This window comes from Streptomyces sp. NPDC060000, assembly GCF_042737375.1.
Taxonomy (GTDB): domain Bacteria; phylum Actinomycetota; class Actinomycetes; order Streptomycetales; family Streptomycetaceae; genus Streptomyces.
This window is the reverse complement of the sequence record NZ_JBHWUU010000050.1, coordinates 1-57671: the sequence shown is the minus strand read 5'-3', so window position 1 is coordinate 57671 and position 57671 is coordinate 1. Positions and strand designations below refer to the sequence as shown.

The following is a 57671-nucleotide window of genomic DNA, read 5'->3' as shown; positions in this document are numbered from 1 at the left end:
CTCGCGGGTGTCGCCGCAGTAGCCGCAGCCCCTGATGTGCCGGGCCAGCCGCTTGCGCCACACGGAGTCCGGACGGCCGTCCCAGCGGGCGGTCGTTTCACGCAGGTCGGGACAGGCTCCGTCGAGGGCGCGCACGATGCCCCGGGAGATCTCCAGGCGCTCCTTGACCCGCTGGACCCGCACGGCGGCGTGCTGCCGACTGATGCCGACGGCCGCGGCCAGCTCCCGGCGGGTGAGTTCGCCCGCGACCTCCAGCCACCACAGGGACAGCAGCTCCCTGTCCTCGTCGTCGAGCCAGCGTGCCGCCTCCGCGACCTCCCGCCTCTGCCCCTCCAACTGGAGCCGGAGCACGGTGAGTTCGGCGAAGTCGGCGGCTTCGCCGGGTGACACGCTCTCGTCGAGGCGCTGCGGTGTCCTGCGGCGCGCGCGGTCCCGGATCTGCCGCATGGCGATCGCGACCAGCCAGGAGCGGAAGCTGTCGGGGTCGCGCAGCGAGCCGAGGTTGTCGACGGCCCGCAGCATCGTCTCCTGGACGACGTCGTCGACATCGGCATGGCCGTTCAGGGCGCGGCCGACGATGTTGTAGACCAGCGGCAGCCAGCCCGCCACCAACTCGTCCAGCGCCCGCCGGTCGCCGGCCTGCGCGTCGGCGATGGTGGCACGCCACCGCCGGCCGGCCTCGGCGTCGGCATACGTCCTCATGCCCGCACCCTCTCAGCCGGGCCCCCACTGTTGGCAATGTCGCAGATCACACTCATGGAGACGGCCGGGACGGCGCACGGATAACACTTTTCGGCTCCCGACCCGCTCCCCCTCCGTCCCTCGTCCACACCCGGTGCGCTCCCCGACCCGCTCCCCCTCCGTCCCTCGTCCACACCCGGTGCGCTCCCCGACCCGCTCCCCCTCCGTCCCTCGCCCGCACCCGGCGCGCTCCCCGACCCCCTCCCGACCCGCTCCCGGCCTGCTCCCCGGTCCGGCACCCGTAAGGGGCTTCCCGCACAACTCCTGCAGAAAGTACGGGAGTTACTCAGGGTCGCACCAGGGTCGGGCACCCTCCTCGGCGACGATCCGGAACCGTCGCACCCCGACGGAAGATCATGGCGACACCCCGGACGCCCCTTCACTTCTCCCCCCGACCCTCGCTCCGCCCGTCACCCCTTCCTCTGGAGTCCCGTATGCGCACTCGCCGCCGCACCGCCCTCCTCGCCGCCGCCCTGGTGACCGTCCTCGCCGCGGGTCCGCTGGCCGCGCCCGCCTTCGCGGCGCCCGCGCGGAGTTCGGCCCACCGCGCGAACGCCCTCGACGTCGAGGCCCTGACCGCCGCGCTCGGCGGACTCCCGGACGCGGACGCGACCGCCGCCCTCGTCCGGGTCGGCGGCACCGGCGGCACCTGGCGCGGCAGCGCGGGCGTGCACGACCTGCCGAGCGGGACCGCGGCCGACCCGGAGGCCCGCTTCCGGGCCGGTTCGACGACGAAGGTGGTGACGGCGGCGGCCGTCCTTCGGCTGGCGGCCGGGCGCAGGATCGATCTGAACACGCCGGTCCAGCACTACCTGCCCGGCCTGCTCGGCAGGCAGTACCGGCCGATCACCGTACGGCAGCTGCTGAACCACACCAGCGGCATCCCGGCGGGTGACGGCCTGGGCGACACCTTCGAGGAGGTGTACGCGCACCGATTCGACACACTGACCCCGCAGCAGGTGGTGGCCTCGGCTGCGGTGAAGAAGCCCGAGTTCTGCCCGGGGAGGAAGCAGCACTACCTGAACATCAACTACACGATCCTGGGCCTGCTGATCGAGAAGGTGACGGGCCGGCCGTACGCGTCCGAGGTCACCCGCCTGGTCCTGGCGCCCGCCGGAATGCGGGACACGTACTTCCCCGGCACCGATCCGCGCATCCTCGGCCCGCACAACAGGGGCTACCAGGCGGTGAAGAAGGCCGACGGGACGACGGAGCTCGTGGACGTCACCGAATGGAACCAGGCGGACCGGTTCGCGGCCGGCGACATGATCTCCACGACCGCCGACCTGGAACGCCTGCTCACCTCACTCTTCAAGGGCCGGATCGTGCCGGAGCCACAGCTCCAGGAGATGTTCACGGTCCCGGCGGGCATCGACGGCGCCACCTACAGCGCGGGCCTGCAGCGCTTCGAATACGAGGGGAAGGTCTACTGGCTCAAGTCGGGTGGCCGCTACGGCTACAACGCGCTGATCGCCGGCACCCGGGACCTCGGCCGCACCCTCGTGTACTCGGTCAACTCCACGGACGCGAAGGGCGAGGGCCTGAACCCGGTGGCGCAGCGCATCGCCATGGCCGCGCTCAAGTAGCGGGCGCTTCTCACTCAAGGGGCGGGCGCTTCTCACTCCAGCGGGTCCTCCGACGCCACGTTGCGCACCCCGGGCAGATGGCCGTCCAGCTCCCCCGGCTCGAACCGGCACATGCCGACCGCGTGCCAGAACTCGCCGGTGACGTCCCCCTCGTACTTGTAGCCGCCGGACGGCGCGAGTGCGGCCCAGCCGCCCGGCAGCCCGACCAGCGTGGCGCGCAGCGCGGCCGGGCCGTCGGCGGGGACCTTCCAGAGCCGGACCGTGCCGTCCTCGCCACCGCTCGCCAGCAGCGATCCGTCGGGGCTGAAGGCGACCGCGAGCACCCTGCCGGTGTGGCCGGTGAGGGCGGCGAGTTCACTGCCCGTGTGGGCGTCCCACAGGCGGACCGTCCGGTCGTCGCCGGCGGTCGCGAGGAGCGGGCGGCGCGGATGGGCCGCGGCCGTCCACACCTTGCCGGTGTGGCCGGTGAGCCGGTGCACGGCCGCGCCGTCCCGCCAGATCACCGCCCGGCCGTCCCAGGAGGCGCTGGCCAGCCAGGAGCCGTCGGCCGCGAAGGCCACGGCGTACACCCGGTCGGTGTGCCCGTCGAGGACGGCGGTGACCCGGCGTTCGGCCAGGTCCCAGACGCGCACCTTACGGTCGTCGCAACCGGTCGCCAGGACCGCGCCGTCGGGCCGGAAGGCGATGGAGCGGACCCGCCCGAAGTGCTCGCCGATGGTGACGACGTGCGCGCCGGTCGCCCGGTACCAGAGACAGACCGTGTCGTCGTCGTTGGCGGTGGCGAGCAGCTCGCCGTCCGGACTGAACGCCTCCGCCCAGACATGGTCCGTCTCGACGTCCATCTCGCGCTGGTACTCACCCGTCGAGGCGTTCCACAGGTACATGTCGCCGTCGCTGCTCGCGGTGGCGAGCAGCGGACCGCCGGGGCTGAACACGGCCGAGACCAGGCGGTCGCTCTGGCCGGCCAGCTCCCGCAGCCGCCGCCCGGAGGCGGTGTGCCAGAGCCGGACGACGCCGTCGTTGCCGCCGGCCGCGAGCATCGAGCCGTCGGCGCTGAACGACAGGGTGCCGATCCGCCGCCCGTGCCCGCGCAGGATCCGCCGCCCCTGGCCGGTGGCGGGATCCCAGAGCCGTACGACCCCGTCGCTGCCGCCGGTCACCAGCAGCGAGCCGGGATCCGGGGCGGCCCCGGCCGTCCCCGCGCCGCGCGGGCGGAACTTGCACACCCAGACCGAGCCGCGGTGTTCGGTGGGCTGGCGGGTGAGCGGCACGGCGACCGGGTCGGCCTCCGGGTCGACGCGCCACAGCCGGACGACGCCCTGGCTGTCCCCGGCGGCGAGCAGGGCCCCTTCTGGGTCGAACAGCACCTGGTACACGGCTCCGCGGCAGCCGCCGAGCACTCCGGCGCCGGTCCCGGCGGCCAGGTCCCACAAGCGCACCTCACCCTCGGTGTCCCCGCTCACCAGGAACCGGCCGCCGGGGTGGAAGTCCAGCGTGTAGACGCGCCCCGCGTGTCCGGTGAACGTGTGCAGCACCCGCCGCCCGGCCACGTCCCACAGCCGCACGGTCCCGGCCCGTCCGTCGCCCATGTCACCGGTGGCCAGCAGCGTGCCGTCCGGGCTGAACCGGGCCCGGAACACCGCGCCCCGGTGTCCCGGCAGCGCCCCCAGCAGCCGCCCGCGGGCGAGGTCCCACAGCCGTACGGCGGCGGAGGCGTCCCCGGTGACGAGGGTGGCGCTGTCCGCCGTGAACGCGACGGTGTAGACGGGCGCCGAGTGGCCGGGCAGCCGGTGCAGGGGCTCGCCGGTGGCGGTGTCCCACACGGTGACCACGCCGTCGGCGTCGCCGGTGGCCAGCAGGGCCCCCTCGGCGTCGAGGGCCACGGGCCAGACGCCGCTGCCGTGCACGGGCAGCACCTGCCGGCACGCGCCGGACACCGGGTCCCACAGCCGTACGGTGCCGTCCGCGCTGCCGGTGGCCAGCACCCGCTCACGGAACTTGACGGCGTAGACGCGGTCGGTGTGACCCTGGAGGGTGCGCAGCGCGGTGCCGGTGGCCGCGTCGCAGACCAGCACCCCGCCGTCCTCGCTGCCCACGGCGAGCAGTTCACCGTCCGGGCTGTAGGAGATGGGTTCGGGCAGGCGGCTGGTGCGCATGTCGAAGCCGTACGGCACACCGACCGCGGAGGGCCGGAAGCCGGAGTCGACGGCCATGCCGGGCGCGAACGCGGCCACGGCCAGCTCCGGGGTGTCCGGCAGCCCGGGTCCGGTGGTCGCGCGGATGAGCGCCGCGCGCCGCCAGTTGCCGCCCTCGACCCGGGCGCCGGTCAGGTCGGTGCGGATCAGCCGGGCCCGCCGCAGATCGGCGCCGCGCAGGTCGGCGCCGGTCAGGTCGGCGCCGTCGAGCCGGGCGCCGGTCAGCCGGGCGTCGCGCAGGACGGCGCCCGAGAGGTTGGCGCCGACGAGGCGGGCGTCGGTGAGGTCGGCGCGGGTGAGGTCGACGCCGGAGAAGTCCCGGTAGGAGAGGTCCTCCCCGGCGAGGGCGGCACCCCGCAGGTCGGTGTGGGCGGGCACCCGCAGCCGGGCGAGGATCTTCACGGCGTTGGCGCGGGGCACCTCCGCGCCCTCGAGGTCCGGGGCGCCCAGCACCTGTTCGGCCCACTCCTGGCAGGCGCGGTGGTCGGCCAGGTCGCACAGGAACTCGACGGCCAGCTGGCTGAGTTGGCGCCGGCCGAGCAGCGCGCTGTCCCCGGCGGCCAGCCGCACCGCGCACTCGCGGGCGATGAGCCACTCCACCACCGAGCCGTGGATGAACCGGAACACCCCGTCCTCGCCGCGTACGAGCAGGCTGCCGGAGCCGACGGCGTGCGCGGCCTGCGGCACCGACAACCGGCTGTCGGCGAGGCCGGTCAGGGTCTCGGCCACGTCGGTCAGCTCGTCGAGGCGCAGCGAGTCCTGGCCGCTCTGCCACAGCCGCAGGGCGAGCGCGGTGACCGCGTTCCACAACTGGTCCAGACTGAGTCCGGGGGCGCGGCCCGAGCCGCCGCCGGCCCGCTGTTGCTCGAAGCGCAGCCAGGCGGTGAGTACCTCCTGGTAGAGGCCGGCCGGGCTGAGTGCGCGGCCCGCCCCGGCGACCGCGCGCAGCTGGTCGTCGTCGAGGTCGGCGACGAAGCCCAGCAGCCTGGGGTTGCGGCACAGGGCGAGCAGGTCGGGGATGGCGTCGAGCAGCCGCACCCGGCGGTCGGCGGCGCGCTCGTCGCCGTCGTAGCGGTTGACCAGGTAGGCGCGGATCTGCTGCGGGGTGAACTCCTGGACCGCCAGCACCCGGCGGTGCGGAAGCAGGCCGACCCGTTCACCGAGCGCGGTCAGCACCTGGCCCTGGGAGCGGAAGTGCTGGGTGCGGCTGCTGACGACGATCTTGGCGCTGTCCACGGCGGAGTCCAGCAGCACCTGGAGGCGTTCGGCGGCGCGGTCGTAGGTGACGCGGGTGACGAGTTCGTCGAAGCCGTCGAAGAGAAGCACGATCCGGCCCTGCTGGAGCATGTACCGGAAGGCGCGCAGGTCGATGTTGTCGACGCCGTGGGCGGCGAGGTGCGCGGCGACCAGGCCCTCGAAGGAGTAGGCCCGGTCCAGCGCGTTCAGTTCCACCAGCAGCGGCACCAGGTGCGGGAGTTCGGCGGGGACGCGGCGGGCCAGCTCGCGCAGCGCGAACGTCTTGCCGTGGCCGAAGTCGCCGAGCAGGAGCAGGAAGCGGCCCTGGTCGGAGTCGAGAAGGCGGAGCATGTCGTCGACCAGGCCGTCGCGGTCCTCGGAGTCGAGACGCTCGACCTCGCGGTACCGCTGGGGCAGGTACATGCCCGGGGGGTAGCGGGGGTCGGTGCGCAGCCGCTCGCTCTGCGCGCCGACGTAGGCCCGCAGGTCGAGCAGGCCCTGGAACTCGGTGAAGCTCCGTACCCGGACGCCTCTGCGACGGGCCTGGTCGCGCAGTTCCCGGGCGGGCGGCGGGCCGTCGTGGACGAGTTCGGCCTCTGTCTCGGAGTCGGCCGCGTGCACGAGGGCCACGATCCGTTCGACGTCCTGGTCGGTGGGCGTACCGGTGTGCACGGCGACCCGCTGCTGCCGTACGAAGCCCGACTGGGTCCAGGTGACGAGGAGTTGGGGCACCGGGCCGGCCACCGGGCGGATCTGGGCGCCTTCGTGCCGGGTCCGGCAGACCTCCGCGACCCGGGCGAGCAGCAGCTCGGCCGGGGACTGCCCGGCGCGCGGCTCGGGTTCGGGGGCCGTGCCGATGTCCGGCCCACCGGCGGCGGCACCCGCGTCGTCGGGCCCGTCGGGAGCGAAGGCCCGGTGGGCCCGCCGCCACTCGACCCGGCTGCGGCGCGGCTCGCCGGGGTCGGGCCAGGCCGCGAGTCCGTCGCGGCCGATGCGCAGCAGCTGGTGCCGGGCGGGTGCGGCGGCGCCGAGCAGCGGCAGCTCACCGGAGGCGGTGGGCAGGACGGCCTGCGCGCCGGGGCCGGCCGGGCCGTGCAGCAGCAGATGCAGCCGGGGCGCGGTGAGCCGGGCCAGCACGTCGGTGTCGCGCAGCGGCCCCGAGCCGTCCTGGGCGGCGCCGCGCGGCACACCGGCCCGGGCGGCCCCGGGAGCGTGCCGCAGTGCGCCGATCCGCAGCCACCCCTCCGTCTCGTACGGGCGCAGCGCCTGCGCGAACCAGGCGGCCTGCTCGGGCCCGACGAAGCCGTACTGGTCGTCGAGCCGGTGGCTGTACGCCATGGAGGAGTTGAGTCCGGCGACCACGGTGTGCAGCTCGGGCACCGGGAACAGCGTCCACGGCTGGTCACTGTCGAAGACCGCGTCGAGGCCCTGGTACAGCTCCTGGAACAGCCGGGCGAAGTGCCGCCACTTGGGCCAGTAGGGCGGCCGGGGCGGCATCTCGTCGGCCTCGCAGGTGCTGAAGTAGGCCCGGCAGGCGGCCTGGTTGACGTCGTGGCCGCCGGGGACGAGGGCGACCCGGTGCGGTTCGAGGCCGAGCAGCGCCCGCAGTCCGGTGAGGAAGGCCAGCGCCTGGTCGAACTCGCGGGGGCTGCCCGAGGCGGTGAGGTCGCCGGTGACGACCAGCAGATCGGGTGAGGGCGCCCCCGCGTCGGTGAGTTCCACGAGATCGCCCCAGATCGCGGCCTGCAACTCGGCCGGATCCTGACCGCGCCCGAAGGCGGGCCCGGCCAGGTGCAGCACGGTGACCGCCTCGCGGGTCGCCGGGTCCCCGGCGACCCGCGGGTACACGGGCGGTGCGGCGGGCCTGCGCCGCCCGGCCCAGCCGGGACGTCCGAGCGGCCGGCCCGAGGGGGGCGCGACCGGCACGGCGGGGGCCGGTGGCGCGGCCGGTAACGGTGTGCCGGTGCCGGGGTAGTCGGGCCGCAGGCTGGGCCGGGCCCGCCCGTCGAGGGCCTGCCGGACCCGGGTGAGGAGCAGGTCACGGGCGGTGGACGGGTCGGTGACGGGCACCAGGTCGACGTAGGTGATGGTGGCGAGCAGCCCCTCCACCGGAATGTCCTCGACGCGGACCGTGAGCAGTCGCCGCTCGGGGGCGTCCGGGTCGGCACGGAGCGCGGCCTGCCACTCCATACGGCCGTACCGGGAGCGTTCGTAGTTCCGCGACAGGACCGCGATGACGGCGGCGGACTCGCTCACGCCCCGGTCCATGAAGTCCACGAAGTTGGTGCCGGGCACGAAGTCCCAGGCCTGGAGGACCGTGCGGTACCCGGCCTCCTCCAGCGTCCAGGCGATCCAGGACGCCCAGCGTTCGTCGGCCGGCGAGTAACTGACGAAGAAGTCCAACGGCCCGGTGCCACCGCTCATCTGACGATCCCCCATATCTTCATGATGCTATGGACGAGCATCGATCCGGACTGTTTTCGCCGCCACCCGACTGGCCGGAAGGCTTCGGCGGCGCACCTGCCGCACAGCGGCCCCCGGTCACACCGGCGCACAAATGTGCGACCCTTCCACGCGTGCGAGTCCTACGGCGTCTGCATGTGCTGGACCGGGTGGCGATCGGTCTCCTCGTGACAGGACTGGTGTGCGTGGCCTCGGGCCTGCTGCCGACCGGCTCGGCGTCCGACGCGATGACCCGGATCGCCCCGCTGCTGGCGTTCCTGGGCACGGTGATCGTGCTGGCCGAACTCACCAGCAGGGCCGAGGTGTTCGACGTGGTGGCGGCGCGGGTCGCGAGGGCCGGCCGGGGCAGCTACCCGCTCCTGTTCCTGCTCTGCGTGGCCTTCGCGTCGATCACCACGATCGCCCTGAACCTGGACACCACGGCCGTGCTGCTGACCCCGGTGATGCTCGCGCTGGCCACGCGGGTCGGCATCGCGACCGTCCCCCTCGCCATGACCACGGTGTGGCTCGCCAACACCGCGAGCCTGCTCCTCCCGGTCTCCAATCTCACGAACCTGCTGGCCGCGGACCGCGTCGCGCTGTCGCCCCTGGGACTGGCGGGACGCATGTGGGCACCCCAACTGACGGCCGTCGCGGTGACGACGGCCTGCCTGTGGACGTTCTACTGGCGCCGCTCCCGCCGCTCCGACAGCCCACACGCGGGACCGGGCGCGGCACGGGCGCAGGACGTACGGGCAGGAGCGAAGGACGGCCGACGGCGGACGGAGGATGTACACCGGCGGACGGAGGACGGCCGATGGCGGATGGAGGACGTACACCTGCGGACGGAGGACGTACACCTGCGGGCGGAGAACGGCCGACGGCGGACGGAGGACGTACACCCGCGGGCGGAGAACGGACGGCGGCGGGCGGAGGACGGACCGCCGCAAGCGGGAAGCGGACGGCCGCAGGCGGACGACGAACCGCCGCGCGCGGGGAACCCCCAGCCGCAGGCGGCGAGTGGACGGCCGCGCGCGGAGGGCGAGCGGGGGCAGGCAGACGGCGAACGGCCGCGCGCGGAGGGCGAGCGGGGGCAGGGTCTTCGGGCGGCGGGCGGCGAGCGCTATGTCCCGCCGCCGGTGCACCGGCCCGGCGACCCCGTCCTCTTCCGTGCCTGCGCCCTCGCCTGCGGCGGGTTCCTGCTGGCGATCCTGGTCGCCGACGTCGAGCTGTGGATCGCGTCCGCGACGGCGGCCGCGGTGGCCGTCGCGGCCTTCGCGGTACGCGGCCGCTCGGCGCTGCGCTGGTCCCTCGTGCCCTGGCGGCTGCTGGTGATGGTGCCGGGGATGTTCCTGGTCGTGGAGACCGTCAACGCCCACGGCCTGCACGACCTGCTGGCCGCCGCGGTCGGTCACGACGGCGGTGTCCTGGGCCAGTTCCGCGCGGCGGCGGTCGGCGGCGGTCTGTCCAACGTCCTGAACAACCTGCCCGTTTACCTGGCCGGCGAGGGAGCGGTCCCGGTCGCCAACCACGACCAGCTCCTCGCCCTGCTGGTGGGCACCAACGCGGGCCCGGTGATCACCCCGTGGGCCTCCCTGGCGACCCTCCTGTGGTACGAGCGGTGCGTCGCGTACGGCGTACGGGTGCCGGTGGCCCGGCTGATGGGCACGGGCGCGGTACTGGCGGTCACGGCGGTCGCGGCGTCGGTGGGAGCGTTGGCGCTGACGCGATGACGCGATGACGCGCTGACGCGTAGCCGTACACCGGCCACCCGGTCAGGAGGGCGCCCTCTCCGGATGCCTGGCCCGCGGACCGCCCCCGGCGGCGGAGTCGGCCACCAGGTCCAGCAGGGCGGGCAGCATCTCCGGCCGGCCTGCGACGAAGGAACGTTCGGTGTCCGGGCCGGTGAAGCCGCCGGTGAAGTCACGGCCGTCGAGGTGGCGGAGGACCACTCCGGCCTCCCGGGCCAGCAGCGCGCCGGCCGGCAGGTCGATGGCCTCCGCGCGGTAGCCGACGAAGCCGTCGATGTCCCCACGGGCCAGCATGGCCCAGGCCAGCAGGGGCGCCCACAGCTGGAGCAGCCGGCGGGAGCGCAGCTCGACGGCGTGCCGCAGGGCGCGGACCGCGGGGTCGTCGCGGGGCACCGCGTGCCCCTGCGTCCAGGCCAGCAGGGGGCCCGCGGGTGACGGCGGGCGGGCGGCGGGGGTGAGCCGCCCGGCGGGGCCGTGCGCGCCGCCCCCGCGCCGGGCCGACCAGGTCCGCCCGGTCACCGGGTCGTGCACCACGCCGACCACCGGTACCGCGTCGACGCAGAGGGCGATACCGACGACGTAGACGGGCAGCCCGATGACCACGTTGTTGCTGCCGTCGAGCGGGTCCACCAGCCAGGTACGGCCGCCGTCGCCCTCGCCGCCGTTCCCGTCGCCGCCCAGGTCCCCGGCCTCCTCGGCGAGGATGCGGTCGTGCGGGAAGTCCGCGCGGATCCGGTCGACCACCAGGTTCTCGGCCAGGACGTCCAGGTCGGTGACGACATCGCCGAGGCCGCCCTTGGGCCGGGCGGCGAAGCCGTCGGGGAACCGGGACCGCAGCAGCGTTCCCGCCGCTTCGGCGGCCCCCACAGCCGTACGGCACTCCGGGGTGAAGTCAGACGAGCGGCGGTCGGTGCTCATGGATCCTCCTGAGCGCGGTCTGGGCGATCCGGGCGGTCTGCGCCGCGTCGCACGTCCTGCGGACCATCCGGTGACCCGGGGCCCGTAACGGGCCCAGGGAGAGGTCCGCCCGGCCGGGTAGCGTCCGCCCCAGCACCAGAGTGGCGGTCGGACGGCCGTCCGGCACCACGGTGGTGTGGAACTCTCCCGCCGGCAGGGCATAGGTCCAGCCTCGTGAGCTCGTCTGCTCGGGGCCCGGCAGACAGCGCACCAGCCGTCGGGTGGGCCGCAGTTCGTCCACGCCGGAGGGCTCGCTGAGCACCTCGAACACCCGGTGGGTGGGTCGTACGGCGTCGTCGGCGACCTCCATCCGCCGGTTGCTCAGCCGTCCGTACAGCACGGTGCTGGTCAACTCCCAGCTGTGCGAGTGCACTTGATGATCCATGAGGACAGGGTCCGTAGGCCCGAAGACATGGACACAGACGCCCTCCGCCCCGTCGCGCAGCACGGGCAGACAGACGAACCCCAGTGGGTGGCGCACCGCGCGCAGCACGCGGCGGCCGGACACGACCTCCAGCAGTTCCGCGGTGGCGTGCCCCATCAGCTCGGCGGACTCACCCCGCCGTGCGGCCCGTTCCAGGGCCGGGTAGTCCATCGCTCCCCCTAGCTCCCCCGACTCCGATGGTTCCCTGGCCCCCCTGGCTCCACTGACTCCCCTGATTCCGTCGGCTCCCCTGATCCCTCGGCTCCACTGATCCCTCGGCTCCACTGGCTGCCCTGGCTCCACTGGCCCTCTGGCTCTGCCGCCTCCCCCCGGCTCCCCCGCGCCCCCGCGCCCCGCTCCGCCCGGGGCGTTCACCTGCGGTAGGGATCCTCCGCGTGCAGCGCCTTGTCGATGATGTCGCCGACGTCACGGTCGGTGAAGCTGGCCGGCAACGGCAGCCCGAGCCGGTCGAGCAGACGTCTGACCTCGTCGACGGTCGGCTCCTCGCTCAGCTGCGTGGCCTCCCGCAGATCGAGTTTGACGGCCTGCTCCCGGCTCAGGTGCAACTCGGTGACGTAGTAGTCGTACAGCGGCCGTTCCCGCTCCACGTACAGGCTGACGCGGCGCGGGTCGTCCTGGGTGATGATCAGGCAGGTGTCGGACAGGTCGAAGCGCAACGCCGGTGCCACCGAGCTCAGATGGACGTCGATCTCCAGGGTGTCCAGCCGCTGCCGGTACCAACTGGCCGCCAGGACGGTGGCGTAGGCCTCCTTACGGGTGCGTTCCGGGGTCCAGCCGCCGGTGTCCCCGTGTCCGAAGGTGCGTCTGAAGCGGGCGTAGGCCTCGCACACCCGGTCGTCGGCCGGGTTGACGATGTCGATCTTCATGGTGAGGGAACGGCGCTGCCGCTGCGCCTCCAGAACGCACTCCGGCAGCGTGACCGCCCGCAGGTAGGTGCCGGTGCCGCCCTTGAAGACCCAGCGGGCGGTGCTTCGCCGGGCCCGCTCGTGCGCCAGGCCCACCTCGGGGCCGGCCAGGGTACGGACCATCGCCAGGTCCTCGATGGCCCGGCTGGTCCCGGCGGTGGCGGCCCGGATGTCGGCCATCCGCCGCCGGCGCTCGGTCAGCGACCCGAAGACCAGCGCGGCCAGCACCAGCAGGATGGCGCCGGTGACGATGCCGTTGTCCTTGTCGAAGCCCTTGTCCGTGATGTCCAGCAGTCCGACGGTCAGCGCCACCCCGATGGCGACGACCCCGTCCGCGTTGCGGACCGCCCAGGCGATCGAGTCCTCCAGCCGACGCCCCGACGGCTGCGGTGTACTGCGCGACACGGCCACCCTCCCCCGACGGCGGCCTCCATGGTAGGAGCAACCGCCCCTCGGGGGCTACGGCGCGTAAATCGGCCTCAACGGCGCGTACTCGACTCGGACGGCGCGACGGACGGCGTGGGCTGCGCCGTCGAGGGCGTGCTCCGTGCGTCCGCCGAGGTCGCCTCCGGCGCCTGGCCGGGCTCATGGACGGCGGTCGGGACAGCGGTGCCGTCGGCGGCAGTCGACGCCCGGGGGGCGGGTACGGGGGTCCCGTCCCCCACCGTAGGGAGGTCGTCGGCCGGCACGGGCGAGGGCGGCGGCGGGGACACGGTCGACGGGCCGCCGCTCACCGGCGGCGGGGCGAGCGGCACCGCCGGGCGCGCGGGTCCGTCGGACGCCGTCAGGTGCAGCGGCAGCAGGACGGCGAGCGCGGCGATCCCGCAGGCCGCGCCGGCCCCGGCCGCGGTGCGCAGCAGCCGGCGGCGGACCGCGCCGCGGCGGATCTCCTCATAGCGGCCGGGCGGCGGACCGAGGTGTCCGGAGGCGGGCCGCAGGATGACGGTGAGGGGGTCGTCGGGGTCGAGGTCAGGGCCGTCGTCGAAGTCGTCAGCGGGTGTGATCAAGGCTCCTCCTCAGATGGGCGCGGAGCAGTTCGCGGGCCGCGTGCAGGTCGGCCTTGACGGTGCCCTCCTTGCGCCCGGTCAGTACGGCCACCTCCCGGATCGGCATGTCAGCGTAGTAGTGCAGCAGGATCGGGACGCGCAGCCGGTCGGGCAGTGACTGCACCAGCAGCCGCACCGACGGGTCGGCGGGCTCGGCGTGCGGGGCGACGGCGGCCTCGGCGGTGACCCTGCGCAGGGCCCGGCGCTCGCGTTCGAGTTTGCGCCAGTGGTCGCGGACCAGGTTGGCGGCCGTGACGTAGAGAAAGCCCTGCGGCTCCGCCACGGCCGTCCAGCGGGCCCAGAGCCGGGTGAAGGCCTCCGAGGCGATCTCATGCGCCGTCCCGTCGTCGTCGACGAGACGGCGGCACCAGCCGGCGAGGCGCGGGTAGAGGGCGGCGAACAGCTCGGACGCCGCCCTCTCACGAGACCGAGCGGGCCGTTTCAACGTTCTCCCGCGGGAGTCAGGGCGGCGAAGACGATCACGTTGTCGCGGTATCCGTCGCCGGTACGGGGGCCGCCGCACGTGATGAGACGCAGTTCGGGCCGGTCCACGTTCCCGTAGACCCGCTCGGTCGGGAACGCCGCCTTGTCGACGGTCGTCACGTCGGTGACGGCGAACTCGGCCGTCGTGCCGTTCTCCAGACGCGCCCCGACCCGGTCACCCCGGCGCAGCCGGTCGAGGTGCCGGAAGACGCCGTCCCCGTACTGCCCGACCGTGACGTGGGCGAGGATCACCGACGGCCCGGTCTGTCCCGGTGTCGGCGAGTTCTCGTACCACCCGGCCCGGTCGTGCTTCTCGACCGGAGGCACCTGCACGCTGCCGTCGCCGGCCAGCCCCAGCCGCATGACCTGGGTGTCGACCCCGATGACCGGGATCCGCAGCCCGACCGGCACCGAGCGCGCGAGGGGACGCGCCGTCCGGGCCGAGGAGGCCGAGGGGGCCGGGGTACCAACCGGTGTGCGGGCGCCGGCGCCGGCGCCGGGGCCCACCGGGTCGGCCGGGTCGCCGGCGCAGCCCGTGAGCAGCGGCGCCGCGAGGGCCGAGAGGATCAGGGCGCGTCGGGAGAGCGGGCTCATGCGCCGGTCGCCCTCCGGCGCCGTACGACGTAGAAGCCCGTGCCGGCCGCCGCGATCACCGCGGCCGCGCTGCCGCCGATCAGCCCACCGTGTCCTTCGGAGGGCTCCCCGACGCCGGTGTCGGCAGCACCTCGCGGCACGACACCGACCTGGCTCGGAGCGGCGGACGGATCGGCGTTGTCCCTGGTCGGGGCGGGCACCGGGGTCGGGTCGCCGCCCGCCTCGGCGGGGGCCGGGGTCGCGCTCCGGTCCACGACGGTGGGGACGGGGGTCGGCGTCCCGCCGTCGGCCAGCGCGGGCGCCGCGCCCATCAGCAGGGCGGTGCCCGCAACTACCAGGGCGGCGAAGCCCGTTCGCGGCTTGACTCGCATGATCGCTCTCCTTCATCGGTCCGTTGACGGATCGAGCGAAGAGACGAGACAGCCCGGACACAGGTTGTAAAGAACAGGCAAAGCCGAATTCGGCTCGCGGTCCCTGGCCGGTCAGAGCCCCGCGATCACGTTCCACCGCTTGGCGAAGTCCAGTCGTTCCGTGGACGTGATGTCCCGCGCTGTCGCGAGCCGTTCGCGCATCGTGGTGTCCGGGAAGATCAGCGGGTTCTCCGCGAGGGCCGCCGTCTCCTCGTCGTCGGAGTCGGCGAGGACCGCCTGAGCGGCGGGCACCGGGCAGACGTAGTTCACCCAGGCGGCGAGCTCGGCGGCGACCTCGGGCCGGTAGTAGTGGTCGATCAGCTTCTCGGCGTTCGCCTTGTGCCGGGCGAGGTCGGGGATCATCAGGGACTCCGCCCACAGCTCGGCGCCCTCCTCGGGCACGACGAAGCGGATGTCGGGGTTGTCGGCCTGGAGCTGGATGACGTCGCCCGAGTACGCCTGACAGGCCAGGACGTCACCGCTGACCAGGTCCTTGGTGTAGTCGTTGCCGGTGAATCGGCGTATCTGGCCGCGGCCCACCTGCTTCTCCACCTCGTCGCAGACCTGGTGGAAGTCGTCGGCCGTCCACTTCGTGACGTCGACGCCGTTGCCCTGCATGAGCAGCGCGAACGCCTCGTCGAGGCCGGACAGAAGCGTCACCCGCCCCTTGAGGTCGCTCGCCCACAGCTCCGAGACGCTGCGTATCTCCCGCCCCAGCTTCCGCCGGTTGTAGGCGATGCCGGTGATGCCGGACTGCCACGGCACGGTGCACACGCGTCCGCGATCGAAGGCGGGCGAACGCAGCAGCGGGTCGAGGTACTTGGCGACGTTGGGCTGCGCGGCCCGGTCCATCTCCTGCACCCAGCCGAGCCGTACGAACCGGGCGCACATCCAGTCGCTGATGACGATCAGGTCGCGGCCGGTCTCCTGGTGGTTCATCAGCGCGGGGCTGATCTTGCCGAAGAACTCGTCGTTGTCGTTGATCTCCTCGACGTAGTCGACGGAGATGCCGGTCTGCCGCGCGAAGGCGTCCAGCGTCGGCCGCTTCGTGGCGTTCTCGTCGTCGGTGTCGATGTAGAGCGGCCAGTTGGACCAGGTCAGCCGCTTGTCCATGGCGGAGAGGTCGACCGCGGCCCGGTCCCCGGGCTGGACGTACGCGGCCCGCACCCCGCAGCCGGCAAGGGCTCCGAGCGAGGCGACACCACCGGCGGCGCGCAGCAGGGACCGGCGGGAAACGGCACGGGAGAGCGAGGGATTCCGGGGCACCCCGGCAGCATGCCGTGCGGCCCCGCACAGGGACAATCGACGCTGCGTCGAGCACACCACGCACGACAAGACACCTTGTCAAGAACTCCCCCGGGGCGCGGGGAACTACGCGACCACCCACCACGCAGCCGCACCCGACCACCCGCGCCGCACGGCACGGCAAACGGCCCCCGGTCGAAAACCAAGAAGCGGAGACCGAACCCCTTCAGGGGCGCGGGGAACCGCGCGACCAGCCACAGCACACCCGCCGCACCCGCACGGCGCCAGCCAGCCGGCCGCGTCCGCACAGCGAACGGCCCCCGGCCCAAGAGCCAGGGGCCGAACCCCCTCAGGGGCGCGGGGAACCGCGCGACCAGCAACAGCACACCCGCACCCGCACACCGACGGCCGCACGGCCCAGCACCCGCACGAAGAACAACCGCCGACCCAGCGGAGCGCTACGCGTCGAGGGACGTCATCACATGCTTGATGCGCGTGTAGTCGTCGAAGCCGTAGCCCGACAGGTCCTTGCCGTAGCCGGACTTCTTGAAGCCGCCGTGGGGCATCTCGGCGACCAGCGGGATGTGGGTGTTGATCCACACGCAGCCGAAGTCGAGCTTCTTGGACATCCGCATCGCGCGGCCGTGGTCCTTGGTCCACACCGAGGAGGCGAGGGCATACTCGACGCCGTTGGCCCACTCCACGGCCTGGTCCTCGTCCGTGAACGACTGGACGGTGATGACCGGCCCGAAGACCTCGTTCTGGATGATCTCGTCGTCCTGCTTCAGCCCGGACACGACGGTCGCGGCGTAGAAGTAGCCCTTGTCGCCGACCCGCTGACCGCCCGCCTCGACCTTGGCGTGGGCGGGCAGCCGCTCGATGAAGCCGGTCACCTGCCGGAGCTGGTTGGGGTTGTTCAGCGGGCCGAAGAGTACGTCCTCGTCGTCCGGCTGCCCGGTCTTGGTCTCCGCCGCGGCCTTCGCGAGCGCGGCCACGAACTCGTCGTGGATGCCCTCCTGGACGAGGACGCGGGTGGCCGCCGTACAGTCCTGGCCGGCGTTGAAGAAGCCCGCCACGGAGATGTCCTCGACGGCCTTGGCGATGTCGGTGTCCTCGAACACGACGACCGGCGCCTTGCCGCCCAGTTCCAGGTGGACGCGCTTGAGGTCCTTGGACGCCGACTCGGCGACGGACATGCCCGCGCGCACGGAGCCGGTGATGGACGCCATCGCCGGGGTCGGGTGCTCGACCATCAGCCGCCCGGTGTCCCGGTCGCCGGTGACGACGTTGAAGACGCCCTTGGGCAGGATCGAGCCGATGATCTCGGCGATCAGGACGGTGGAGGCCGGCGTGGTGTCGGACGGCTTGAGCACCACCGTGTTGCCGGCCGCGATCGCCGGGGCGAACTTCCACACGGCCATCATCATCGGGTAGTTCCACGGCGCGACCTGCGCGCAGACGCCGACCGGCTCACGGCGGACGATCGAGGTCATCCCGTCCATGTACTCGCCGGCCGACCGCCCCTCCAGCATCCGGGCCGCTCCCGCGAAGAAGCGGATCTGGTCGACCATCGGAGGGATCTCCTCGGAGCGCGTCAGCCCGATGGGCTTGCCCGTGTTCTCCACCTCGGCCGCGATGAGCTCCTCGGCCCGCTCCTCGAACGCGTCCGCGATCTTCAGCAGGGCCTTCTGGCGCTCGGCGGGGGTCGTGTCGCGCCAGCCCGGGAACGCCTTGGCGGCGGCCGCCATCGCGGCGTCGACGTCCGCCTGGCCGGACAGCGGCGCGGTCGCGTACGCCTCGCCCGTCGCGGGGTTGACCACCTCGGTGGTCCGTCCGTCGGCGGCGTCCCGGAACTCACCGTCGATGTGGTTGCGCAGACGACGCAGCTCGGTGCTCACTGCCGGCCCTCCAAGTTGGGTGTCCATTGACTGAGACACCCACACTAATCCTTGCCCTGACGTTTTCAACACCCCTGATCCCATCGCGGCTGCGGAATCCGCAGATCTCCCACACGTAAACAACGAATTTCATCGCATCGACCTTGCGGAACCGTCGAGACCTCGTGCACAGTGTGGCCGTGGCCAGTCGAAGCGCAGAGCACAGGGACTCCCGCGAGTCCAGGAACGGCAGCACCCCTCACCTGGATGCCGTCAGCCTCGCCATCATCCAGCAGCTCCAGGAGGACGGCCGTCGGCCGTACGCCGCGATCGGCAAGGCCGTCGGCCTCTCCGAGGCGGCCGTGCGCCAGCGCGTCCAGAAGCTGCTCGACCAGGGCGTGATGCAGATCGTCGCCGTCACGGACCCGCTCACCGTGGGCTTCCGTCGGCAGGCGATGGTCGGGATCAACGTCGAGGGCGATGTCGAGTCGATAGCGGAAGCGCTGACCGACATGGCGGAGGTCGAGTACGTGGTGATGACCGCGGGCTCGTACGACATCCTCGCCGAGATCGTCTGCGAGGACGACGACCACCTGCTGGACGTCATCAACAAACGCATCCGTGCCCTGCCCGGCGTGCGCTCCACCGAGAGCTTCGTCTACCTGAAGCTGAAGAAGCAGACCTACATGTGGGGAACCCGATAACCGTGAGGACCCGATAACCGTGAGCACCAAGGACCTCAGCCGCACCGCGTACGACCACCTGTGGATGCACTTCACCCGCATGTCCTCGTACGAGAACTCGCCGGTCCCGACCATTGTCCGGGGCGAGGGCACCTACATCTACGACGACAAGGGCAGGCGCTACCTCGACGGTCTCGCGGGTCTGTTCGTGGTCCAGGCCGGGCACGGGCGCGTGGAACTCGCCGAGGCGGCCTTCAAGCAGGCCCAGGAGCTGGCGTTCTTCCCGGTGTGGTCCTACGCCCACCCGAAGGCCGTGGAACTGGCGGAGCGTCTGGCCCACCACGCCCCGGCCGACCTGAACAAGGTCTTCTTCACCACCGGCGGCGGCGAGGCGGTCGAGACCGCCTGGAAGCTCGCCAAGCAGTACTTCAAGCTCACCGGCAAGCCGACCAAGTACAAGGTCATCTCCCGCGCGGTCGCCTACCACGGCACCCCGCAGGGCGCCCTGTCGATCACCGGCCTGCCGGCCCTGAAGGCCCCCTTCGAGCCGCTCGTCCCGGGCGCGCACAAGGTGCCGAACACCAACATCTACCGCGCCCCGCTGTTCGGCGACGACCCCGAGGCCTTCGGCCGCTGGGCCGCCGACCAGATCGAGCAGCAGATCCTCATGGAGGGCCCGGACACCGTCGCCGCGGTCTTCCTGGAGCCGGTCCAGAACGCCGGCGGCTGCTTCCCGCCCCCGCCCGGCTACTTCCAGCGGGTGCGCGAGATCTGCGACCAGTACGACGTGCTGCTCGTCTCGGACGAGGTCATCTGCGCCTTCGGCCGCCTGGGCACGATGTTCGCCTGCGACAAGTTCGGCTACGTCCCGGACATGATCACCTGCGCCAAGGGCATGACCTCGGGCTACTCCCCGATCGGCGCCTGCATCATCAGCGACAAGCTGGCCGAGCCGTTCTACAAGGGCGACAACACCTTCCTGCACGGCTACACCTTCGGCGGTCACCCGGTCTCCGCGGCGGTCGGCCTCGCCAACCTCGACCTGTTCGAGCGCGAGGGCCTCAACCAGCACGTGCTCGACAACGAGGGCGCGTTCCGCTCGACCCTGGAGAAGCTGCACGATCTCCCGATCGTCGGCGACGTCCGCGGCAACGGCTTCTTCTACGGCATCGAGCTGGTGAAGGACAAGGCGACGAAGGAATCGTTCAACGACGAGGAGACCGAGCGCGTCCTGTACGGCTTCCTCTCCAAGGCGCTGTACGACAACGGCCTGTACTGCCGTGCCGACGACCGCGGCGACCCGGTCGTCCAGCTCGCCCCGCCGCTGATCTCCAACCAGGAGACCTTCGACGAGATCGAGCAGATCCTGCGCGCGACGCTGACGGAGGCGTGGACGAAGCTCTGATCGTCAGCCTGATCAGCTGATCAACACCGGCCCCGGTGTCGACCGTTCGAGTGAGAAACGGCGACCCGGGGCCGTGTGCTGTCCGGCCTTCCCGTCCTGGCTGCCTAGCGTGCGAGTGACCGATCGGCCCTGCCTTCGTTCCCCCGCACGGGGGAACGACACGGGAACTACGGATCTGAACCGAGGTGCACGCCCATGGAGGCCCCGCCGGACGACGACGTGCTGTGGGCACGCTCCCTCTACTTCACGCACCGCGACGGCTCACCGGCGCTCGGCGGTGTCTCGCTGGGCGTGCGGGAGGGCGAGATCCTCGCCGTCAGCGGGCCGCGCGGCAGCGGCAAGACGACCCTGCTGCGCTGTCTGTCCGGCCTGGTGCGCGCCCAGCGCGGCGAGGTCTGGTTCAACAGCGTGCCCGTGCACACGATGGGCCCGATGGCCCGCGAACGGCTGCGCCGCGACCGCTTCGGCTGGATCGACCCGGTACCGGTCCTCGTCCCCGAACTCAACGTCTGGGAGAACGCGGCCCTGCCCCTGATGCTGCGCGGCACCAGCCGCCGCCGGGCCAAGGTCGCCGCGCTGGAATGGCTGGACCGCCTGGACATCGGCGACAGGTCCGGCAGCCGCCCGCACGAACTGACCCAGGCCGAGCGCCAGCGGGTCTGCATCACCCGCGCCCTGGCCCCGGCCCCCTCGGTCCTCTTCGCGGACGAGCCGACGGCCCCCCTCCACCGCGCGGACCGGGCCCACGTCCTGCGCACCCTGACGACGGCGGCCCGTTCCCACGGCATCACCGTGGTACTGGCCACCCACGACCCGGAGACCGCCGCCCTCGCCGACCGCACGGTGCCGCTCCTTGACGGCCGCCGGGTGAAGACGGTGCATCTGCCGCCGGTCGCGGAGCCGGAAGGCCGGGGGGCCGCGTGCTCGCTCTCCGTCTGACGCGCAGCGCCCACCCCGCCGTCCAGCTCCGCCGCCTCCTGGTGGCGACGGCCTCGGCGGGCACCGGCTTCCTCCTCCTGTGCACCCTCGGGCACGCCCTCACCCACCCCGACGCCCCGGCCGCGTCCGTGCTCCGCCTCGCCTGGTGCGCGGTCCCGCTGGCCGCGACGGTCTACTTCGCCCTGGCGGTGGCCCGCGCCGACCCCGGCACCCGGCCGCGCCCAGGACTGGCGGCGATCGGCCTGGGCCCGGCCCGTCTGATGGCCGTCTCGGCGATGACGACGGCCCTGTCGACGCTGCTCGGCTCCATGCTGGCCCTTCTCCTCTTCCTCCATCTGCGCGGTGACCTCACGGGCATGCCGTTCGACGGAGCGGCCCGTGACTTCCTGGCGGCGAACCAGCCTCTCCCGCTGCCGGCGTCCCTGACCCTGCTGGCACTGGTCCCGGTGGCCTCGTCCCTCGCGGTCGCGCTGATGCTCCGCCCGCGGGACGCGCGCGTGGCGGCCCGGGCGGTCCCGCGGATGTTCGGCCGGTTCGGGGCGTACGGCAGGACAGCACGGGGCGACAGGTTCGGGGAGTACGGCCGCTTCGGGGCAAGGCTGAGTGGTGCCCGACCGTCCCACCCGGCGGATGGCGGTGGTCCCGCCGAGGCGGCCACCGCCCCGGCGACTGACGCCCGGCGGTCCCACCCGGCCGCGGTGGACGTCCACCCCTCCCGCACGACGCCGGACGGCCGTCCCGCCGAGGCGGCTCCCGCCCCGGCGGCCGACGCCCGGCGGTCCCACCCGGCCGCGGGCGGTGACCTCTCCGCGCCGACCCCCACCGGGGCGACGGACGGCCGTCCCGCCGAGGCGGCTCCCGCCCTGGCGGCAGGCGTCCAGCCGTCCCGCACGGCGCCGGCTCCGGACGGTCGTCCCGGCGAGGCGGTGCCCGACGACCCGGCAGCGGGCGGTACCCCGTCAGCGCCGGGCACGGCGACCCTGTCGATCGCCTCAGCCCTGGTCGACGCCTCGTCGCGGACTCCGGACGGCACACCCTCCGCGTCCCCGGCCCTGTCCCCGCACCCGGTCCCGGCCTCTGCGGACGCCCACGCCCAGGCCCCCCTCCCCGCCCCCGGCATGGCGGGCTCGCAGACGCAACCGCCCCATCCCACCGCCCTTCCCTGGGGCACCGCCCTCCTCGCCGCCGGTCTGGCCGTGGAGGCGTACGCGAACCGCACCGCGAACCCCAGCACCCTTCCCCTCCCCGGCGGCCTGCCCACCGGCCCCGCCGCGGTCCTCCTCGGCTGGACCCTGACCGCCGTGGGACTGGCCCTCGCCGGTCCCGGCCTCACCCACCTCTGCGGCCTTCTGCTGCAAGCGGCCCGCCCCGGCGCGCTCCGCCTCCTCGCGGGCCGCGGGCTGATGCAGGAGGCGTCCCGCATCGGCCGCCCGCTGGGCGTGGTCTGCGCGGTGGCCTCCGGCGCGTACACGATGGCCATGCTCTACGACCCGGCGGACCCGTCCTTCGGCCCGCTCACCGCCCTCGGCGCGCTGATCGTGGTGGGCTGCACCGTCGCCACGCTCCTGACGGCGGCCGTCGAGGCGAGGCAGGTCCGCGCCGACACCACCGCCGCCCTGCTCCGCCTCGGCGCCCCGGCCAAGACGCTGCGCAGCGCCGCAGCCCTGCGCACCGGCGCCCTGCTCGCCCTGTTCGTCCCGCTCACCCTGATCGTGGCCGAACTGGCGGCCCTCCCGCTGACGCGCTGAAGCACTCCCGCGGGCAGAAAACGTCCGCGCGGAAGGGTCGCCCCCGCCGATTAGTTCCGCGCGGCCCACCGGTCTACCTCACCGACACGACACACCAGCGGCACGAACTCCCTGGGAGAGACCAGATGACCACCCCGGCCTACCAGCAGATGATCTTCGTGAACCTGCCCGTGAACGACCTCGACGCCTCGAAGAAGTTCTTCACGGAGCTCGGCTACACGATCAACCCGCAGTTCAGCGACGACAACGCGGCCTCCGTGGTGATCAGCGACACGATCGTGGTGATGCTGCTCACCAAGCCGTTCTACTCGACGTTCACCAAGAAGGAGATCGCGGACGCCGCGAAGACCAGCGAGGTCCTGATCGCCCTGAGCGCCCAGAGCCGCCAGAAGGTCGACGAGCTCGTCGACAGGGCGCTCGCGCTGGGCGGCTCCCCGAGCGGTGAGACCCAGGACATGGGTTTCATGTACGGCCGTTCGTTCGACGACCTCGACGGCCATACCTGGGAGGTCGTATGGATGGACCCCTCGACCGTCCAGAGCTGACCCGCTCGCCGTTCCGCGCTGCCTAGCATGGGCGGGTGCATCCGACGACACCCGCCCAGCCGTTCGACGGCTCCCACGACCGTGAGATCGAGTCCCTCGCCGAGTTCGACGAGGTGGCCCGCACCCACGGCACGCTCTCCCACTTCCGCGTCCAGTCCGTCGATCTGACGGCCCGTACGGACGTCCTCCTCGCCCTGGACACCTCGGGCGCCGTCTTCCTCGGCTGCCCGATGGAACCGGAGGCGGCCACGAAGTCCCGCGCCTCCGGCGCCCTGGTCTTCCCGCCCGTACCGGGCCTGTCCTTCGACCCGTACCGCGGTTTCGTCTACTCCCCCGACGAGTTGTTCGCGTCCCTGGACGAGGGCTACGAGGCGACACCGGACGCCCGTACGTACGCCTGGTTCCAGCACACGAAGGCGGACGGCGACATCTTCGGGTCGATGCTCCGCTCGATCCACGACGACGCCGTCACCGACGCGCTCGACGAACTCCTCGTCGGAGAGCGCGTGGTGGGCGTCATGGGCGGCCACGCCATGGCACGCGGCACGGACGCGTACGCCGGCGCGGCCCGCCTCGGCCGTGAACTCGCCCGTGCGGGGCTCATGGTGGCGACCGGAGGCGGACCCGGCGCGATGGAGGCGGCGAACCTCGGCGCCTACGCGGCCCCCTTCGACGACGAGATGCTCACCGGCGCCCTCCGTATCCTTGCCAAGGCACCGAAGTTCACGCCCTCGATCACCGAATGGGCGAAGGCCGCCTTCGAGGTGCGGGCCGGCTGGCCGGGCGGCGGCCCCTCGGTCGGCATCCCCACGTGGTTCTACGGCCACGAGCCGCCGAACCCGTTTGCCGCGCACCTCGCCAAGTACTTCTCCAACGCCACCCGCGAGGACGGCCTGTTGGCCCGCTGCACCGCGGGAGTGGTGTTCCTGCCGGGCGCCGCCGGGACCGTACAGGAGATCTTCGACAACGCGACGCCCAACTACTACGGGTCGCGGGGCGAGCCGACCCCCATGGTGCTCGTGGACCGGACGCACTGGACACAACGGCTGCCCGCCTGGCCGCTCTTGCGGTCACTCGCCCAGGAGCGGGCGATGGAGTCCCGTATCGCCCTGGTTGACCGGATCGAGGAGGCTCCGGAGGCGTTGAAACGTCTCGGTGGTTAATAAGCGGGCAAAGCCAGCCGCTCAGAGGCATCCTCGCATTGACACTTCTTATGGAACGCTTATAGACCTGTGGTTCTGCTGGGGATGGTGACGCGTTCGGCTCACCGGGGGCGCCATCTTCCCCTCCACCCCCCGCAGTTGCGCTTCCCGTAAAGGACAAACGTGTCCCTTTCCCGCCGTACCGCCGCCCGTTCGGTGCGCATGCTCGGTGTCACCGCCGCCTCCGCCGCCCTCGCGCTCAGCGCCGCCGGCACCGCGCTGGCCTGCGACATCAGCGAGTTCTCCGCCACTGCCGCCTGTGACGGCACGAAGGGCGTCATCACCGTCACCGACAAGGACCCCACGGGCGTCCCGGCCGTCATCACCGTCTTCCTCGAGAACAACGGCGCCGACCTCCGGCAGGTCGGCACGGAACAGACGGTCGTGGGCTCGAAGAAGGGCGTCACCGTCTCCTTCGCCGAGGACTGGGAGCCGAACGCCGAGTACCGGGTCCACGTCCTGGCCGTCAAGGGCAAGAAGACGTTCGTCGACACCGACATCAGCCCGAACGTGACCACCCCGTCCAAGGCCTGCGAGGCCGACGACACGTCGAGCCCGAGCAGCACCCCGTCCTCGTCGCCGTCGGACACCAAGACCACGCCGCCGCCGGCCGAGACGATCACCCCGTCCGCTTCCCCGTCCGACTCGGCCAGCGACAGCGCCGCGCCCGCACCCTCCGCGAGCAACGCCCCGTCGCCCGCGGTCCAGGAGTCCAACCTCGCCGAGACCGGTGCCAACTCCAACACCGGTCTGATCGTCGGCGTCGCGGCCGCCCTGGTCGTCGTCGGCGGTGGCGCGGTGTTCTTCGGGATGCGTCGCCGCGGGTCCAGCAACCGCTGACCGGCACGACCCGCTCGACCCGCACTACGGACGTACGTGAGTGGCCCGTCCCCATTTCGGGCGGGCCACCCGCATGTCCCGGTACGTTCCCCGGCCGGCCTCTCTCCCTCGGCCGGCCGTCAGTCCAGTACGACGATCTCGCCCGCGTCGAAGGAGACCCCCACCGCGCCTCCGACCTCCGGCGCGTCCCGCAGGGCGCACGCCGCCTCCAGCCTCGGTGCGCCCTCCGGCTGGAGGTGCACCGCGACATGGGTGCCGCGGAAGGTGCGGCCGGCGACGGTGCAGCGCAGTCCCTCGTCCGCACCCACCAGGCGCACACCGGCAGGCCGGACCAGCAGCGTGCGCGCCCCCTGGCCCGATCCGTCCGGCACCGGCACCTTGCCCCACGGGGTGACCGCGGCCTCCCCCGTGACGGTCGCCTCCACCACGTTGTCGAAGCCCAGGAACCGGGCCACGAACTCGTCCGCCGGCCGCTGCCACACCTCGAGTGGCGTACCGGACTGGGCGATCCGCCCGTCCCGCATCACCACGACCCGGTCGGCGAGCGCGAACGCCTCGCCCTGGTCATGGGTGACCGCGAGCACGGTCGTCCCCAACCGGCCGAACAACTCCCGAAGTTCGACGACCAGCCGCTCCCGCAGCGACCGGTCGAGCTGGCCGAGCGGCTCGTCGAGCATCAGCAGCCGGGGCCGCGGCGCGAGGGCCCGGGCCAGCGCCACCCGCTGCTGTTCCCCGCCGGAGAGCGAGGCCACCGCACGGCCGCCCGCACCGGGCAGCCCGACCAGTTCCAGCAACTCCCGCACCCGCTCGCCCTGCCGGCCCCTGGGCATGCCGCGCATCCGCAGCCCGAAGGCCACGTTGCCGCCCACGTCCCGCTGCGGGAACAGCTGATGGTCCTGGAACATCAGCCCGAGCTCCCGCTTGTGCGCGGGCACCCCGGCCTGGTCCCGCCCGTCCAGCAGCACCCGGCCGGCGTCCAGCGGCTGGAGCCCGGCCACCGCCCGCAGCAGCGTCGACTTGCCGCTGCCGCTCGGCCCCAGCACGCAGACCACCTCGTGCTCGGCGACGGCGAGACCGACCGCGTCGAGCACGGCGCGCCCCCCGAACCGCACGGTCGCGCGCTCCAGCTCCAGCAGCATCAGAACTCCCCCGTACGGTCGGTCCGCAGCCGCTCCAGCACCAGCAGGGCCACCGCGCACACCACCATCAGAATCGTCGAAAGGGCCATCGCCTGGCCGTAGTTCAGCTCGCCGGCCCGACCGAGCAGTCGCGCCACGGCGACCGGCAGCGTCGGACTGTCGGGCCGGGCGATGAACACCGTCGCCCCGAACTCCCCCAGCGACACCGCGAAGGCGAATCCGGCCGCGACGAGCAGCGCCCGCCGCACCATCGGCAGGTCGACCTCCCGCCACACCCGCCAGGGCGACGCCCCGAGCACGGCCGCCGCCTCACGCAGCCGCTGGTCCACCGCCCGCAGCACCGGCAGCATGATCCGTACGACGAAGGGAACGCCGACCAGCGCCTGCGCGAGCGGCACCAGGATCCAGGTACCGCGCAGGTCCAGCGGAGGCTCGTCGAGCGCGATGAGAAACCCGAAGCCGACGGTCACGGCGGAGACGCCCAGCGGCAGCATCAGCAGTGCGTCGAAGCCACGGACCAGCCGTCCGGCGTCCCGTCGGGTGAGCGCGGCCGCGGCGAGCCCACCGACGAGCACGGCGATCGCGGTCGCGACGACGGCGTACTCCAGCGAGTTGCCGATCGCCTCGATCGGCGGGACCAGGAAGACATTGCCGTCGTCGCTGGTCAACGCCCGGTAGTAGGCGAAGCCGGGTGCGTCGAGCGAGCGCTGCGCCAGCACCCCGAGCGGCAGCACCAGCAGGACGGCGATCGTGCCGAGCACTCCGGCCAGCAGCGCCCACTGCCCGGCCCCGCGCGGTCGCCGCGCCGTCACCGACGCGTCGACCAGCCGCAACGCGGTCTCCCGCCGCCGTACGGCCTGGGCGTGCACGGCGAGGATCACGCCGACGGCCACGAACTGGACGATCGTGAGGACGGCGGCCGTGGACAGGTCGAAGATCTCGGAGGTCTGCCGGTAGATCTCCACCTCGAGGGTGGAGAAGGTGGGGCCACCGAGGATCTGCACCACTCCGAAGGAGGTGAAGGTGAACAGGAAGACCATCAGCGCGGCGGCGGCGACGGCGGGCCCCAGGGCGGGCAGGGTGACCGTGCGCCACGCCGTCAGCCGGGACGCGCCGAGCATCCGCGCCGCCTCCTCCTGGCGGGGGTCGAGCTGCGACCACAGCCCGCCCACCGTCCGCACGACGACCGCGTAGTTGAAGAAGACGTGCGCCAGCAGGATCGCCCACACCGTGGTGTCCAGCCGTACGCCCCACAGGTCGTCGAGCAGTCCACCGCGCCCGACGAGCGCCAGGAACGCCGTGCCGACGACGACCGTCGGCAGCACGAACGGCACGGTGACGACGGCGCGCAGCACCTGCTTGCCCGGGAACTCCAGGCGCGCGAAGACATACGCGGCGGGCAGCGCGACCAGGAGCGTCAGCGCGGTGGAGGCCAGTGCCTGCCAGGTGGTGAACCACAGGACGTGCCGGATGCCGGACTGCGCGAGCACGTCCCACAGCCGTCCGAAGCGCGGGCCCCCGTCGGCGCCGAGTCCCCGGGCGACGATCGCGGCGACAGGGTAGGCGAAGAAGACCGCGAAGAACGCGACGGGCACGGCCATGAGACCGAGCCGTGCCACGTTCCCCGTGCGGGCTCCGCGCCCGGTCACTTCAGTACGAGCGAGGTCCATGACTTGACCCAGTCGTCGCGGTTGTCGGCGATCTTCCCGGGGTCCAGGGTCTCGGGGTCCTTGGCGGCGGGCCCGTACTCGGTGAACTCGGCGGGGACGGCCGCCCCCTTCACCACCGGGTACACGAACATGTTGAGCGGCATGTCCTCCTGGAACTCTTTGGTGATCAGGAAGTCGATCAGCGCCTTGCCGCCCTTGCTGTTGGAGGCGTTGCTCAGCAGACCCGCGAACTCGATCTGCCGGAAGCAGGTGCCGGACGCGACACCGGTCGGCGCGGTGGCCGGCTTCGGGTCGCCGTAGATCACCTCGGCGGGCGGCGAGGAGGCGTACGACACGACGAGCGGCCGGTCGGCCTTCGCCTTCTTCCCCCCGGCGGACCCGGAGAACTCCTCGTTGTAGGCCTGCTCCCAGCCGTCGACCACCTTCACCCCGTTGGCCTTGAGCTTCTTCCAGTACCCCTCCCAGCCTCCGTCGCCGTACTTCGCGGCGGTGCCGAGCAGGAAGCCGAGCCCGGGCGAGGAGGTGGAGGCGTTCTCGGTGACGAGCAGATCCTTGTAGGCGGGCTTCACCAGGTCGTCGAAGGAGGCGGGCGGGGCCAGCTTGTGCTCGCTGAAGTACGCCTTGTCGTAGTTGACGCAGATGTCGCCGTAGTCGACGGGAGTGACCCGGCGCTTGTCGGCGTCCAGCCGGTACTGCGCGTCGACCTGCCCCAGCCCCTTGGCTTCGTACGACTGGAACAGCCCGTTGTCGAGGGCGCGCGACAGGAGCGTGTTGTCGACGCCGAAGAAGACGTCGCCCTGCGGGTTGTCCTTGGTGAGGATCGCCTTGTTGACGGCCTGCCCGGCGTCGCCGTCCTTGAGGACCTTCACCTTGTACCCGGACTCCTTCTCGAAACCGGCGAGCACACCCTTGGACACGGCCCACGAGTCGTGGCTGACGAGGGTGACGGTCTTCGAGCTCCCCGAGCCCGCCGTCCCCTTCCCGTCCGTCGACCCGCACGCGGACAGCGCGACCAGGCCGAGCCCTACGGCCACGGCCACGAAGGTCTTGTTCTGCACTGGTTTTCCTCCTGGGTTGACCAGGAAGAGACGCGGCCCCGCCCGGGTCCGCGACGGACGCCGGGCAGGGCGCAACAGCTCGAGTGATGACCGAACTTCCTACCCAGAATGACCTGGGCGAGGTTCAGAGGGTCTGCGGGCCTGGATGCCGCACTCTCAGCGCTGTGGCGCTCCCCTGTCGGAATATGAAGATGTGTACGGTCCTCAGACTACCGCTCGGTCGCCGCGAGCTGACCGCACGCCCCGTCGATCTCCTGACCACGGGTGTCCCGGACCGTGACGGGCACCCCGTGCGCGGCGATCGCCTCGACGAACGCCTTCTCGTCCTCGGGCCGGGAGGCCGTCCACTTCGACCCCGGCGTCGGGTTGAGCGGGATGAGGTTGACGTGCACCGGCTTGCCCCGCAGCAGCCGCCCGAGCCGGTCACCACGCCAGGCCTGGTCGTTGATGTCGCGGATCAGCGCGTACTCGATGGACAGCCGACGCCCGGACCGCTCGGTGTACTCGAACCCGGCCTCCAGCACCTCGCGCACCTTCCACCGCGTGTTCACGGGGACCAGGGTGTCGCGCAGTTCGTCGTCCGGCGCGTGCAGGGAGATCGCCAGCCGGCACTTGAAGCCCTCGTCGGAGAACCGGTGGATGGCGGGCACCAGGCCGACCGTCGACACGGTGATCCCGCGCTGCGAGAGCCCGAGCCCGTCGGGAGCCGGGTCGGTGAGCGCCCGGATGGCACCGACGACCCGCTTGTAGTTGGCGAGCGGCTCGCCCATACCCATGAAGACGATGTTGCTGAGCCTGGCAGGCCCCCCCGGCACCTCTCCGTCCCGCAGGGCCCGCATCCCGTCGACGATCTGGTGCACGATCTCGGCGGTGGACAGGTTCCGGTCCAGCCCCGCCTGCCCGGTGGCGCAGAACGGGCAGTTCATCCCGCACCCCGCCTGCGAGCTGATGCACATGGTCACCCGGTCCGGGTACCGCATCAGTACCGACTCCACGAGCGTGCCGTCGAACAGCCGCCACAGGGTCTTGCGGGTGGTCCCCTCGTCGGTCGACAGATGCCGGACCACCGACATCAGGTCCGGCAGCAGCGCCTCACGCAGCTTGTCGCGGGCACCGGCGGGGATGTCGGTCCACTCCGCCGGGTCGTGCGCGTAACGCGCGAAGTAGTGCTGCGAGAGCTGCTTGGCACGGAACGGCTTCTCACCGATCTCCGCCACGACCTCCTTCCGCTCGGCGGGCGAGAGGTCGGCAAGATGCCGCGGCGGCTTCTTGGCTCCGCGGGGGGCAACGAAAGTAAGTTCTCCGGGCTTCGGCATAACCCTTCCAGTGTCGCAGATCAACTCCACCGGCCCAGGCCCAGAACGGGGTGGGGGCGGTCACCCCTGGGCGCTCTCTGTCATGGTTGGACGGCCTCGCACAACCCAGGGACGGCCCAGGGGGCGTACCACCGGGAGCGGGATGATCTCTCCGGAGGGGTGCGAGTGGACATGCTTGAACTGATGGAGTGGCTGGCCGCGCGCGGAGTCACAACCTTCTTCAAGGTCGACGGTGACCGCATGGTTGAGCGGCGGACGGCATGGATGGTCATCGTCAGCGGTGGGCCGCTCGGCGAGGACTCGTTCTTCCGAGCCGACCTGGCCACGCCAGACGCATGCCTTGACTCGTTGCTCGCTCATCTGGAGGGCAAGGGCCTGTCGCCATTCGCATGATCAACATGTGCTGAAGCTCAGACGCAACTGCCGTGGGGTGCCCGCACGTACCTGGTGAGCTCGACCGCCCGCTCGCTCAGTTTCTCGTTCCCCTCACGGCCCTGGTGACGAGCTCGCTCGCCCAGCCCTCGGCGGAGGCCGTGGGCAGGACGAGCCGGCGTCGACGGTAGCGGTGCCCGGCGCGCGTCGTTGATCGCTGCGAGCAGCGAGGCAGGAGTACATGAGATACGGGCCCCCTCCCCGCACAGAAGCAAAGGGAGGCGGCCCGCATGAACCCGTTGTGCCGCGTGGGTCAGCCGGAACCCACGAACAGGACGAGCAGCAGCCAGACCACGGGAGCCGTGGGCAGGAGCGAGTCGAGCCGGTCCATGATGCCCCCGTGGCCCGGGAGCAGCGTGCCCATGTCCTTGATGCCCAGGTCCCGCTTGATCATGGACTCGCCGAGGTCGCCGAGCGTGGCGCTGGCCGCGACGGCGAAGCCGAGCAGCAGCCCCTGCCACCAGGTGCCGTCGTCGATCAGGAACTGCATGCACAGCGCGCCGGCGACCATCGCGAACGACACCGCCCCGAGCAGGCCCTCGCGGGTCTTGCCCGGGCTGATGCGCGGGGCGAGCTTGGTTCTGCCGAAGCGCCAGCCGACGGCGTACGCGCCCGTGTCGCTGACGACCGTCAGGACCAGGAACGTCATGACACGGAACGCTCCGTCGTCGGCGGTGAGCATCAGGGCGACGAACGTGGCGAGGAACGGCACGTAGAAGGCCGCGAAGACGCCGGCCGTGACGTCCTTGAGGTAGCCCTCGGGCGGTTCGGTCATCCGCCAGACCAGCACCGCGAGCGCGGTGAGAGCCATCGCGACCCAAGCGCCCTCGGGTCCCCGGACGTATCCGGCGACGATCATCGCGGCACCGCCGACCGCTAGCGGCACGAGCGGCGCCCTGATGCCCTTGCGCTCCTGCAGCCTGCTGGTCAGCTCCCACAGGCCCACGACGACGGCGACCGCTATCACGCCGATGAACACGGCCTTGACGACGAACAGCGACGCGACGATGACCGCACCGAGCCCGACCCCGACCCCTATGGCCGCGCCCAGGTCGCGGCCCGCACTCTTCTTCTGCGGGGCGGGCGCCGGCTGAGGGGCGTCGGGCATGGGCTCCGGATTCTGCGGCACCGCCGCAGGGGGCTGTGCCGACGGTGTGTCGTGGCGTCGGGCGGCGTCGATGTACGGCTGGTTGCCGTAGGGCGCGTCGCCGTAGGGCTCGGCTGGGAACGGGGGGCCGCCCAGCCGAGCGGCCCCCCGGTCGTCATCCTGGTTTCCGCCGTGTGCGGGTACGTCGGGGACGATGGGCATGGGGCGAGTCTGCTGCGCCTCAGGCGCATCGTACGCGGGACCCGCCGGGGCGGCCCCTTGGACGGGCGCCTGGTCGGCGGGCCCCCAGTACCCGGCCCGCGACCCGGCGTGTGGCGGTGAGCCCCAGGAAGAGTCGTTCATCAGACCTCGAGCAGCTCCGATTCCTTGTGCTTCAGGAGCTCGTCCACCTGGGCGACGTACTTCGCGGTGGTGTCGTCGAGCTCCTTCTCGGCACGGCGGCCCTCGTCCTCGCCGACCTCGCCGTCCTTGATCAGCTTGTCGATCGCGTCCTTGGCCTTGCGGCGGACCGCGCGGATGGACACCTTGGCGTCCTCGCCCTTGCCCTTGGCGACCTTGATGTAGTCGCGGCGGCGCTCCTCGGTCAGCTCGGGGAACACCACTCGGATGATGTTGCCGTCGTTGCTCGGGTTGACGCCCAGGTCGGAGTCGCGGATCGCCTGCTCGATGTTGCGCAGCGCGGTCTTGTCGAACGGCGTCACGACCGCCATGCGCGGCTCCGGCACGGAGAACGAAGCCAGCTGGTTGATCGGCGTCAGTGCGCCGTAGTAGTCGGCAACGATCTTGTTGAACATCGCCGGGTGCGCACGGCCGGTGCGGATCGCGGCGAAGTCCTCCTTGGCGACCACGACGGCCTTCTCCATCTTCTCCTCGGCCTCGAGGAGGGTCTCTTCGATCACCACTTGCTCCTGCGTGTCTTGAGTAGGCCCGGCTGCGGTTCCTTGCGGAGGCCGGCCGGCTGCGTCGCGTCTTCTTCCTGCACGGTTCCCGACCGGCAGGACATTGTCCATCCCCCGACCAGGGTCCGTCCCCCGGTCAGGTGTTGTCGTGCGAGACCGGGGTTCTTCCGGTCAGGCCCGGCTGCCTTGCTCACCCACAAGCGTGCCGATCTTCTCACCCCTGACGGCGCGAGCGATATTGCCCTCCGTCAGGAGCTCGAAGACGAGGATCGGGAGCTTGTTGTCACGGCACAGCGTGATCGCGGTCATGTCCGCGACCTTCAGGTCGCGGGTGATGACCTCGCCGTAGCCGAGGGCGTCGAACTTGACGGCCGCCGGGTTGGTCTTCGGGTCGGAGTCGTAGACGCCGTCCACGCCGTTCTTGCCCATCAGCAGCGCCTCGGCGTCGATCTCCAGGGCGCGCTGGGCGGCGGTGGTGTCGGTGGAGAAGTACGGCATGCCCATACCGGCACCGAAGATGACCACGCGGCCCTTCTCCAGGTGCCGCACGGCACGCAGCGGGATGTAGGGCTCGGCGACCTGGCCCATGGTGATGGCGGTCTGCACGCGGCTGTCGATGCCCTCCTTCTCCAGGAAGTCCTGGAGGGCGAGGCAGTTCATGACCGTGCCGAGCATGCCCATGTAGTCCGAGCGGGCGCGGTCCATGCCGCGCTGCTGGAGTTCGGCGCCGCGGAAGAAGTTGCCGCCGCCGATGACGACCGCGATCTCGGCGCCGTCACGGACGACGGCGGCGATCTCACGGGCGACCTTGTGCACCACGTCGGGGTCCACGCCCAGGCCCCCGCCACCGGAGAATGCCTCCCCGGACAGCTTCAGCATGAACCGGCCGCGTAGTTTGCCGTCGTCGCTCTTCTGGGCCTTGGTGGTCATGGAAGATCCCGCCTCTTTCACGTGGTGCACATGCGAAGAAGGCCATTGCCGGTGGGGTGTTCGCAACCCGTGCGCGGCAATGGCCTCCTCGTCAGATCTGCTGTCGTCCGTCACGCACGCGCGTGACGGCGTACCGGACGACTGCCTCCGACCCTATCGGGCCGGCGCGTCGATCGCGGTACGGACTCAGATGCCGACCTTGATACGCGTGAAGCGCTTCAGGGTGACACCGGCCTCGTCCAGGATCTTCTGGACGGACTTCTTGTTGTCCAGCGCGTACGGCTGGCCGAGCAGCGTGGCGTCCTTGAAGAAGCCGTTGAGGCGACCCTCGACGATCTTCGGCAGGGCGGCCTCGGGCTTGCCCTCGGCGCGGGTGGTCTCCTCGGCGACGCGGCGCTCGGTCTCGACGACCTCGGCCGGCACGTCCTCCTTGGAGAGGTACTTCGGCGCGAAGGCGGCGATGTGCTGGGCGATGCCCTTGGCCACGACAGCGGCCTCGTCGGTCTGCTTGTCGAGCTCGACGAGGACACCGATCTGCGGGGGCAGGTCGGGCATCGTGCGGTGCATGTACGCGGTCACGAAGCCGTCGGCGAACTGCGCGAAGCGGTCCAGCACGATCTTCTCGCCGAGGTTGGCGTTGGCCTCGTCCACGAACGCCTGGACGGTCTTGCCGGCCTCGATCTCGGACGCGAGCAGCGCCTCGAGGTCGGCCGGGGAGGTCTTGACGACGTGCTCGGCGATCGCGTTGGCGACGGCCTGGAACTTCTCACCCTTGGCGACGAAGTCCGTCTCGCACTTCAGCTCGACGAGGACGCCGGAGGAGTTGTCGTCGGCGATGATCGAGACCACGGCGCCGTTCTCGGCGGAGCGGCCCTCACGCTTGGCGACGCCCTTCTGGCCCTTGATGCGGAGCGCCTCGACGGCCTTGTCGACGCTGCCTTCGGCCTCGTCCAGCGCCTTCTTGCAGTCCATCATGCCGGCGCCGGTGAGCTCACGGAGCTTCTTGACGTCAGCGGCGGTGTAGTTCGCCATGATCTGTGAATCTCTCTCGGAGTTCGAAGTCTCGAAGATCTACGAAGATCTGGGGGGGCTGTGGGTGAACGGCGGGCGGTGCACTCGGCACCCCCCGCCGTCACTTCGTCCCTAGTGCCCTACGGACGACCTGGCGGCCGTACGGCCTACGGCCTGACTCAGGCCTGCTCGCCCTCGGCGGCCGGAGCGGCCTCCGCGGCGGGGGCCTCAGCCTCAGCCTCAGCAGCGGGAGCCTCGGCGGCCGGGGCCTCGGCCTCAGCAGCGGCCTCGGCGGGAGCCTCGGCGGTCTCAGCCTCAGCAGCGGCCTCGGCCGGCTTCTCGGCAGCCTCGTCCGTGGTCTCGGCGTCGGCCTTCTTCTCGCCCTCGAGCAGGTCGCGCTCCCACGCGGCCAGCGGCTCGCCGGCGGCCTTGTCGCCCTTGTCGCCGGTGGCGACGCCGGAACGGGAGATGAGGCCCTCGGCGACGGCGTCGGCGATCACGCGGGTGAGCAGGGTGACGGAGCGGATCGCGTCGTCGTTGCCCGGGATCTTGTAGTCGACCTCGTCGGGGTCGCAGTTGGTGTCGAGGATGGCGACGACCGGGATGTTGAGCTTCCGGGCCTCACCGACCGCGATGTGCTCCTTCTTGGTGTCCACGATCCAGACGGCGCTGGGAACCTTGGACATCTCGCGGATACCACCGAGGGTCTTCTCGAGCTTGGCCTTCTCACGCGAGAGGACCAGGAGCTCCTTCTTCGTCAGACCCGAGGCGGCGACGTCCTCGAAGTCGATGACCTCGAGCTCCTTGAGGCGCTGGAGGCGCTTGTAGACGGTCGAGAAGTTGGTGAGCATGCCGCCCAGCCAGCGCTGGTTGACGTAGGGCATGCCGACGCGGGTCGCCTGCTCGGCGATGGCCTCCTGCGCCTGCTTCTTCGTGCCGACGAACATGACCGTGCCGCCGTGGGCGACGGTCTCCTTGACGAACTCGTAGGCGCGGTCGATGTACGACAGCGACTGGAGCAGGTCGATGATGTAGATGCCGTTGCGCTCGGTGAAGATGAAGCGCTTCATCTTCGGGTTCCAGCGACGGGTCTGGTGACCGAAGTGGACGCCGCTTTCCAGCAGCTCCCGCATCGTGACGACGGCCATGGCCGTTCTCCTTGGTTTTCTCGGTTGTGCCGCGGGAACCGGACGGTTCCCGCGCCTGACGCCCGCGATGCGCCGAGCCACGAAGGACCGAGGGGCGCAGACACCGGAAGACCGACCGTGGCCGGCCCCCGATATTGGGGCGTGCGAAGTCGACCCGGTGACCCGGATCGCCAGAAGAAGTGTACGGGACCGGCGAGGTACCGGGTGACGCCGCTGTCCACAACCGTCGGACGGTCCACAGGCCCGGGCCGCCACCGGAGGAACGCGGGACGGTGACGGCATGCACGCACAGCGAGACCCACGACGATTCCCTGCGCAGCGGCACCGCCCAGAGCGGTACCTGGCCCTGCTGCTGTGTCTGTCGATCATGACGGCGGCCTCGGTGGCGTGGGCGGATCCCCGGGTTCCGCCGCGCGCCCCGGCGCTCCCGGCGCCCCGGGCTCTCCCGGCGCCGCCGGTCCCGGCGATCGGCCGGGTCTGGCCGGTGGGCACCCGCCCGGCGGTGCTCCGCGGCTGGGAGCCCCCGGCGAGCCCGTACGCCCGCGGCCACCGGGGCGTCGACCTGGCGGCACCGCCGGGCACCGCCGTACGGGCGGTGGCGGCGGGCCGGGTGTCCTTCGCGGGCCGGGTGGCGGGCCGGGGCGTCGTGTCGGTGGAACTGGCGGCGACGGGCCGGCCACCCCTGCGGACGACCTACGAGCCGGTACGGGCGTCGGTGCGCAAGGGCGACGAGGTGGCCCCGGGCCAGGTCGTCGGCACGGTGGAGCAGATGGGCTCACACTGCGCCCGGACGTGTGTGCACTGGGGGCTGCTCAGAGGCGAGACCTATCTGGACCCGCTGTCGCTGCTGCCCCCATGGCTGTGGCGGAACGGCCCGTCACGGCTACTGCCGGTGCTCGGCGTACCTCTGCCATGACTGGGCGGAGGCCCGCGCCCCGACTCCAAACGCCGTGAGTCGACCCAGAAGCCCACGGTTCGTCCCCGGAATCCGTGACTCAGCTCCGAATTCCTTGACTCGGCCCCGACCACCATGGCTCAACCCAGAAGCCCGCGGCCCGGCCCCGGCCGCCGTCACTCGACCCCTAAGCCCGCGCCCCGACCCCGACCGCCGTCACTGAGACAAGGCCCGCAGCCCGACCCCCAACCCCGCGACTCAACCCAGACCGCCGTCACTCGACCCCCAAGCCCGCGCCCCGGCCCCGACCGCCGTCACTGACCACGAAACCCGCAGCCCGATCCCCAACCACGCGACTCAACCCAGACCGCCGTCACTCGACCCCCAAGCCCGCGACTCGCCCCCGACCGCCGTCACTCAGCCCCGGACGCCCCGCAGCACCATCCCCACCGCCGCGTCGGTGATCGCCGAGGGGTCCTCCGCCGCGCCCAGCTCGATCCGCCGTACCGCCGCGTCCACCACGCCCTGCAACAGCATCGCCGCGAGACGGGGCTGCGCGTGGCCCAGCTCCGCCAGCGCCGCACCGATCATCGCCACGAGCCCGCCGTGTGCCGCCCGGATCTTCTCCCGGGCCCCCGCGTCCAGCTCGCTCGCCGAGATCGCCACGACGGCCCGGTGCCGCCGGTCCCCCACCAGGGCGAGCTGCCGGCGCACATACGCCTCGACCTTGGCCTCGGCCCCGTCGGCCGCGGCCATCGCCGCCTCCACCTCCGCCGCCCACACGGGGAAGTCGGCCTCGCACAGCTCCTCGACCACGGCGGCCCGCGACCGGAAGTACTCGTACACGGACGAACGCGCGAGGCCCGTGCGCTCGGCGAGGGCCGGGAAGGTCAGCGCCTCCGTACCGCCCTCGGACAACAGGGAGCGTGCCGCGTCCAGCAGGGCGGCACGCTGCATCGACCGGTGCTCGGCCACGGAGGCCGCTCGAATCCTTGGCACATCGACCACTCTACGGACGCTCCCCGCCCGGCGGGAGTGACTCCGCCCGCACTCGCGTCCACCGGCCGGGGCTCCCCGGCCGGTTCAACGGCCGAAGCTCGCCAGTTTCGCGCGCAGCTGGAGGACGGACTTGGTGTGGATCTGACTGACCCTGCTCTCGGTCACGCCCAGCACGTTGCCGATCTCGGCGAGCGTCAGCCCCTCGTAGTAGTAGAGCGTGACGACCGTCTTCTCCCGGTCGGGCAGCGTGTTGATCGCCCGCGCGAGGAACCGTCTGAGCTCCCGGTCCTCGGCCACCTCCACGGGGTTGTCCGCGGCGGTGTCCTCCAGCGTGTCCATGAAGCTGAGGCCGTCCCCGTCCTCACCCCCGACGTGCAGCAGCTCCTCCAGCGCCACCACGTTGGCCAGCGACAACTGGCTGAACACAGCGTGCAGTTCGTCCACCGCGATGCCCAGCTCGGCGGCCACCTCGCACTCCGACGGAGTCCGCCGCAGCCGCGCCTCCAGCGTCGCGTAGGCCCGCTCGACGTTGCGTGCCTTCTGCCGCACCGACCGCGGGATCCAGTCCAGCGCCCGGAGCTCGTCGATCATCGCGCCCCGGATCCGGGTGATCGCGTAGGTCTCGAACTTGATCTCCCGGTCGACGTCGAACTTCTCGATCGCGTCGATCAGTCCGAAGACCCCGGAGGACACGAAGTCGGCCTGCTCCACGTTGGGCGGCAGCCCGACGCTCACCCGGCCCGCCACGTACTTCACCAGCGGCGAGTAGTGCAGGATCAGCTGTTCCCGCAGCCGTTCGTCCCCCGTCGCCTTGTACGACCGCCACAGCTCGTCGAGCGTCGAGGGAGCGGGCGGCCGCACGCTGCCACCGTCACGGGCGGCTGGGGGGCTCGCCGCCCGGTCGGACCCGGAGGTGTGCTGGGGCATTCGTCGCCTTGTGCCGTTCTGCCGTGAAGTGCGTGTGGTCGGTACCGCGTGGTGCAGAGGTGCCGGTCTGTGCCGGAATCCTCGTGAGCGTAGCGTGACTGAAGTGTCGCGGTGCGCGAAGGGCGTGGCCGGACCGGTACGCAGATACGTTCCGCTTGGACCCCTCCCGGGTCACGGCTGTTACCGCGGTCGACCCGGGGCCGGGCCAACTGCCGGAAACGCCAAGGCTTTCGGCGTTCCCCCGGACGGCCGAACACCCCGGGTCAACACGGACGGTGGCCCCCTCGAACGGAGACCATGGCCTGGCGTGTCAACTTCCAGCCGTCGCCGTGTCGTTCGACGTAACCGAGTGCTCTGAGTTCGTACAGTCTCGCGATCGCGTCGTCCGGCGTGGTCCGGGCCTCGCGTGCGATCTCGTCGACCGCCGCGGACCTGCGGGCGGGCAGCGCGGCCAGAACACGCCGGGCAGCCGGTTCCAGCAGATCGCGCGGCAGCGCCGGACCACGCCGGTCGGGTGCCAGCTCACCCATCTCTCCGACCAGTTCGACGACCTCCGCGGCGTCGGTGACCAGCACCGCCTCCCCGCGCAGGAGTTCGTGCACCCCTGCGGAAAGGCCACTGGTGGCCGGCCCCGGCACCCCCATCATGTGCCGGCCCAACCGCTGCGCCGCCCGCGCGGTGACCAGCGAGCCGCTGCGGTACGCGGCCTCGACGACGACCGTGCCCCGGGTCAGCGCGGCGATCACCCGGTTGCGCAGGATGAACCTGCTCGGTGTCGGATGGTCGCCGGGCGGCAACTCGCCGACCACCAGACCCTGTTCGGCGATCCTGTTGATCAACGCGGTGTGGCCGCGCGGGTAGGGCCGGTCGACCCCGCAGGCGAGCACGGCGACGGTGGCGCCGCCCGCGCCGAGGGCGCCCCGGTGGGCGGCGCCGTCCACGCCGTAGGCGCCGCCCGACACGACCACCCAGCCCTGTTCGGCGAGGCCGGCGGAGAGGGTGGCCGCCATGTGGGCGCCGTACTCGGTGCAGGCGCGGGCGCCGACCACGGCGACCGACCGCAGCGCCCACATCCGCAGACTCGGCCGCCCCCGCACCCAGAGCCCGAGCGGCCGGGCGTCCCCGAGTTCGTCCAGCGTTCCCGGCCACTCTGCGTCCCCCGCGCACACGAACCGCACCCCGGCCTCGTGCGCGACGGCCAGATCCCGCTCCGGCTCGGCCCGCTCGGCCCGTGCGCGCAACCCGGCCCAGCGCCGCGCGGTCACCCCTGGCAGCGGCTCCCCGTCGTCCCGCAGCCGCCGCACGACCTCCCTTACGCCGCGCTGCCGCACCCACTGCCCGCCCACCTCGTCGCCGGGCTCGAGGACCCGCCCGAGGAAGACCCGGGCGAGCCGGTCGTCGGCCGGCTCGTCGCCGCTCACGTCAGGGCCCCGAGGGCCATCGGTACCCCGCGCGGCACCCCTGTGCGCAGTTGCAGGGCCAGGTTCACGTCCATCACGCCGGGCCGGTCGTGGCCGACGAGGTCGGCGACGGTCCAGGCGACGCGCAGGACCCGGTCGAGCCCCCGGGCGGTCAGCACCCCTCGCTCCAGGCTCCGCTCCGCCTCGTCCATGGCACCGGTGGCGGCCTGCCAGCGGTTGCGCAGCTCCCGCCCCGGCACTTCGCTGTTGGTCCGCCACGGAGTGCCCGCCAGCCGGGCCGCCGCCCGTTCCCGGGCGGCCCTGACCCGGTCTGCGACGGTCGCCGTGGACTCACCGCCGGGCCCGCGGTGCGCGAGCTCGGCCCGGCCGACCGGGTCGACCTCCACCCGCAGGTCGACCCGGTCGAGCAGCGGGCCGGACAGCCGCGCCTGGTAGCGGCGGATCACGGAGGGCGGACACTCGCACAGGGTGTCCCGCTGCGAGAACCGGCCGCAGGGACACGGGTTGGCCGCGAGCACCATCAGGAACCGCGCCGGGAACCGCACCACCCCCGCACTGCGCGCGATCACCACATGGCCCGCCTCCAGCGGCTGCCGCAGGGCGTCGAGGGCATGGCTGCCGAACTCCGGGGTCTCGTCGAGGAAGAGCACGCCGCGGTGCGCCAGCGAGACGGCACCGGGCCTGGCGAACCCGGCCCCGCCCCCGACCAGCGACTGCATGGTGGCCGAGTGGTGCGGGGCGCAGTACGGGGGCACGTCGATGAGGGGCTTGCCCGGCGGCAGCAGTCCGGCCACCGAGTGCACCGCGGTGACCTCCAGCGACTCCTGCCTGTCCAGCCGGGGCAGCACGGCCGGCAGACGCTCCGCGAGCATGGTCTTGCCCGCCCCGGGCGGTCCTTCCAGGAAGAGGTGGTGGCCGCCGGCCGCGGCGACCTCCACCGCGGTCCGCGCCGAGCCCTGTCCGACCACGTCCGCGAGGTCGTGCCCCTGGTCCTGCTGGGCGGCGCCCAGGCCGTGCATCCCGGTGGCCGCTCCGGTACCGGGCATCCGCAGGCCGGCCAGGAGCGGATCGGGGCGGCCCGCCTCGTCCGGCTCCTCCTCGGGCACGGGTTCGTCCGCGAGGACGGCGATCAGTTGCCGCAGGCTGCGCACCCCGAGCACGGAGACGCCGGGGACCAGCGCCGCCTCGGCGGCCGCGCACTCCGGGACGACCACCTGTTCGTATCCGGCGTCGGCCGCGGCCAGCACCGCGGGCAGGATGCCCCGGACCGGGCGCACCCTTCCGTCCAGGCCCAGCTCTCCGATCATGACGATGTCGGCGAGCACCCTCGGGTCGATCCGTTCGGCCGCGCCGAGCACGGCGCTCGCGATGGCCAGATCGAAGCCGCTGCCGCCCTTGGGCACCGAGGCCGGGCTGAGTCCGACGGTGAGCTTCTTCTGCGGCCATTCGCCACCCGAGTTCACCACCGCCGCCCGCACCCGGTCCCGGCTCTCGGTCAGGCTCTTGTCCGGCAGCCCCACCAGCGTGAACGCCGCCACTCCCGGTTCGAGGTCGGCCTGGACCTCGACGACGACCCCTTCGACGCCCACCAGCGCCACCGAGCACGTACGCGCGAACCCCATCTCAGGCCACCCCCCGCACATGCTCGAGGACGGCCGCCCCGCGGCGGGGCAGGACGACACCGATCAGATCGATGCGGACGCCGCCCGGCGGGGCTCCTCCGTGCGCCTGGATCCATCGCCCGGCCAGGCCGCGCAGGCGTTCGGCCTTCTCGGATGTCACCGCCGCCATCGGGTGCTGGAAACCGCCGCCGCTGCGGGTCTTCACCTCGCAGACGACCAGGACGTCGCCGTCCCTGGCGACGATGTCGATCTCACCGGTCCTGCCACAGCGCCAGTTGCGCTCCAGGACCGTCATCCCGGCCTCGACCAGCCGCCTTGCGGCCAGTTCCTCGCCGTACCTGCCGAGTGCGCCTCGGGCCAGATCCGTGTTCGTGCTCATACGGGCACCACCTCCGGCACCCACGCTCACGCATCCGCCGCCACGGAAAGGATCTTGGTGGAGAACCCGGCGGCTGTGGAAAACCCCGTCACCCGCACGAGTACCGCGCCGGACGTCAGCCCCGGGCAGGTCAGCTCCCGGGCAGGTCAGCCCTGGGACGGGTCAGCCCTGGGACAGGTCAGCCCTGGGACAGGTCAGCTCCCGGGGAGCTCCAGATCGCTCTTGTTCAGCTCCTCGATGTTCACGTCCTTGAACGTGAGCACCCGTACCTGCTTCACGAACCGGGCCGGCCGGTACATGTCCCACACCCAGGCGTCCGCCATCGACACCTCGAAGAACACCTCGCCCTGGACCGAGTGCACCTGCATCTCGTAGTCGTTGGTGAGGTAGAAGCGCCGCTCGGTCTCGATCACGTATTTGAACAGACCGACGACATCGCGGTACTCCCGGTAGAGCTTCAGCTCCATCTCGGTCTCGTACTTCTCGAGGTCCTCGGCGCTCATGGCATGTTCCCCTTCAGCCGTGCGATCCCCCCATTGTGCGCCAGTCCCGTGCGCCCCTAGACGATTTCCGTGTCGAGGGTTACGGGTCCGGCCGGAGGACCTTCGTCGAGCAGCCTGCGCAGCAGCCCGGCGAGTCTGGTCGGATACACCGTCTCATGTGCCCGGGTCAGTTCCTGACACGTCCACCAACGCGCTCCGGCGACACTGCGCCGCTCCAGCTCGGTCAGGGCCGTGGCCCGGGTCTCCGTCACCGTCGTACGGGCCAGGTAGTACCACTCGTCCTGGTCCCAGCGGCGGCCCGCGAACGGGAAGGAGCACATCCGCCGCCACAGCACCGGACCGAGCTCGACCTCGGTGATGCCGGTCTCCTCGGCGAGTTCGCGCAGAGCGGCCTCCTCACGGGTCTCGTCGCCCTCCACACCGCCGCCGGGAGTGAACCACCACGCGTCGGCCGGATCGTCCGGTTCATGGCCGTGCAGCAGCAGGATGCGGTCCTGCGGGTCGAGGAGCACGACCCGGGCGACCTTGCGCAGGCCGCCCTCATAGGAGTCGACGCCCGCGCCCGTCGGCCCGTCCGTGGTCTCAGCGGGCACCGGCCGCCTCCGGCCGGGCGCGGCGGCCGGACGTCCGCTTGGCGATCGGGCCGTACGCGGCGCCGCCGAGGACCAGCACGCCACCCGCGACGATCATCCAGCCGATCGTCCCCAGCGGACCCGGCTCGGAGAGGGCGCCGAGTTCCTCGAAACCCGTGGGCCGCTTCAGCATGCCGTTCATGGGCCACACGACGGCGTCGACGCGGGCCTTGACGGCGCTGCGCGCGACCGTGCCCTGGGCGGCGTCCGTGAGGTGGGCGGTGGAGTCCAGGGAGCCCTCCCGCTCGTCACCGAGCAGGAACAGCCGGCCGTCGGGGACCTTCACGGTCGGGATGTTCTTGTTCTCGGCCAGGCTGCCCGCGGGCAGATACGGTTCTTCGATCTGCTCGCCGTTGACGGTCAGCTTGCCGTCGGTGCAGCAGGACACCGTGTCGCCGCCGACCGCGACCACTCGCTTGACCACGGGCGCGTTGCTCGCCCAGGTCTTGTCGGTGAACACGACGACATCCCCGCGGCGCACCTCGTCGCCGTCGACCCGCTGGGCCAGCACCCGGTCGCCCGCGACGATCGTGGGGCTCATGGAACTGGTGGGCACGGTGTACGGCCGGTAGAGCAGCGCTCCCCACCCGAATCCGCAGAGGAACAGCACGAGGCCCAGTGCGACGGCCAGTCCGGACAGACGCTGTCCGGTCCGGCTGCCCACCGGGCCACTGCTGGTGCCACCGCCACTGTGCGGGGCCGTACGCGTAGTGCTCTCGCCACCCATGGATCCGCACCCTACCCGGCGGTACCGAACCGGGTCAGCCCCTCTTCCCGGCTGTTCCCGGGCCTTGGTCACAAGCTTGGGAAAGGGTTTGCCGAGTGCAGGCCGGTGCGGAAGCCGGAAGGTCAGCGGACCGCGGAGTCCTCCGCGCGCCGACGGCGCCACAGGACCACCGGTACGACCCCGGCGAGGGCGAGGCCCTGCGGGGCGACCGTCAGGGCGGCGGACGCCGCCGACTGGGTGCTCAGGCCGTCCTGGTCGAAGGTGTCCGGCACCGGCAGCGTGCCCCAGCGGGTGATCGGCCACGCCTTGACGACGGCACGGCCGACGACCTGGTCGACGGGGACCATGCCGTGGTTCGTGTCCGACTGGTTGTAGCGCGAGTCGCGAGAGTTCTGACGGTGGTCGCCCATGACCCAGACGAAGCCCTTGGGGACCTTCACGGTGAACTGGCCGCCCTGGTCGTCCTGGCTGCACGGGGTGTTGCCGGGGTACACGTACGGCTCGTTCAGCGCCTTGCCGTTGACCGTCAGCGGGCCCGTGCCCTTGCAGGAGACGGTGTCGCCGCCGACGCCGATGACCCGCTTGATCAGGTCCTTCTCCTCGGCGGACGGCATCAGGCCGATCCAGCTGAGGACGGTCTGCAAGGCGTTCGGATCGGCGGTGTTCTCGCCCGCCAGCCAGTTGTCGGGGTCATGGAAGACGATGACCTCGCCGCGCTCCGGCTCGGAGCCGAACCACGGGGTCAGTTTGTCGACGAGAACCCGGTCGCCCACCTTGAGGGTGTTCTCCATCGAGGCCGACGGGATGGAGAACGCCTGCACCAGGAACGTCTTGATCAGCAGCGCGAGGACGAGCGCGATGAAGATCAGGATCGGCAGCTCCTTCCAGAAGGAGCGCGGCTTCTTCGGCTTCGGGGCCGGGCCGCCCGATCCCTCGCCGCCGGTCCGGGGCGGCTCGTCCGCCGGCGGGCCGTCGCCGCCCGCCACGGGGTCACTCCCGGAGGTCACGGCGCCGTCGAAAGCCGGGTCGGCGGCTTCCACCGGATGACCGCGGTGCTCCTCGCCGCCATGCCCGGACCGTGCGCCAACCGCCACATCCCCCACGCCAACTCCTCACTCTGTGCCGCTGCCTGCCCCACGTACGACGCAGGCCCACCACTCCCATAACGAGCGGGAGTTCCGCAGGGCTCGGGAGTTGTCGAATCGATTCGTTCGGATTGCCGGGAGCAACCCTATGCGACAGCTGGGCGGACGCGGTCGCCGTGGCGGCCGAGCCGGTGACCGAAGCGAAAGTTTGCGGTTCCTTGAGACGGACCCAGTGCCCCAGGGGCCAGGCGATGACCATGGCCCGTCCCACCACCTCGTCCTCCGAGACGGTGCCCCCGTAGTCGGTGTTCTGGTGGAAGCGGGAGTCGGCGGAGTTGGCCCGGTGGTCGCCCATCACCCACAGCCGCCCCTGCGGGACGGTGATGTCGAACGCCGAGGCCGAGGGCTCGTTCCCGGGATAGAGATAGGCCCCCTCCTCCAGGGGAACGCCGTTGACGGTCACCCGCCCCTGGGTGTCACAGCACACCACGCGGTCGCCGCCCACCCCGACAACCCGTTTGATGAGGTCCTTCTCGTTGTCGGACGGCAGCAGACCGATGAAGGTGAGCCCTTCCTTGACCTGCTTGACGACGACCGGGTCGTTCTTCTTGGTGGTGGTCTGCTCGTCGTTGAGCCAGCCGCCGGGGTCCTTGAAGACGACGACGTCCCCGCGCTCGGGCCTGGAGCCGAACCACGGGGTGAACTTGTCGACCAAGACACGGTCGCCGATCCGGATCGTCTGCTCCATGGAGCCGGAGGGGATCACGAAGGCCTGCACGAGGAAGGTCTTCAGGACCAGGGCTATGAGGACGGCGACACCGACCAGCAGCGGTATCTCCCGGGCGGCCGAACGCCTGCGCTTGCGCTTGACCTTGCGCTGGAGCTTGCGCCGCTCCGCGCGCGAGCGGCCGCCGCCGCCACCAGCCGGGCTGGAGGTACGCCGGGCGCCGGTGGGCAGGAGGTTGTCCGCGGCGCTGGTCGGGGTGCCGCGCGGCCTGCCGCGGTTACCCATGGGCGTGCTCCACACCGGGTACGCGCGCGTAGGCGCCGGGCCGGGGCAGACGGGTGAGATGCGCGTAGGGCCACACGATCCAGTCGGCGCGGCCGATCACCCGGTCGGCGGGGATCATTCCGCCGCCCGGTGAGCCGAGGTGGTCCCGGGAGTCGCTGGAGTGACTGCGGTGGTCACCGAGGACGAACAGGGTGCCCTTCGGCACGTCCACGTCGAAGTCCACCGTGGACGCACTGTCGCCGGGATACAGGAACGTCGACTCATCGACCGACCGGCCGTTCACCTTGATCCTCCCCTCCTTGTCGCAGCAGACCACGTGATCTCCCCCTACACCCACGACGCGCTTGATGTAGTCGAAGTTCCCGAAGTACCCGGTGCCGTCGAACACGACGACATCGCCGCGCCGCGGCTCGGCACCGAAACGGTACGCCAACTTATTTACGAGAACCCGGTCACCGATCCTCAATCCGTTTTCCATGGATCCGCTGGGAATCTGGAATGGTTGGACCACGAAAGCGTTGAGGACCAGCAAAAACAGCAGGCAGCTCAGCAGCGTGAGACTGGTCCGGCCGCCCGGCAGCCAGTGCGTGATCCGCGCCACCAACGCGAAACGCGACCGTCCCTCCGGTCCCTCCGGGTCCGGGGTCTCCTGGGAGACGTCCGCGGATACGGAAGGGCTGGAGGAGCGGTCGCGCTCCGTCGTGGGCTGAGCTTCGGTGTCCATCGGGGCCAGATGCTATCCGGCCCCTCTATGAACCCCGCAGAGCACTCAGTTGTCGCGCTTCTCCTTGATCTTCGCGGCCTTGCCGCGCAGCTCACGGAGGTAGTAGAGCTTGGCGCGACGCACGTCACCGCGGGTGACGAGCTCGATCTTCTCGACGATCGGGGTGTGCACCGGGAACGTGCGCTCGACGCCGACGGAGAAGGAGACCTTGCGGACCGTGAAGGTCTCGCGGACACCGGCGCCCTGGCGGCGGATGACTACGCCCTTGAACTGCTGCACACGGGAGCGGTTGCCCTCGATGACGCGGACGTGGACGTTGACGGTGTCACCCGGGCGGAAGGGCGGGACGTCGGTGCGCAGCGACGCGGCGTCGACGGAGTCGAGCAGGTGAGACATTTCGTCTGCTTTCTTCGCTGATGCCACAGGTCATCAACGGAACTAGATGTTCGAGGATTGAGTGCCGTGTGCCCGTCGAGGCGGGCGTCGTGTCCCCCTGCGGCAGGGGCGCACACCGGACGGCGCACAACAGCGACCTATTCTTCCACGCCCTCGGTCCTGCGCCAAAATCGACCGTACGGCGCACCCTCCGGGTCGGGCGTCCAGCCCAGGATGGAGAGCATCTCGCGGTCCTTCTTGTCGAAGGTCTTCGGGTCGCAGCGCTCGATCAGGTCGGGCCGGTTGGCCGTCGTGCGCCGCAGGGCCTCGTCGCGGCGCCAGCGGGCGATCCTGCCGTGGTGGCCGCTGAGCAGCACCTCGGGGATCTCCCGGCCGCGCCAGGCGGGCGGCTTGGTGTAGACGGGGCCTTCCAGGAGGCTGGCCATGGCGCCGGGGGCGAAGGAGTCGTCGCGGTGGGACTCGGCGTTGCCGAGCACGCCGGGAAGCAGCCGCGCCACGGCCTCGGTGACGACCAGGACGGCGGCCTCCCCGCCGGCCAGGACGTAGTCGCCGATGGAGACCTCGTAGACGGGGACGCGGGTGGCGTACTCGTCGATGACCCGCCGGTCGATGCCCTCGTAGCGGGCCGGTGTGAAGATCAGCCACGGCCGCTCGGAGAGCTCGACCGCCAGTTCCTGGGTGAAGGGCCGACCACTGGGGGTCGGGACGACGATCGCGGGCGCGTGCGCGCCCGTCTCGTAGCCGTCGGCGAGAACCGAGTCGAGGGCGTCGCCCCAGGGGTCGGTCTTCATGACCATGCCGGGCCCGCCGCCGTAGGGGGTGTCGTCGACCGTGTTGTGCCGGTCGTACGTCCACTCCCTCAGGTCGTGCACCCGCACCTCCAGCCGGCCACGCGCGCGTGCCTTGCCGACGAGGGAGACGTTCAGCGGGTCGAGATACTCGGGGAAGATCGTGACGACGTCGAGGCGCATCAGGGCCGACCCCCGTCCTCGTCCGCGTCGGCGTCCCCGTGCGCGCCCTCGTCCGAGTCCTCGTCCGTGCCCTCGTCCGTCTCCCGGGAGGAGACGATCTCCGCACGGTCGTCGATCAGACCCGGCGGCGGGTCGATGACCGCCCGCTGCTCCTCCAGATCGATCTCGACCACGATCGACTCGACGAAGGGGATCATCACCTCGCTGCCGTCCGGCCGCTCGACGATGAAGAGGTCCTGGGAGGGCAGATGCGAGATCTCGGTGATCCGGCCGACCTCGACGCCGTCCTTGGTGACCACGTCGAGGTCCATCAGCTGGTGGTCGTAGTACTCGCCCTCCTCCTCGGGCACCTCCGCGGGGTCGACCTCGGCGATCAGGAGGGTGTTGCGCAGGGCTTCGGCGGCGGTGCGGTCGCGCACACCCTCGAAGCGCAGGAGGAGACGACCGCTGTGGACACGGCCGGTCTCGATGGTCAGCGGGCCGGTCGAGGCCGGGTCCGTGGCCAGGACGGCGCCGGGCGCGAGCCGCTGCTCCGGCTCGTCGGTGCGTACCTCGACGGTGACCTCGCCCTTGATGCCGTGGGCGCGGCCGATCCGCGCGACTACGAGCTGCACTTCTGAAGATCTCCTGTCGTACCTGTCGTCACGACTGCCGTAACGACTACGGGCCGGGGACGGCCCAGTGGCCTTCCCCGGCCCGAGCCGGTGTTGCGAAACGCGTCAGCGGACGTGATCCACGTCGACGAGGTCGACACGGACGCCACGGCCGCCGATGGCGCCCACGACGGTGCGCAGAGCGCGTGCGGTGCGGCCGTTGCGGCCGATCACCTTGCCGAGGTCGTCCGGGTGGACCCGGACCTCGAGCACGCGCCCGCGGCGCAGGTCACGCGAGGCGACCTGCACATCGTCGGGATTGTCGACGATGCCCTTCACGAGGTGCTCAAGCGCCTCTTCGAGCATGCTGCTCAGGCCTCGGTCGGCTCAGCCGCAGAGGACTCGGCGGCAGCCTCGTCCTTCTTCTCGGCCTTCTTCTTCTGGGTGATGGCCTCACCCTTGCCCGAGTCGTCGCCACCGAGGGCCTCGAACAACGGGCGAGCCTTCTTCGGCTCGGCGACGAGCAGCGGCGCCGGGGCGGGCTCGCCCTTGAACTTCTGCCAGTCGCCGGTCTTCTTCAGAATGGCGAGCACCGGCTCGGTCGGCTGCGCGCCGACACCCAGCCAGTACGCCACGCGGTCGGCGTCGACCTCGATGATCGACGGGTGGTACGTCGGCTGGTACTTGCCGATCTCCTCGATCGCACGACCGTCACGACGGGTGCGGGAGTCGGCGACGACGATGCGGTAGTGAGGCGCGCGGATCTTGCCCAGACGCTTCAGCTTGATCTTGACTGCCACGGAAGTGGTGTCTCCTGGTCTTGACGTGGGTGGGCACGGCGAGATGGCCGCGTGGGGTTGCGGTACCCGAGTGCCCGATGGACGCGTCAGCCGGAGGAGAGAGGGGTCCTGTGCGACTGTCGAGTACAGCTAGCCATTGTGCCACACCCCGCGGGTCGCCCTCGGCCGCGGGGTCGGCGGCCGCCTGGGCATGCTTCGCCCGCACCCGGCGTCCGGTGGACGTACGACGGGTGCGCGGCCCGGCGGTGCGGGGTGCCGGCCGCGACCGTCCGTGCCGCCCGGGGGAGGCACGACTGCCGCGGTGTACGAACACCCCGCGCCCTCGCCGTCGACCGGCAGCCACGAGATGCCGGTGCTGGGCCGTCGGGTGTTTACGCCGCGCCGACGATCTCCGGGATCCGGAACGGCTTGCCGCAGCCCCCGCACACGATCGGCGCCTGGGCCAGGACCGACGGCACGACGCGCACATTGCGCCCGCAGTCGCACACGGCCTTGACCCGGACGCCGCCGCCCGAGGAGCCGTGCCGGGCCGCGGGACCGCGGAAACTGCGGGTGGTGTCCGAGGAGGTGGCCGCCAGGTGGGCCTTGAGGGCCCGCTGGAGACGCTCGATCGTCGGACGGTAGCGGCGCTTGGCCTCGGGATTGAGCGTGACCAGCGAGAAGCCGCTGCTGGGGTGGGGCTCCTCCGGGTGGTCCAGACCCATTTCCTCGGCGATCGCAAGGAATCTGCGGTTGTGGTAGCGGCCGGCGCGGGAGGTGTCGCGAACGCCGCGGGCGGCGGCGATGCCATGGACTGCCTCGTGAAGCAGTCGCTCGAAGGAGAGCTCGTGACCGCAGGCGGACGACGACTCCCCGATCAGGGACTCTGGCGCGGCAAGATCCGGCAGCTCGGGGTGGTACCGCTGAATGTCGGCCCACGCCTCTGCCAGCTCTGCGGCGAGAACAGGTGGTGTCTGTGTCGTGCTCACGTAATGACAACGAGCGGGGGTGCCCCTGTGTTCCTATTCCGGGCCATCCCAAATAATTTGCACGTACCCGTCAGTTTGCCGCTGATGCGTCCTGACGAGGGCGGGTGCGCTGATCTGCGGATAAGCCTCACAGCTCCTACCAAGCTGGTGCGTAGGCCACGTACGTCCACTCGTGTTGCACCCGCCTGCCCGGCGCGTAGACGGGTACACGCGCCGGGGCAGGGATGTTCCGCAGGGGCGCAAGAGGCGTTTCGGTCGCTCTCGCGAGCGGAGGGCGCTGTCTCAGTAAGCGCGCGCGACGATCGCGACGTTACCCGGGGTGTCCCCGTCGTCAGGCACCGACCCGTCCTCCGCGATCAGACACCGTACGGTCAGCGACTGCTCGGCCAGCCTGGCCTCGCCCGCTTCGCCGAGGGTCGCCCAGGGGATGCGCGCCCAGCCGCCGGCGACGGCCGCCTCGACCGCCTCGGGAATCGTCGACACGTCCGTCGTACGGGACTCGCGGCGCTCGCGGGACTGCTTCAGCAGCAGCGCCTGGTCCTCTTCGAGGAGGGCCGGCAGGAGGCTCACGAGCGCGTCGACCGCCACCGGCTCCTTGCCCCCCGGGATCCGCCGGGCGAGCATCGCCGTGCCGTTCTCCAGGTCACGGGGCCCGATCTCGACACGGACGGGCACGCCCTTGAGCTCCCAGTCGACGGCGCGGCGCCCGAACGGGACGTCGGTACGGTCGTCGACCCGGACGCGGAGCCCCGCCGCCTTCAGCCGGGCGCCCACCTCGCGGACCTTGGCCAGAACCGCCTCGTCGCCCTTGATCGCCAGGACGACGACCTGGATGTGCGCCAGCCGGGGCGGCACCCGCAGCCCGTCGTCGTCGCCGTGGGTCATCACCAGGGCGCCGATCATGCGGGTCGTCGAACCCCAGGAGGTCTGCCAGACCAGCTCCTGGGTGCCCTCCTTCGACAGGTACCGGGTGTTGAAGGCCTTGGCGAAGTTCTGGCCCAGTTCATGGCTGGTGACCATCTGGAGGGCCTTGCCGTCGCCCATCATGCTTTCGAGGGTGAGGGTGTTGATGGCGCCCGCGAAGCGCTCCTTGACCGTCTTGCGGCCGGAGACGAAGTCGATCGCGAGGACGTTCTCGAGGAAGTCGCCGTAGACCTCGCGCTGGATGTGCGCGGCGAAGTCACGGGCCTCCTCGTACGTGGCGTGCGCGGTGTGCCCCTCCTGCCACAGGAACTCGGCCGTCCGCAGGAAGAGGCGGGGCCGCAGTTCCCAACGGACCACGTTGGCCCACTGGTTGATGAGCAGGGGCAGGTCGCGGTAGCTCTGCACCCACTTGGAGAAGTACTCGTTGACGATGGTTTCGGAGGTGGGCCGGACGACCGCCGGCTCCTCCAGCTCCTTGCCGCCCCCGTGTGTCACCACGGCCAACTCGGGCGCGAAGCCCTCGACATGGTCCGCCTCGCGCGTGAGGTAGGACTGCGGGATCAGCAGCGGGAAGTACGCGTTCTCGGTGCCCGTCTCCTTGATGCGGGCGTCCATCTCCGCCTGCATCCGCTCCCACAGCCCGTAGCCGTACGGTCGGATGACCATGGTGCCGCGCACCGGTCCGTTGTCGGCCAGTTCCGCCTTGTTGACCAGATCCTGGTACCAGCGGGGGAAGTCGTCCGCCCGCGGGGTGAGAACGGGAGCCTTTGCCATGGCGCGATGGTACGGCCCCAAGTTGCCGGAATGTGAATTCTCGCCACAGGCACAGCCGGCGCACAAGCGGGGGCCCGAGACCCCTGGACGCGGTCGCGTACGGGGAGTTACCTGGCATACGGGGGAAGTGCGAGCGCACTGCACGGGGGCCACCTGATCGGTTACTGCGGCAACTCTCGGCGGATTGGGGCGCTTATCCATGACACCTACGCTCGTGCGGCAGCACCTGCCACTCGCGGGGCCTACGCCCCGCGCGGACCCGGGTGCACGCGCGCGTGACTGGTCGGAGGTCCAGGAGCGGATGCTGGTCCCTCTCTACGAGGCCGTCTACGAGCGACTGGATCTGGGACCCGGCACCCGGCTCCTCGGTCTCGGCTGCGGCTCCGGACTGGCCCTGCTGATGGCGGCCTCCAGAGGCGCGGCGGCCCTCACCGGTGTCGAGTCCTCTTCCCCCGAACGGCTGGCCCTCGCGCGCGAGCGGCTGCTGCCGAAGGCGCCCGGCGAACGGGCCGCGGGCTCGCGGGGGGACGGCGGCGGCATCCGCCTCACCGACCGGTTACCGAAGGGCCCGGCCGGCCCGGGCACACGCGCGTACGACCTGGTGACGGCGTTCGAGCCGATGGGGTGTCTCGCGGGCGACGCGGACGGGCTCGCCGCCCTGCTCACGGCCACCACACCGCTCGCCGTGCGCGGGGCGCCCGTGGTGCTGGTCGGCTGGGGTCCACCGGAACGCTGCGCCACGTCCGCGGTGCTGCGGGTGGCGGCCAAGCTCGCCGATCCGCTGCGCGGCGGCCCGGTCCGGCTGCGCCCGGCACTGCGCGACGACCTCGAGGAGGTCGCGGGGCGGGCCGGGCTGAGGCCGGACGGATCGGGGCGGGTGGCCTGCCCCTTCGGCTACGCCGACGTGGAGAGCGCCCTCAAGGGCCTGCTGTCCACCGGCCTGTTCGACGCGGCGGTCGCGGCGACGGACCCGGCGCAGGTCGACAAGGAACTGGCGGAGGCGCTGCACCCGTACCGTCGCGCGGACGGGACGGTGTGGATGCCGAACGTGTTCCGGTACCTGATCGCGCGGACTCCCTGAAGCATCCGCGTCCCCCGAGGACCACTCCTCCCCGTGGGCCTTCGCCGGCCGCGTAGACGCCCGTGGGCCGGTGCGCGTGCGCCTGCCTCCTCGCAGCCGCTTCCCGGCGATACGCCGCGTGGGGCGCCCCTCCGTGAGCGGAAGAGCGCCCCACGGGATGTGGAGTGCGGTCGGGGCTCGGCGCCGAGCCCCGTGCGGCTGCTGTCAGCCCATGAACTTCTTGAACTCGTCCGGCAGCTCGAAGTCCTGAGCGCCCTGCTGGGGCAGTCCGAGCGCGTTGCCGCCCTGGGCCTGGGCCTCGCGGCGCTGGGCCTCCTCCAGCTCCTGCTGCTTGCGCTTCATGGGGTTGCCGGAGCGCTGCTTGCCCTTGGCCTGCTTCGGCTGCTTCTTCTGCCGGCCGGCGCCGCCACCCATGCCCGGCATCCCGGGCATTCCGGGCATGCCGCCGCCCTGGGCCATCCGGGACATCATCTTGCGGGCCTCGAAGAACCGCTCGACCAGGCCCTTCACGGCGCTGACCTCGACACCCGAACCCTTGGCGATACGGGCGCGGCGGGAGCCGTTGATGATCGTCGGCTCATGGCGCTCGGCCGGGGTCATCGACTTGATGATCGCGGCCGTACGGTCGACGTCACGCTCGTCGAGGTTGGCGATCTGGTCCTTGATCTGCCCCATGCCGGGCAGCATGCCGAGCAGCTTGCTGATGCTGCCCATCTTCCTGACCTGCTCCATCTGGGCCAGGAAGTCGTCCAGGGTGAAGTCCTGGCCCTTCTTGGACGCCAGCTTGGAGGCCATCTTCTCGGCCTCTTCCTGGCTGAACGTCTTCTCCGCCTGCTCGATCAGGGTGAGGAGGTCACCCATGTCGAGGATGCGGGAGGCCATCCGGTCAGGGTGGAAGGCGTCGAACTCGTCGAGCTTCTCGCCGTTCGACGCGAACATGATCGGCTTGCCGGTCACCGAGGCGATCGAGAGGGCCGCGCCACCGCGGGCGTCGCCGTCGAGCTTCGACAGCACGACACCGTCGAAGCCGACGCCGTCACGGAAGGCCTCGGCGGTGTTGACGGCGTCCTGGCCGATCATCGCGTCGACGACGAAGAGGATTTCGTCGGGCGAGACGGCGTCGCGGATGTCAGCGGCCTGCCGCATCAGCTCGGCGTCGATACCGAGCCGGCCGGCGGTGTCCACGATCACGATGTCGTGGACCTTGGACTTCGCGAAGTCGATGGAGTCCTTGGCGACCTGGACCGGGTCGCCCACGCCGTTGCCGGGCTGCGGGGCGTACACGGCCACGCCGGCGCGCTCGGCGACGACGCTGAGCTGGTTGACGGCGTTGGGGCGCTGGAGGTCGCAGGCGACGAGCAGCGGCGAGTGGCCCTGCTCCTTCAGCCAGCGGCCGAGCTTGCCAGCGAGGGTGGTCTTACCGGCACCCTGGAGACCGGCCAGCATGATCACGGTCGGCGGCTGCTTGGCGAAGCGCAGTCGGCGGGTCTCGCCACCGAGGATCGTGACGAGTTCGTCGTTGACGATCTTCAGGACCTGCTGGGCGGGGTTCAGCGCCCTGGAGACGTCGGAGCCGAGGGCGCGCTCCTTGACGTTCTTGATGAACGTGCGGACGACCGGCAGGGCCACGTCGGCTTCGAGGAGTGCGATGCGGATCTCGCGCGCCGTGGCGTCGATGTCCGCTTCGCTCAAGCGCCCCTTGCCGCGCAAGTTCTTGAAGGTCGCTGAAAGGCGATCGGAGAGAGTATCGAACACGGCGGCGTCGGTCCTCGGAGTCGGGGGCAGTGAGCGTCTTCCAGGGTATCCGGCCGCGCAAGGCATTCGTCCCCGCCCGGCGTATTCGGCGGGCGGGGAGGCGTGCGGCACGGCGTGGGGTCAGGCCCGCAGCATCTCCTCCAGCTTGCGGGTCACGGAGGCGGCCTCGTCTCCGGGCAGCGGCGCGCCCTCGGCTCCGGTGACGTAGAACGCGTCCACGGCGTTCGCGCCGAGGGTCGAGACGTGCATGCTGCGGACCCGCAGTCCCTCGTCCTCCAGGGCCCGTCCGATCCGGAACAGCAGTCCCGGCGCGTCCTGTGCGCGTACCTCGATGACCGTGGCGTGCCGGGAGGCGGCGGGAGCCACCGTCACGCGCGACGCCGGCGCCACCACGCCCCGGCGGCGGGGATAGGCGGCGTCCCGTTCCGCGAGCCGTCCGGCGATGTCCAGCGAGCCGTCCAGGGCGCGGACGAGGTCGGCGCGGAGCCGGGCCGCCTGGGGCAGGGAGCCGTACTCGGCGGCGACCCGCCAGTTCAGCAGCAGGACGGAGCCCTCCACACCGGTCGGCAGGTCCAGGGCACGCAGCTCGGCGGTGCGGACGGTCAGCCGGTGCAGGGCGAGGACGCCGGCCACGGCGGGCAGTACGCCCGGCTGGTCGGGTACGGCGATGAGAAGCTCCACGCCGAGCGGCTCGGGGTCGTCGGCGGGCCGGTCCTCCGCGGAGGCCTCGGTCTGCGCGCGCAGGGACAACACCGGGCTGCTGGTGGCGACCGCCTCGATGGCGAGCCGTTCCTGCTCGGCGGTGGGCGCGGCGGCGTCGGGCTCGTCGAGCTCGTCCCCGGCGAGTACCGCCCCGACCCGTTTGACCAGGTCCGCCACGAGCGAACCTCGCCAGGACGACCAGGCGGCGGGGCCGGTGGCCAGCGCGTCCGCCTCGGTGAGCGCGTGCAGCAGCTCCAGGGTGCTCTGCGAGCCGACCGCCTCGGCGACCGAGCGGACCGTGGCCGGGTCCTCCAGGTCGCGCCGGGTGGCCGTCTCGATCAGCAGCAGGTGATGCCGGACCAGCGCGGAGAGGACGGCGACGTCGGCGCGGTCGAAGCCGATCCGGGCGGCGACGTCCTTGGCGATGATCTCGCCGGCGACCGAGTGGTCACCGGGCCAGCCCTTGCCGATGTCGTGCAGCAGCGCGGAGACCAGGAGGAGGTCGGGGCGGCTGACGCGGCGGGTGAACTCGGAGGCGCGCACGGCGGTCTCGATGAGGTGCCGGTCGACGGTCCAGATGTGCACGGCGTTGCGCTGCGGGCGGCAGCGCACCCGCTCCCAGTCGGGCAGCAGCCGCGTGATCAGGCCCTCGGCCTCCAGCGCCTCCCAGACCTCGATGGTGGGCTGGCCGGAGCCGAGCAGCGTCACGAGCTGCTCACGGGCCTCGGCGGGCCAGGGCGTGGGCAGCGGACGCACGGTCGCGGCGAGGCGCCGTACGGCGTGCAGGGAGAGCGGGAGGCCGGCCTGCGCGGCGGCGGCCGCGGCGCGCAACGGGAGCACGGGGTCGCGTTCGGGGCGTGCGGCACGGGCGAGCACCACCTCGCCGTCCTGCTCGACCACTCCTTCGGCCAGCGGAGAGCGCTCGGAGGCGGGCTTGCCGCCGCCGAGCATGGCGCGCAGCCGCGGCCGCACGGCGCGCGACCGCAACACGCGTCCCACTTCCCGCCAGGTGACGTCACTCGCGTACGCGATGACGCGGGCCGCCTCGTACACCTGCCTCAGCAGCGTGTCGGCGTCCAGCAGGCCAAGCTCGGCGGCCACCTGGTCCTGCTCCTGGAGGGCCAGCCGGTCGGTGGCACGGCCGGTGGCCAGATGCAGGGCGTCCCGTACGTCGAGGAGCCGGCGGCGGGCGTCGTCGAGGCCCTCGCGGGGCGCGTCGGCCAGCCAGGAGGCGGCGACGGCCCGTAGGGCGGTGGCGTCCCTCAGCCCGCCCCGGGCCTCCTTCAGGTCGGGCTCCAGCAGGTACTGGAGCTCGCCCTGGCGTTCGGCGCGCTCGGCGCAGAGCTCCTGGAGCTCGGGGAGGCGCTTGGGCGCCTGGTTGCGCCAGTCGGCGAGGACGGCGGTACGCAGTCCCGCCGTGAGACCGGGGTCGCCCGCGAGGTGGCGGGCGTCGAGGAGGCCGAGCTGGACCTTGAGGTCCTCCCCGGCGGTTTTGCGGGCCTCCGCCGGGGTGCGGACGGAGTGGTCCAGAGCGAGGCCCAGGTCCCACACGGGATACCAGAGCCGGTCGGCGAGGGCGGCGACCGCCTTGGGGTCGTCCCCGTCGTGCAGGAGCAGGAGGTCGAGGTCGCTGCGCGGGGACAGCTCGCCCCGGCCGTAGCCGCCGACGGCGACCAGGGACACGCCCTTCAGCTCCTCGGTGCCGGCGGTGAAGAGCCCGGTGAGCCAGTCGTCGGTCAGTTCCGCGAGGGCGGAACGGCGCGGCGGCCCGGACCGCGCCCCCTCGGTGAGGAGG

General features: G+C 71.8%; 52 protein-coding genes and 1 riboswitch (1 of these 53 running past the window's edge). Of the genes, 12 read left to right on the top strand and 40 right to left on the bottom strand.

Features of this window, described 5'->3' with window-relative positions; all coding sequences use genetic code 11:
* Positions 1-702: the 5' end (the start) of a sigma-70 family RNA polymerase sigma factor gene (locus tag ACFWBB_RS25160; RefSeq protein ID WP_385276702.1), read on the bottom strand. The gene continues 999 nt to the left of window position 1, outside the view; only the first 702 of its 1701 coding nucleotides appear in the window; it begins with the start codon at positions 700-702; its stop codon lies beyond the left edge, outside the window.
* Between the two features lie 473 nt (positions 703-1175).
* On the opposite strand from ACFWBB_RS25160, the gene ACFWBB_RS25155 reads away from it, so the two are divergent.
* Positions 1176-2327 carry a serine hydrolase domain-containing protein gene (locus tag ACFWBB_RS25155; protein ID WP_385276699.1) on the top strand — a complete coding sequence of 384 codons (1152 nt, stop codon included), beginning with the start codon at positions 1176-1178 and terminating at the stop codon, positions 2325-2327.
* 32 nt (positions 2328-2359) lie between these two features.
* Here the strand turns inward: ACFWBB_RS25155 and ACFWBB_RS25150 are convergent, their stop codons facing one another.
* Positions 2360-8197: a TIR domain-containing protein gene (locus ACFWBB_RS25150; RefSeq protein ID WP_385276696.1), complete on the bottom strand. Its 5838-nt coding sequence runs from the start codon at positions 8195-8197 to the stop codon at positions 2360-2362.
* A gap of 164 nt (positions 8198-8361) precedes the next feature.
* Here ACFWBB_RS25150 and ACFWBB_RS25145 point away from each other — a divergent pair, with 164 nt between their 5' ends.
* A complete protein-coding gene (locus ACFWBB_RS25145) occupies positions 8362-9933 on the top strand; it encodes an SLC13 family permease (protein ID WP_385276738.1) in 1572 nt (523 codons plus the stop codon).
* Positions 9934-9975: 42 nt separating this feature from the next.
* Here the strand turns inward: ACFWBB_RS25145 and ACFWBB_RS25140 are convergent, their stop codons facing one another.
* From ACFWBB_RS25140 to ACFWBB_RS25100, 9 genes are all read right to left on the bottom strand, one after another.
* Positions 9976-10869 (bottom strand): inositol monophosphatase family protein, encoded by an 894-nt coding sequence (locus tag ACFWBB_RS25140; protein ID WP_385276693.1) that lies wholly within the window; start codon positions 10867-10869, stop codon positions 9976-9978.
* Complete coding sequence (locus ACFWBB_RS25135) at positions 10844-11503, bottom strand: hypothetical protein (protein ID WP_385276690.1); 660 nt, start codon at positions 11501-11503, stop codon at positions 10844-10846. The genes ACFWBB_RS25140 and ACFWBB_RS25135 overlap by 26 nt, the downstream gene beginning before the upstream one ends.
* Before the next feature lie 200 nt (positions 11504-11703).
* Positions 11704-12663: a hypothetical protein gene (locus ACFWBB_RS25130; RefSeq protein ID WP_385276687.1), complete on the bottom strand. Its 960-nt coding sequence runs from the start codon at positions 12661-12663 to the stop codon at positions 11704-11706.
* 74 nt (positions 12664-12737) lie between these two features.
* The gene (locus ACFWBB_RS25125) at positions 12738-13265 is read right to left on the bottom strand and encodes a hypothetical protein (protein ID WP_385276684.1); all 528 of its coding nucleotides are present in this window, start codon (positions 13263-13265) and stop codon (positions 12738-12740) included.
* Positions 13249-13749 (bottom strand): RNA polymerase sigma factor, encoded by a 501-nt coding sequence (locus tag ACFWBB_RS25120; RefSeq protein WP_385276681.1) that lies wholly within the window; start codon positions 13747-13749, stop codon positions 13249-13251. The genes ACFWBB_RS25125 and ACFWBB_RS25120 overlap by 17 nt, the downstream gene beginning before the upstream one ends.
* A complete protein-coding gene (locus ACFWBB_RS25115) occupies positions 13746-14381 on the bottom strand; it encodes a class F sortase (protein ID WP_385276678.1) in 636 nt (211 codons plus the stop codon). The genes ACFWBB_RS25120 and ACFWBB_RS25115 overlap by 4 nt, the downstream gene beginning before the upstream one ends.
* The gene (locus tag ACFWBB_RS25110; RefSeq protein WP_385276675.1) at positions 14378-14752 is read right to left on the bottom strand and encodes a sortase-dependent protein; all 375 of its coding nucleotides are present in this window, start codon (positions 14750-14752) and stop codon (positions 14378-14380) included. Before ACFWBB_RS25110 ends, ACFWBB_RS25115 begins: the two co-directional genes overlap by 4 nt.
* A 111-nt stretch (positions 14753-14863) precedes the next feature.
* Positions 14864-16057 (bottom strand): spermidine/putrescine ABC transporter substrate-binding protein, encoded by a 1194-nt coding sequence (locus tag ACFWBB_RS25105; RefSeq protein WP_385276672.1) that lies wholly within the window; start codon positions 16055-16057, stop codon positions 14864-14866.
* A 437-nt stretch (positions 16058-16494) separates the two neighbouring features.
* The gene (locus ACFWBB_RS25100; RefSeq protein ID WP_385276669.1) at positions 16495-17934 is read right to left on the bottom strand and encodes a gamma-aminobutyraldehyde dehydrogenase; all 1440 of its coding nucleotides are present in this window, start codon (positions 17932-17934) and stop codon (positions 16495-16497) included.
* A gap of 164 nt (positions 17935-18098) precedes the next feature.
* Here ACFWBB_RS25100 and ACFWBB_RS25095 point away from each other — a divergent pair, with 164 nt between their 5' ends.
* The 7 genes from ACFWBB_RS25095 (at position 18099) to ACFWBB_RS25065 (ending at position 25275) form a co-directional block, all read left to right on the top strand.
* Entirely contained in the window at positions 18099-18617 is a 519-nt protein-coding gene (locus ACFWBB_RS25095) for an Lrp/AsnC family transcriptional regulator (RefSeq protein WP_385276666.1), read from the top strand.
* 19 nt (positions 18618-18636) lie between these two features.
* Positions 18637-20001, top strand: a complete 1365-nt coding sequence (locus tag ACFWBB_RS25090; protein ID WP_385276663.1) for an aspartate aminotransferase family protein — start codon at positions 18637-18639, stop codon at positions 19999-20001.
* A 195-nt stretch (positions 20002-20196) separates the two neighbouring features.
* Complete coding sequence (locus ACFWBB_RS25085; RefSeq protein ID WP_385276660.1) at positions 20197-20940, top strand: ABC transporter ATP-binding protein; 744 nt, start codon at positions 20197-20199, stop codon at positions 20938-20940.
* The gene (locus ACFWBB_RS25080; RefSeq protein ID WP_385276657.1) at positions 20922-22688 is read left to right on the top strand and encodes a hypothetical protein; all 1767 of its coding nucleotides are present in this window, start codon (positions 20922-20924) and stop codon (positions 22686-22688) included. The genes ACFWBB_RS25085 and ACFWBB_RS25080 overlap by 19 nt, the downstream gene beginning before the upstream one ends.
* 125 nt (positions 22689-22813) lie before the next feature.
* A complete protein-coding gene (locus ACFWBB_RS25075; protein ID WP_385276654.1) occupies positions 22814-23233 on the top strand; it encodes a VOC family protein in 420 nt (139 codons plus the stop codon).
* Positions 23234-23268: 35 nt separating this feature from the next.
* Complete coding sequence (locus ACFWBB_RS25070; RefSeq protein ID WP_385276651.1) at positions 23269-24396, top strand: LOG family protein; 1128 nt, start codon at positions 23269-23271, stop codon at positions 24394-24396.
* A 162-nt stretch (positions 24397-24558) separates the two neighbouring features.
* Entirely contained in the window at positions 24559-25275 is a 717-nt protein-coding gene (locus tag ACFWBB_RS25065; protein WP_385276648.1) for an LAETG motif-containing sortase-dependent surface protein, read from the top strand.
* A gap of 119 nt (positions 25276-25394) precedes the next feature.
* Here ACFWBB_RS25065 and ACFWBB_RS25060 read toward each other — a convergent pair whose 3' ends face one another.
* The 4 genes from ACFWBB_RS25060 to rlmN all read right to left on the bottom strand — a co-directional run bounded on the left by ACFWBB_RS25060 (position 25395) and on the right by rlmN (position 30458).
* Complete coding sequence (locus tag ACFWBB_RS25060) at positions 25395-26414, bottom strand: ABC transporter ATP-binding protein (protein WP_385276645.1); 1020 nt, start codon at positions 26412-26414, stop codon at positions 25395-25397.
* Positions 26414-28084, bottom strand: coding sequence for an ABC transporter permease (locus ACFWBB_RS25055; RefSeq protein WP_385276642.1), 1671 nt, complete (start codon positions 28082-28084; stop codon positions 26414-26416). The genes ACFWBB_RS25060 and ACFWBB_RS25055 overlap by 1 nt, the downstream gene beginning before the upstream one ends.
* Complete coding sequence (locus ACFWBB_RS25050) at positions 28060-29142, bottom strand: thiamine ABC transporter substrate binding subunit (protein WP_385276638.1); 1083 nt, start codon at positions 29140-29142, stop codon at positions 28060-28062. Before ACFWBB_RS25050 ends, ACFWBB_RS25055 begins: the two co-directional genes overlap by 25 nt.
* Positions 29143-29220: 78 nt before the next feature.
* Positions 29221-29329, bottom strand: a riboswitch (TPP riboswitch).
* A 22-nt stretch (positions 29330-29351) separates the two neighbouring features.
* Positions 29352-30458, bottom strand: coding sequence for a 23S rRNA (adenine(2503)-C(2))-methyltransferase RlmN (rlmN, locus tag ACFWBB_RS25045; protein ID WP_385276635.1), 1107 nt, complete (start codon positions 30456-30458; stop codon positions 29352-29354).
* A gap of 171 nt (positions 30459-30629) precedes the next feature.
* On the opposite strand from rlmN, the gene ACFWBB_RS25040 reads away from it, so the two are divergent.
* Positions 30630-30851 carry a hypothetical protein gene (locus ACFWBB_RS25040; protein WP_385276632.1) on the top strand — a complete coding sequence of 74 codons (222 nt, stop codon included), beginning with the start codon at positions 30630-30632 and terminating at the stop codon, positions 30849-30851.
* Between the two features lie 292 nt (positions 30852-31143).
* Here the strand turns inward: ACFWBB_RS25040 and ACFWBB_RS25035 are convergent, their stop codons facing one another.
* The 5 genes from ACFWBB_RS25035 to rpsB all read right to left on the bottom strand — a co-directional run bounded on the left by ACFWBB_RS25035 (position 31144) and on the right by rpsB (position 35986).
* Positions 31144-32340, bottom strand: coding sequence for a phosphatidate cytidylyltransferase (locus tag ACFWBB_RS25035; protein ID WP_385276629.1), 1197 nt, complete (start codon positions 32338-32340; stop codon positions 31144-31146).
* Positions 32340-32897, bottom strand: a complete 558-nt coding sequence (frr, locus tag ACFWBB_RS25030) for a ribosome recycling factor (protein ID WP_385276626.1) — start codon at positions 32895-32897, stop codon at positions 32340-32342. The genes ACFWBB_RS25035 and frr overlap by 1 nt, the downstream gene beginning before the upstream one ends.
* 171 nt (positions 32898-33068) lie before the next feature.
* Complete coding sequence (pyrH, locus tag ACFWBB_RS25025) at positions 33069-33827, bottom strand: UMP kinase (protein ID WP_385276623.1); 759 nt, start codon at positions 33825-33827, stop codon at positions 33069-33071.
* Between the two features lie 186 nt (positions 33828-34013).
* Entirely contained in the window at positions 34014-34859 is an 846-nt protein-coding gene (tsf, locus tag ACFWBB_RS25020) for a translation elongation factor Ts (protein WP_385276620.1), read from the bottom strand.
* A gap of 158 nt (positions 34860-35017) precedes the next feature.
* The gene (rpsB, locus tag ACFWBB_RS25015) at positions 35018-35986 is read right to left on the bottom strand and encodes a 30S ribosomal protein S2 (RefSeq protein WP_385276617.1); all 969 of its coding nucleotides are present in this window, start codon (positions 35984-35986) and stop codon (positions 35018-35020) included.
* Positions 35987-36266: 280 nt separating this feature from the next.
* On the opposite strand from rpsB, the gene ACFWBB_RS25010 reads away from it, so the two are divergent.
* Complete coding sequence (locus tag ACFWBB_RS25010) at positions 36267-36902, top strand: M23 family metallopeptidase (RefSeq protein WP_385276614.1); 636 nt, start codon at positions 36267-36269, stop codon at positions 36900-36902.
* 396 nt (positions 36903-37298) lie between these two features.
* On the opposite strand, the gene ACFWBB_RS25005 is transcribed toward ACFWBB_RS25010, so the two are convergent.
* From ACFWBB_RS25005 to proS, 18 genes are all read right to left on the bottom strand, one after another.
* Entirely contained in the window at positions 37299-37856 is a 558-nt protein-coding gene (locus ACFWBB_RS25005; RefSeq protein ID WP_385276735.1) for a TetR/AcrR family transcriptional regulator, read from the bottom strand.
* Positions 37857-37964: 108 nt separating this feature from the next.
* Complete coding sequence (gene whiG / locus ACFWBB_RS25000; RefSeq protein WP_385276611.1) at positions 37965-38807, bottom strand: RNA polymerase sigma factor WhiG; 843 nt, start codon at positions 38805-38807, stop codon at positions 37965-37967.
* 263 nt (positions 38808-39070) lie between these two features.
* On the bottom strand, positions 39071-40228 hold the full coding sequence (dprA, locus tag ACFWBB_RS24995; RefSeq protein WP_385276608.1) for a DNA-processing protein DprA: 1158 nt from the start codon (positions 40226-40228) through the stop codon (positions 39071-39073).
* Positions 40225-41850 (bottom strand): YifB family Mg chelatase-like AAA ATPase, encoded by a 1626-nt coding sequence (locus tag ACFWBB_RS24990; RefSeq protein ID WP_385276605.1) that lies wholly within the window; start codon positions 41848-41850, stop codon positions 40225-40227. The genes dprA and ACFWBB_RS24990 overlap by 4 nt, the downstream gene beginning before the upstream one ends.
* Position 41851: 1 nt before the next feature.
* A complete protein-coding gene (locus ACFWBB_RS24985) occupies positions 41852-42259 on the bottom strand; it encodes a YraN family protein (protein WP_385276602.1) in 408 nt (135 codons plus the stop codon).
* A 164-nt stretch (positions 42260-42423) separates the two neighbouring features.
* Complete coding sequence (locus ACFWBB_RS24980; protein WP_005311352.1) at positions 42424-42732, bottom strand: DUF2469 domain-containing protein; 309 nt, start codon at positions 42730-42732, stop codon at positions 42424-42426.
* A gap of 56 nt (positions 42733-42788) precedes the next feature.
* Positions 42789-43325, bottom strand: a complete 537-nt coding sequence (locus ACFWBB_RS24975) for an NUDIX hydrolase (protein ID WP_385276599.1) — start codon at positions 43323-43325, stop codon at positions 42789-42791.
* Positions 43315-44091, bottom strand: coding sequence for a signal peptidase I (lepB, locus tag ACFWBB_RS24970; protein WP_385276596.1), 777 nt, complete (start codon positions 44089-44091; stop codon positions 43315-43317). Before lepB (ACFWBB_RS24970) ends, ACFWBB_RS24975 begins: the two co-directional genes overlap by 11 nt.
* A 122-nt stretch (positions 44092-44213) precedes the next feature.
* On the bottom strand, positions 44214-45194 hold the full coding sequence (gene lepB / locus ACFWBB_RS24965; protein ID WP_385276593.1) for a signal peptidase I: 981 nt from the start codon (positions 45192-45194) through the stop codon (positions 44214-44216).
* On the bottom strand, positions 45082-46188 hold the full coding sequence (gene lepB / locus ACFWBB_RS24960) for a signal peptidase I (RefSeq protein WP_385276590.1): 1107 nt from the start codon (positions 46186-46188) through the stop codon (positions 45082-45084). The genes lepB (ACFWBB_RS24965) and lepB (ACFWBB_RS24960) overlap by 113 nt, the downstream gene beginning before the upstream one ends.
* Positions 46181-46912 (bottom strand): signal peptidase I, encoded by a 732-nt coding sequence (lepB, locus tag ACFWBB_RS24955; RefSeq protein ID WP_385276587.1) that lies wholly within the window; start codon positions 46910-46912, stop codon positions 46181-46183. Before lepB (ACFWBB_RS24955) ends, lepB (ACFWBB_RS24960) begins: the two co-directional genes overlap by 8 nt.
* A 45-nt stretch (positions 46913-46957) precedes the next feature.
* Positions 46958-47308, bottom strand: coding sequence for a 50S ribosomal protein L19 (gene rplS / locus ACFWBB_RS24950; RefSeq protein WP_385276584.1), 351 nt, complete (start codon positions 47306-47308; stop codon positions 46958-46960).
* 137 nt (positions 47309-47445) lie between these two features.
* Positions 47446-48279, bottom strand: a complete 834-nt coding sequence (gene trmD, locus ACFWBB_RS24945; protein WP_385276581.1) for a tRNA (guanosine(37)-N1)-methyltransferase TrmD — start codon at positions 48277-48279, stop codon at positions 47446-47448.
* On the bottom strand, positions 48279-48893 hold the full coding sequence (rimM, locus tag ACFWBB_RS24940; RefSeq protein WP_385276578.1) for a ribosome maturation factor RimM: 615 nt from the start codon (positions 48891-48893) through the stop codon (positions 48279-48281). Before rimM ends, trmD begins: the two co-directional genes overlap by 1 nt.
* 105 nt (positions 48894-48998) lie before the next feature.
* Positions 48999-49238, bottom strand: a complete 240-nt coding sequence (locus ACFWBB_RS24935) for an RNA-binding protein (protein WP_005479813.1) — start codon at positions 49236-49238, stop codon at positions 48999-49001.
* Positions 49239-49243: 5 nt separating this feature from the next.
* Entirely contained in the window at positions 49244-49672 is a 429-nt protein-coding gene (gene rpsP, locus ACFWBB_RS24930) for a 30S ribosomal protein S16 (protein ID WP_385276574.1), read from the bottom strand.
* A 371-nt stretch (positions 49673-50043) separates the two neighbouring features.
* Positions 50044-50640: a hypothetical protein gene (locus ACFWBB_RS24925; protein ID WP_093780039.1), complete on the bottom strand. Its 597-nt coding sequence runs from the start codon at positions 50638-50640 to the stop codon at positions 50044-50046.
* A 282-nt stretch (positions 50641-50922) separates the two neighbouring features.
* Positions 50923-52338, bottom strand: a complete 1416-nt coding sequence (gene proS, locus ACFWBB_RS24920) for a proline--tRNA ligase (RefSeq protein ID WP_385276571.1) — start codon at positions 52336-52338, stop codon at positions 50923-50925.
* Positions 52339-52537: 199 nt separating this feature from the next.
* On the opposite strand from proS, the gene ACFWBB_RS24915 reads away from it, so the two are divergent.
* Positions 52538-53419 (top strand): SAM-dependent methyltransferase, encoded by an 882-nt coding sequence (locus ACFWBB_RS24915; RefSeq protein ID WP_385276568.1) that lies wholly within the window; start codon positions 52538-52540, stop codon positions 53417-53419.
* 204 nt (positions 53420-53623) lie between these two features.
* On the opposite strand, the gene ffh is transcribed toward ACFWBB_RS24915, so the two are convergent.
* The gene (gene ffh / locus ACFWBB_RS24910; protein ID WP_385276565.1) at positions 53624-55174 is read right to left on the bottom strand and encodes a signal recognition particle protein; all 1551 of its coding nucleotides are present in this window, start codon (positions 55172-55174) and stop codon (positions 53624-53626) included.
* Between the two features lie 120 nt (positions 55175-55294).
* Positions 55295-57671, bottom strand: a 2377-nt coding sequence (locus ACFWBB_RS24905) for a [protein-PII] uridylyltransferase (protein WP_385276562.1), incomplete at its 5' end; no start/stop codon positions are given.

Coding starts and splice junctions, on each gene's coding strand:
- ACFWBB_RS25040 (WP_385276632.1), top strand. CDS start 30,630: ATGCTTGAACTGATGGAGTGGCTGGCCGCGCGCGGAGTCACAACCTTC.
- ACFWBB_RS25010 (WP_385276614.1), top strand. CDS start 36,267: ATGCACGCACAGCGAGACCCACGACGATTCCCTGCGCAGCGGCACCGC.
- ACFWBB_RS25140 (WP_385276693.1), bottom strand. CDS start 10,869: ATGAGCACCGACCGCCGCTCGTCTGACTTCACCCCGGAGTGCCGTACG.
- ACFWBB_RS25055 (WP_385276642.1), bottom strand. CDS start 28,084: ATGGACCTCGCTCGTACTGAAGTGACCGGGCGCGGAGCCCGCACGGGG.
- trmD (WP_385276581.1), bottom strand. CDS start 48,279: ATGCGCCTCGACGTCGTCACGATCTTCCCCGAGTATCTCGACCCGCTG.
- rplS (WP_385276584.1), bottom strand. CDS start 47,308: ATGTCTCACCTGCTCGACTCCGTCGACGCCGCGTCGCTGCGCACCGAC.
- pyrH (WP_385276623.1), bottom strand. CDS start 33,827: ATGACCACCAAGGCCCAGAAGAGCGACGACGGCAAACTACGCGGCCGG.
- lepB (WP_385276587.1), bottom strand. CDS start 46,912: ATGGACACCGAAGCTCAGCCCACGACGGAGCGCGACCGCTCCTCCAGC.
- lepB (WP_385276596.1), bottom strand. CDS start 44,091: ATGGGTGGCGAGAGCACTACGCGTACGGCCCCGCACAGTGGCGGTGGC.
- ACFWBB_RS24915 (WP_385276568.1), top strand. CDS start 52,538: ATGACACCTACGCTCGTGCGGCAGCACCTGCCACTCGCGGGGCCTACG.
- ACFWBB_RS25060 (WP_385276645.1), bottom strand. CDS start 26,414: ATGCTGCTGGAGCTGGAGCGCGCGACCGTGCGGTTCGGGGGGCGCGCC.
- ACFWBB_RS25155 (WP_385276699.1), top strand. CDS start 1,176: ATGCGCACTCGCCGCCGCACCGCCCTCCTCGCCGCCGCCCTGGTGACC.
- proS (WP_385276571.1), bottom strand. CDS start 52,338: ATGGCAAAGGCTCCCGTTCTCACCCCGCGGGCGGACGACTTCCCCCGC.
- tsf (WP_385276620.1), bottom strand. CDS start 34,859: ATGGCGAACTACACCGCCGCTGACGTCAAGAAGCTCCGTGAGCTCACC.
- ACFWBB_RS24935 (WP_005479813.1), bottom strand. CDS start 49,238: ATGCTCGAAGAGGCGCTTGAGCACCTCGTGAAGGGCATCGTCGACAAT.
- ACFWBB_RS25035 (WP_385276629.1), bottom strand. CDS start 32,340: ATGAACGACTCTTCCTGGGGCTCACCGCCACACGCCGGGTCGCGGGCC.
- ACFWBB_RS24990 (WP_385276605.1), bottom strand. CDS start 41,850: ATGGGGTTCGCGCGTACGTGCTCGGTGGCGCTGGTGGGCGTCGAAGGG.
- rpsB (WP_385276617.1), bottom strand. CDS start 35,986: ATGGCCGTCGTCACGATGCGGGAGCTGCTGGAAAGCGGCGTCCACTTC.
- whiG (WP_385276611.1), bottom strand. CDS start 38,807: ATGCCCCAGCACACCTCCGGGTCCGACCGGGCGGCGAGCCCCCCAGCC.
- ACFWBB_RS24980 (WP_005311352.1), bottom strand. CDS start 42,732: ATGAGCGCCGAGGACCTCGAGAAGTACGAGACCGAGATGGAGCTGAAG.
- ACFWBB_RS25115 (WP_385276678.1), bottom strand. CDS start 14,381: ATGAGCCCGCTCTCCCGACGCGCCCTGATCCTCTCGGCCCTCGCGGCG.
- ACFWBB_RS25150 (WP_385276696.1), bottom strand. CDS start 8,197: ATGGGGGATCGTCAGATGAGCGGTGGCACCGGGCCGTTGGACTTCTTC.
- ACFWBB_RS25110 (WP_385276675.1), bottom strand. CDS start 14,752: ATGCGAGTCAAGCCGCGAACGGGCTTCGCCGCCCTGGTAGTTGCGGGC.
- ACFWBB_RS25085 (WP_385276660.1), top strand. CDS start 20,197: ATGGAGGCCCCGCCGGACGACGACGTGCTGTGGGCACGCTCCCTCTAC.
- lepB (WP_385276590.1), bottom strand. CDS start 46,188: ATGGGTAACCGCGGCAGGCCGCGCGGCACCCCGACCAGCGCCGCGGAC.
- ACFWBB_RS25075 (WP_385276654.1), top strand. CDS start 22,814: ATGACCACCCCGGCCTACCAGCAGATGATCTTCGTGAACCTGCCCGTG.
- ACFWBB_RS25135 (WP_385276690.1), bottom strand. CDS start 11,503: ATGGACTACCCGGCCCTGGAACGGGCCGCACGGCGGGGTGAGTCCGCC.
- rlmN (WP_385276635.1), bottom strand. CDS start 30,458: ATGCCGAAGCCCGGAGAACTTACTTTCGTTGCCCCCCGCGGAGCCAAG.